At 72.1% G+C, this 57,671-nt stretch carries 40 protein-coding genes (2 of these 40 only partly in view); 27 read left to right on the top strand and 13 right to left on the bottom strand.

Translation table 11 applies throughout. The annotated features are described in order from the left end of the window. From ACSURM_RS37250 to ACSURM_RS37235, 4 genes are all read left to right on the top strand, one after another. On the top strand, positions 1-1,686 hold the 3' portion of the coding sequence (locus ACSURM_RS37250) for an MMPL family transporter (RefSeq protein ID WP_436960594.1). It extends 657 nt beyond the left edge of the window; the window shows 1,686 of its 2,343 coding nt (coding positions 658-2,343); its start codon lies off the left edge, out of view; its stop codon occupies positions 1,684-1,686. Positions 1,687-1,835: 149 nt separating this feature from the next. Next, positions 1,836-8,189, top strand: coding sequence for a beta-ketoacyl synthase N-terminal-like domain-containing protein (locus tag ACSURM_RS37245; protein ID WP_436960592.1), 6,354 nt, complete (start codon positions 1,836-1,838; stop codon positions 8,187-8,189). Further along, positions 8,182-8,457: a hypothetical protein gene (locus ACSURM_RS37240; RefSeq protein WP_436960590.1), complete on the top strand. Its 276-nt coding sequence runs from the start codon at positions 8,182-8,184 to the stop codon at positions 8,455-8,457. Before ACSURM_RS37245 ends, ACSURM_RS37240 begins: the two co-directional genes overlap by 8 nt. Next, positions 8,454-10,088 carry a PfaD family polyunsaturated fatty acid/polyketide biosynthesis protein gene (locus ACSURM_RS37235; RefSeq protein WP_436960588.1) on the top strand — a complete coding sequence of 545 codons (1,635 nt, stop codon included), beginning with the start codon at positions 8,454-8,456 and terminating at the stop codon, positions 10,086-10,088. The genes ACSURM_RS37240 and ACSURM_RS37235 overlap by 4 nt, the downstream gene beginning before the upstream one ends. A 142-nt stretch (positions 10,089-10,230) precedes the next feature. On the opposite strand, the gene ACSURM_RS37230 is transcribed toward ACSURM_RS37235, so the two are convergent. Continuing rightward, positions 10,231-17,751, bottom strand: a complete 7,521-nt coding sequence (locus ACSURM_RS37230; protein ID WP_436960586.1) for a type I polyketide synthase — start codon at positions 17,749-17,751, stop codon at positions 10,231-10,233. Positions 17,752-17,999: 248 nt separating this feature from the next. On the opposite strand from ACSURM_RS37230, the gene ACSURM_RS37225 reads away from it, so the two are divergent. Both ACSURM_RS37225 and ACSURM_RS37220 read left to right on the top strand, forming a co-directional pair. Further along, positions 18,000-18,572: a gamma carbonic anhydrase family protein gene (locus tag ACSURM_RS37225; protein ID WP_436960584.1), complete on the top strand. Its 573-nt coding sequence runs from the start codon at positions 18,000-18,002 to the stop codon at positions 18,570-18,572. Continuing rightward, positions 18,569-20,131 carry an MFS transporter gene (locus ACSURM_RS37220; protein ID WP_436960583.1) on the top strand — a complete coding sequence of 521 codons (1,563 nt, stop codon included), beginning with the start codon at positions 18,569-18,571 and terminating at the stop codon, positions 20,129-20,131. The genes ACSURM_RS37225 and ACSURM_RS37220 overlap by 4 nt, the downstream gene beginning before the upstream one ends. 140 nt (positions 20,132-20,271) lie before the next feature. On the opposite strand, the gene ACSURM_RS37215 is transcribed toward ACSURM_RS37220, so the two are convergent. After that, the gene (locus ACSURM_RS37215; protein ID WP_436960581.1) at positions 20,272-20,478 is read right to left on the bottom strand and encodes a chaplin family protein; all 207 of its coding nucleotides are present in this window, start codon (positions 20,476-20,478) and stop codon (positions 20,272-20,274) included. Positions 20,479-20,869: 391 nt separating this feature from the next. Continuing rightward, positions 20,870-22,162: a hypothetical protein gene (locus tag ACSURM_RS37210; RefSeq protein ID WP_436960579.1), complete on the bottom strand. Its 1,293-nt coding sequence runs from the start codon at positions 22,160-22,162 to the stop codon at positions 20,870-20,872. A 675-nt stretch (positions 22,163-22,837) separates the two neighbouring features. Between ACSURM_RS37210 and ACSURM_RS37205 the strand changes: the two genes are divergently transcribed. Genes ACSURM_RS37205 through ACSURM_RS37195 form a run of 3 tightly spaced genes read left to right on the top strand, consistent with a single transcriptional unit; the run spans position 22,838 to position 27,340 of the window. Further along, the gene (locus ACSURM_RS37205) at positions 22,838-24,121 is read left to right on the top strand and encodes an amidohydrolase family protein (protein ID WP_436960578.1); all 1,284 of its coding nucleotides are present in this window, start codon (positions 22,838-22,840) and stop codon (positions 24,119-24,121) included. A gap of 7 nt (positions 24,122-24,128) precedes the next feature. Further along, a complete protein-coding gene (locus tag ACSURM_RS37200) occupies positions 24,129-25,601 on the top strand; it encodes a glutamate--cysteine ligase (RefSeq protein ID WP_436960576.1) in 1,473 nt (490 codons plus the stop codon). Then, complete coding sequence (locus ACSURM_RS37195; RefSeq protein ID WP_436960574.1) at positions 25,598-27,340, top strand: flavin monoamine oxidase family protein; 1,743 nt, start codon at positions 25,598-25,600, stop codon at positions 27,338-27,340. Before ACSURM_RS37200 ends, ACSURM_RS37195 begins: the two co-directional genes overlap by 4 nt. A 374-nt stretch (positions 27,341-27,714) precedes the next feature. Here the strand turns inward: ACSURM_RS37195 and ACSURM_RS37190 are convergent, their stop codons facing one another. From ACSURM_RS37190 to ACSURM_RS37165, 6 genes are all read right to left on the bottom strand, one after another. Then, on the bottom strand, positions 27,715-28,515 hold the full coding sequence (locus tag ACSURM_RS37190) for a hypothetical protein (RefSeq protein WP_436960572.1): 801 nt from the start codon (positions 28,513-28,515) through the stop codon (positions 27,715-27,717). A 160-nt stretch (positions 28,516-28,675) separates the two neighbouring features. After that, entirely contained in the window at positions 28,676-29,914 is a 1,239-nt protein-coding gene (locus ACSURM_RS37185) for an amidohydrolase family protein (protein WP_436960570.1), read from the bottom strand. A 35-nt stretch (positions 29,915-29,949) separates the two neighbouring features. Next, a complete protein-coding gene (locus tag ACSURM_RS37180) occupies positions 29,950-30,534 on the bottom strand; it encodes a pyruvoyl-dependent arginine decarboxylase (RefSeq protein ID WP_436960568.1) in 585 nt (194 codons plus the stop codon). 34 nt (positions 30,535-30,568) lie between these two features. Further along, on the bottom strand, positions 30,569-31,750 hold the full coding sequence (locus tag ACSURM_RS37175) for a carboxylate-amine ligase (RefSeq protein WP_436960566.1): 1,182 nt from the start codon (positions 31,748-31,750) through the stop codon (positions 30,569-30,571). A gap of 147 nt (positions 31,751-31,897) precedes the next feature. Next, complete coding sequence (locus ACSURM_RS37170; RefSeq protein ID WP_436960564.1) at positions 31,898-32,230, bottom strand: helix-turn-helix domain-containing protein; 333 nt, start codon at positions 32,228-32,230, stop codon at positions 31,898-31,900. Continuing rightward, positions 32,178-32,510: a helix-turn-helix domain-containing protein gene (locus tag ACSURM_RS37165; RefSeq protein WP_436960562.1), complete on the bottom strand. Its 333-nt coding sequence runs from the start codon at positions 32,508-32,510 to the stop codon at positions 32,178-32,180. The genes ACSURM_RS37170 and ACSURM_RS37165 overlap by 53 nt, the downstream gene beginning before the upstream one ends. An 82-nt stretch (positions 32,511-32,592) precedes the next feature. On the opposite strand from ACSURM_RS37165, the gene ACSURM_RS37160 reads away from it, so the two are divergent. The 4 genes from ACSURM_RS37160 to ACSURM_RS37145 are packed head-to-tail and all read left to right on the top strand — an operon-like array spanning position 32,593 to position 35,443. After that, on the top strand, positions 32,593-32,958 hold the full coding sequence (locus ACSURM_RS37160) for an SDR family oxidoreductase (protein WP_436961263.1): 366 nt from the start codon (positions 32,593-32,595) through the stop codon (positions 32,956-32,958). Continuing rightward, the gene (locus ACSURM_RS37155; RefSeq protein WP_436960560.1) at positions 32,894-33,502 is read left to right on the top strand and encodes a nucleotidyltransferase family protein; all 609 of its coding nucleotides are present in this window, start codon (positions 32,894-32,896) and stop codon (positions 33,500-33,502) included. Before ACSURM_RS37160 ends, ACSURM_RS37155 begins: the two co-directional genes overlap by 65 nt. A gap of 31 nt (positions 33,503-33,533) precedes the next feature. Beyond that, positions 33,534-34,808 (top strand): adenosylhomocysteinase, encoded by a 1,275-nt coding sequence (locus ACSURM_RS37150; RefSeq protein ID WP_436960558.1) that lies wholly within the window; start codon positions 33,534-33,536, stop codon positions 34,806-34,808. Then, complete coding sequence (locus ACSURM_RS37145) at positions 34,802-35,443, top strand: cupin domain-containing protein (protein WP_436960556.1); 642 nt, start codon at positions 34,802-34,804, stop codon at positions 35,441-35,443. The genes ACSURM_RS37150 and ACSURM_RS37145 overlap by 7 nt, the downstream gene beginning before the upstream one ends. A gap of 130 nt (positions 35,444-35,573) precedes the next feature. Here the strand turns inward: ACSURM_RS37145 and ACSURM_RS37140 are convergent, their stop codons facing one another. The 4 genes from ACSURM_RS37140 to ACSURM_RS37125 form a co-directional block, all read right to left on the bottom strand. Continuing rightward, entirely contained in the window at positions 35,574-35,897 is a 324-nt protein-coding gene (locus tag ACSURM_RS37140; RefSeq protein WP_436960554.1) for a hypothetical protein, read from the bottom strand. A gap of 73 nt (positions 35,898-35,970) precedes the next feature. Continuing rightward, a complete protein-coding gene (locus ACSURM_RS37135) occupies positions 35,971-36,471 on the bottom strand; it encodes a hypothetical protein (protein ID WP_436960552.1) in 501 nt (166 codons plus the stop codon). A 436-nt stretch (positions 36,472-36,907) separates the two neighbouring features. Continuing rightward, positions 36,908-38,482: a PHA/PHB synthase family protein gene (locus ACSURM_RS37130; protein WP_436960550.1), complete on the bottom strand. Its 1,575-nt coding sequence runs from the start codon at positions 38,480-38,482 to the stop codon at positions 36,908-36,910. After that, positions 38,479-39,303, bottom strand: a complete 825-nt coding sequence (locus ACSURM_RS37125; RefSeq protein WP_436960548.1) for an alpha/beta fold hydrolase — start codon at positions 39,301-39,303, stop codon at positions 38,479-38,481. Before ACSURM_RS37125 ends, ACSURM_RS37130 begins: the two co-directional genes overlap by 4 nt. A 480-nt stretch (positions 39,304-39,783) precedes the next feature. On the opposite strand from ACSURM_RS37125, the gene ACSURM_RS37120 reads away from it, so the two are divergent. The 14 genes from ACSURM_RS37120 to ACSURM_RS37055 form a co-directional block, all read left to right on the top strand. Continuing rightward, positions 39,784-41,487 carry a long-chain-fatty-acid--CoA ligase gene (locus ACSURM_RS37120; RefSeq protein ID WP_436960546.1) on the top strand — a complete coding sequence of 568 codons (1,704 nt, stop codon included), beginning with the start codon at positions 39,784-39,786 and terminating at the stop codon, positions 41,485-41,487. A 101-nt stretch (positions 41,488-41,588) separates the two neighbouring features. Further along, complete coding sequence (locus tag ACSURM_RS37115) at positions 41,589-41,843, top strand: hypothetical protein (RefSeq protein ID WP_436960544.1); 255 nt, start codon at positions 41,589-41,591, stop codon at positions 41,841-41,843. A 149-nt stretch (positions 41,844-41,992) separates the two neighbouring features. Then, positions 41,993-43,177: a YncE family protein gene (locus ACSURM_RS37110; RefSeq protein ID WP_436960542.1), complete on the top strand. Its 1,185-nt coding sequence runs from the start codon at positions 41,993-41,995 to the stop codon at positions 43,175-43,177. A gap of 371 nt (positions 43,178-43,548) precedes the next feature. Continuing rightward, complete coding sequence (locus tag ACSURM_RS37105; protein ID WP_436960540.1) at positions 43,549-43,902, top strand: chorismate mutase; 354 nt, start codon at positions 43,549-43,551, stop codon at positions 43,900-43,902. After that, positions 43,889-45,124 carry a 3-deoxy-7-phosphoheptulonate synthase gene (locus tag ACSURM_RS37100; RefSeq protein ID WP_436960538.1) on the top strand — a complete coding sequence of 412 codons (1,236 nt, stop codon included), beginning with the start codon at positions 43,889-43,891 and terminating at the stop codon, positions 45,122-45,124. Before ACSURM_RS37105 ends, ACSURM_RS37100 begins: the two co-directional genes overlap by 14 nt. A gap of 99 nt (positions 45,125-45,223) precedes the next feature. Next, complete coding sequence (locus ACSURM_RS37095) at positions 45,224-46,414, top strand: histidine decarboxylase (RefSeq protein ID WP_436960537.1); 1,191 nt, start codon at positions 45,224-45,226, stop codon at positions 46,412-46,414. Positions 46,415-46,881: 467 nt separating this feature from the next. Beyond that, on the top strand, positions 46,882-48,372 hold the full coding sequence (locus ACSURM_RS37090; protein ID WP_436960535.1) for a CocE/NonD family hydrolase: 1,491 nt from the start codon (positions 46,882-46,884) through the stop codon (positions 48,370-48,372). Between the two features lie 49 nt (positions 48,373-48,421). Continuing rightward, positions 48,422-48,565, top strand: coding sequence for a hypothetical protein (locus tag ACSURM_RS37085; protein WP_436960533.1), 144 nt, complete (start codon positions 48,422-48,424; stop codon positions 48,563-48,565). 82 nt (positions 48,566-48,647) lie between these two features. Next, positions 48,648-49,316, top strand: coding sequence for a hypothetical protein (locus tag ACSURM_RS37080; protein ID WP_436960531.1), 669 nt, complete (start codon positions 48,648-48,650; stop codon positions 49,314-49,316). A gap of 1 nt (position 49,317) precedes the next feature. Then, a complete protein-coding gene (locus ACSURM_RS37075) occupies positions 49,318-50,727 on the top strand; it encodes a wax ester/triacylglycerol synthase domain-containing protein (RefSeq protein WP_436960529.1) in 1,410 nt (469 codons plus the stop codon). Between the two features lie 104 nt (positions 50,728-50,831). Beyond that, positions 50,832-51,494: a response regulator transcription factor gene (locus tag ACSURM_RS37070; RefSeq protein WP_436960527.1), complete on the top strand. Its 663-nt coding sequence runs from the start codon at positions 50,832-50,834 to the stop codon at positions 51,492-51,494. After that, positions 51,491-53,107: a PfaD family polyunsaturated fatty acid/polyketide biosynthesis protein gene (locus ACSURM_RS37065; protein WP_436960525.1), complete on the top strand. Its 1,617-nt coding sequence runs from the start codon at positions 51,491-51,493 to the stop codon at positions 53,105-53,107. The genes ACSURM_RS37070 and ACSURM_RS37065 overlap by 4 nt, the downstream gene beginning before the upstream one ends. 405 nt (positions 53,108-53,512) lie before the next feature. Further along, a complete protein-coding gene (locus tag ACSURM_RS37060) occupies positions 53,513-56,476 on the top strand; it encodes a type I polyketide synthase (RefSeq protein ID WP_436960523.1) in 2,964 nt (987 codons plus the stop codon). Next, a protein-coding gene (locus ACSURM_RS37055; RefSeq protein WP_436960521.1) for an SDR family NAD(P)-dependent oxidoreductase crosses the window boundary here: on the top strand, positions 56,473-57,671 show its 5' portion. The gene runs 1,936 nt beyond the window's last position; 1,199 of the gene's 3,135 nt are visible here — the first part of the coding sequence; it begins with the start codon at positions 56,473-56,475; the stop codon falls past the right edge of the window. Before ACSURM_RS37060 ends, ACSURM_RS37055 begins: the two co-directional genes overlap by 4 nt.

The raw sequence follows: 57,671 nt of genomic DNA, 5'->3' as shown, positions 1-57,671 counted from the left end.
CTGCTGCCCGTGCTGGTCGGTGCACTGGCGGTGGCCGGGACCTTCGCCGTGCTGCGGTTCGCCATGCTGTTCATGCCGGTGTCGGTGTTCGCGGCCAACGTGACCACGGCGCTCGGCTTCGGACTGGCCGTGGACTACGCGCTGTTCGTGGTCACCCGGTACCGCGAGGAACGCCGGACGTGTGCCGATCCGGCCGAGTGCGTCGTCGTGGCGCTGCGCACTGTGGGGCGTTGCGTGCGCTACTCGGCGGCGACCGTGGCGCTGTGCCTGAGCACGCTGCTGCTGTTCCCCGTCGGGTTCCTGCGTTCGCTCAGCGTGGCCGGGGTGAGTGTGGTGGTGTGTGCCGCGCTGGCCACCGTCCTGGTGCTGCCTGCCTCGCTCGCGTTGTCGGGAGACCGCCTCGTGGCCGGCGACCTGTTCGCCCGGCTGCGGCGCGGGCCGGAGGACGGTGCCCGGATCTGGCCGCGGATCGCCCGGACCGCCACCGCGCGCCCTGTGTCGGCCGTTCTCGGCTCGGTGCTCCTTCTGACGGCCCTGGGGCTGCCGTTCGCGCACGTGCGGTTCGGCGCCACTGATGAGCGGGTACTGCCCGCCGCCGCCGAGTCGCACGCCACTGCCCGGCGTGTCGAGGCGGAGTTCGACATGCCCTGGAACCGCACGATCGCCGTCCTCCTGCCTCGTGTCGACGCGCTGGAGCAGGCGGACCGGCTCGACGCGTACGCGGCTCGGGTGTCCGCGCTCGGCGGTGTGCGAGAAGTGATCACCGGAACAGGCACCTACCGGAGGGGGAGCCAGGTCGAGCAGGCCGGGCCCGACTCGCTGCCGTTCGTGGCCGAGGGAGCCAGCTGGATGGCTGTGCTGCCCGCGCAGGGGCCGGAACATGACCGTGAACTCGTAGAACGACTGCGGGCGCTGCCGACGCCGGACGGCGGGGCGCGCATCACCGGACGGCCCGCCCGTGTCCTCGACACCCAGGATGCCGTGCTCGGCACACTGCCCATCGCGGGCTGCCTGATCGTCGCCGGCGTGCTGTTCCTGCTTTTCCTCTTCACCGGTTCGGTCCTCGTCCCGCTCAAGGCGGTACTGACCGGCGTGGTGAGCCTCGGAGCCTCGTTCGGGGCCATGGTGTTCGTTTTCCAGGACGGTCACCTGCGCGGACTGCTGGGCGACTTCACTGTTACCGGAGAGCTGGAGACGTCGGTTCCGGTGCTCATGTTCGCGGTGGCCTTCGCGCTGTCGGTCGACTACGAACTCTTCCTGGTGTCCCGGATCGAGGAGAGCTACCGGCGGCACGGCGACCATCGCGCCGCCGTGCTCGGCGCGGTCACCTCCACCGGTCGGGTGATCACTGCCGCGGCGGCCGTGGTCGCGGTTGCCCTGGTGCCGCTGGCGGGTTCCGGCATCACCCTGCTCAAGCTCATGGGCTGCGGCTTGGCGTTGGCGGTCCTGATCGACGCGACCGTGGTGCGCGGCGTCCTGGTGCCGGCCCTGATGGTCCTCACCGGAGCGGCCAACTGGTGGGCGCCGCGCGGGCCGACACGCCTGCGACAGCGTCTCGGGCTGGACACCTGGCACCGGGCGGGGGTTCCCGAGGCATCGTTGCCGCCGCAGCCGTCCCCGCGTACGGTCGCGCACGAGCGGGCCGACACCGCCGGGCGGGGGCCTTCCGCTCCGCCGACCAGGTGATCTGCGCCCGCACTCGACCCCGCCGCGCGCTACCCAGGACCGAGATCGTCGTTTAAGGCAGCGTCCCGGCTCGGCGGCCTCGTCTGGCCTTTCCGCCCGGGTCGGCCCCGTCCCCGCACTCGATACCGCGAAGCGAGGTATATCCGGTCATGGCCGACATCGACCGCCGTATGGCGCACGATCCTCTGGCCGTCATCGGCCTGGGCTGCATGTTTCCCGGCTCGGACGACCTGCGCGGCTTCTGGCGCTCGGTGGTGGCCGGCCGGGACTGCATCGGCGAAGTGCCCTCCGCCTGGTGGGACGCGGAGGAGCACTACGACCCGGACGTCTTCGCTCCCGACAAGGTCTACGCTCGACGGGGCGGCTTCCTCGCCCCCCAGCGATTCGATCCCCTCGCCTTCGGGATGCCGCCGCGCAGCGTGGACTCCGTGGGCCTGGTACAACTGCTGGCCCTGCGGGTCGCCCAGGAGGCGCTGCGCGACGCGGCCCATGGACGTGACCGGTGGCACGACCCCGCCCGCACCGGAGTCGTTCTCGGCGTGTGCGGCGTCAACTCCACCATCATCCCGCTAGCCGCCCGGCTCTGGGCCGGCCATGTGCGGGACGTCGCGCTGCGCTGTGGCTTGACCCGCCGTGATATCGACACCCTGACCAGGGCGTTTCTTGAAAGCCTGCCGGAATGGACCGAGGACTCCTTCCCCGGTACGCTCGGAAACATCGTCTCGGGACGCATCGCCAACCGCTTCGACCTGGGTGCGGTCAACCACACCGTGGACGCCGCCTGCGCCAGTTCCCTGGCCGCCGTACGCGCCGCCGCCGACGAACTCCTCTCCCGCCGCGCCGACGTGATGATCACCGGTGGAGCCGACGCCGACAACAGCCTGCTGACCTTCATGTGCTTCAGCAAGACTCCGGCACTGTCCCCGAGCGGCCGGGTGCGCCCGTTCGATTCCGACAGCGACGGCACCCTGCTGGGCGAGGGCCTGGGCATGCTGGTCCTGAAGCGGCTCGCGGACGCGGAGCGCGACGGCGACCGGATCTACGCCGTACTGCGTGGCCTCGGCAGTTCCAGCGACGGACGCGCCAAGAGCATCTACGCGCCGTGCGGCCAGGGCCAGTTGCGAGCTCTCCGGGCCGCCTACGACGACGCGGACTGTCCGCCGCACAGCGTCGGCCTCATCGAGGCCCACGGGACCGGCACTCCCATCGGGGACGGCGTCGAGATCGAGGCGCTCGACACCCTCATGTCCTCCAGCGCCCGGTCCGCCAGCGTCGCGGTCGGCAGCGTCAAGTCCCAGGTGGGTCACACCAAGGCCGCGGCGGGCGCGGCCGGCCTCATCAAGGCGGTGCTCGCGCTGCACCACAAGGTTCTGCCGCCCACCATCGGGGTCACCACTCCCGCCCCCGCCCTGACCCGCGCGGGCACCCCGCTGTACCTCAGCACCCACGCCCGGCCCTGGATCCGCGACCCCGGCCGGCCCGTCCGCCGTGCCGGTGTCTCCGCATTCGGCTTCGGCGGCGTCAACTACCACGCCGTACTGGAGGAGCACCTTCCCCATGGGTCCCCCCGGCCCTCCCGGGCCGCCCACGAGCTGCCGGTTGCCTACCTGTGGCATGCCCCCACCCCGGAACTCCTGCTCGCCAACCTGACGTCCGGCGCCCCGGCGGCCCAGGAGCCCGCACCGGCCGGACACGCCCGCGTCGGCTTCGTCTGCCCCACGGACGACCGCTACAGCGACCTGTTCGACGCGACGGTGCGACAACTGCGCGCCGTTCTCGAGCAGGACGAGTGGGAGCACCCCGAGGGCATCCACTACCGGCGCCGCGCGCTGCCCGGAAACGCGCGCGTGGCTGCCCTGTTCGCCGGGCAGGGCAGCCAGTACGTCGGCATGGGCGCCGCCGCGGCCCTCGCCCTGCCCCCGGTGCGCCGCGCCTTCGACGACGCCAATGCCCTGTGCGCTGACGGCGACACATTGGCGGACGCCGTCTTCCCGCCACCCACCGCCGAACGGGAGCAAGCCGCCGAAAAGCGCCTGCGCCGCCCCGACCACGCGCAACTGGCCGTGGGCGCTCTGTCCCTCGGACAGTGGGACTTCCTGTGTGAGCTGGGCTTCACCCCGCACGCCGTCCTCGGCCACAGCTTCGGCGAGATCACCGCCCTACATGCCGCCGGCGTCCTGGACCGCGCCGGGTTCCTCACCCTCGCCCACGCACGCGGCACCGCCCTGGCCGCGATCACGGACGGGAACACCGACGCCGGTACCATGGCCGCCGTCCACGCCTCCCCGGAGCGCCTACGGGACCTGCTCGACGGCCACCGGGACCTGCGGATCGCCAACGCCAACGCACCCGACGAGCAGGTGGTGGCCGGTCCCACCACCGCCGTCGAGGCGTTCCTGGACTCCTGCCGGACCGCCGGCGTCGGGGCATTGCGCCTCCCTGTGGGCGCCGCCTTCCACACCCCTCTCGTCGCCCACGCCCGGGAACCCTTCGCCGACGCCTGCGCCGCGGTCCCGTTCGCCGCTCCCACCGTGACCGTGTACGCCGGCGCGGACGGGGCACGCTACGGCAAGGACGGCAACGCCGCCCGCACGACCCTGGTGAATCAGCTCACCGCGCCCGTCGACTTCGCCGCCCGCCTGCGCGAACTGCATGACGACGGTGTCACGGTGTTCGTGGAGTTCGGGCCCCGGCGCATCCTCGCCGGACTGGTTCGGCGCACCCTGGCCGGACGGCCCGTGGAAATCGTCTCCTGCGACGCGGCCGACCGCACCGGCGACTCGGCGGCCGCCCTCAAAGCCGCGGCTCTGCACCTGGCCGTGCTCGGTCTGCCCCTGACCGGCATCAACCGTTACGACGCGTCGCCGTCCCCGGACCCCGACGCCGCGTCCACGGTGGCCCGTACCCTGCACGGTCCCAACTTCGCCTTCAACGCCTCCCGGGAGGCCGGCCGCGCGGCCCTGCCTCCCCGTGCAGACGCGGTCCCCGGGCCGGTCGCTCCCTCGGTCCCACTCCCATCGGCACATGCGGCCTCGCCCAGCGAGCCGCCTCGGCCACCGATCACGCCGAGACCCGGCACGCATGCCGCGCTCGCGGAGGCGACGGCCGCGCATCTCGACGCCCATGTGCGCTTTCTGGACGGCCAGTTGCACACCGCACAGGAGCTCACCCGGCTGCTGGACACCGCGGTCCGCGGAGGCGGCGAGGCGGCGCCCCTCATCGAGGCCGTACAGGCGCTTTCCCGGCACGGTATGGCCGTCGGGGAGGCGCACATCCGGGCGGGTGAGGTGGTTACCGCCCTGCTCGATCCGGCCGCCGGTGACACCGTGACCTCTTGTGCCCAGCCTGCCGCACCAGCCACGATCGCGCCGGAGGGTTCCGGGGCCTCTCCCGCCCCCGCCGAACCCACGGCTCCCGCTGCCCCGGCCGCTCCCGTCCCGGCGGGCCGCGAGCCGGCCGATGGCGGCTCCGGCGACCGCTGGGCGGCTGTACGCTCCCTGCGCGACGGCACCGGACCGGTGGCCTCGAGCGCCGTCTGCGGCCCCGCGGATGTGGACGGACTCAGCCCGACCGAGGTCGAGCTGACCTTCCTGGAAATCATCGCCGAACGCACCGGCTACGACGCGCACCAGCTCGAACCGGACCTCTACATCCAGGAGGACCTGGGCATCGACTCCCTCAAGCAGGTCGAGATCGCCTCCGCCATCTGGCAGCGGTACCCCGTCATCAGCCGGGAGCAGTTGTTCGAGTTCAGCTCGGCGCGCACGGTCGGCGAGATGAGCCAGAAGTTCCGGTCGGTCCTGGACGGCAAGGGAGTCAGCGACATCACCTGGGGGATCATGCCGGAAGCCGGCGGGCCGCCCCCGGCCGCGCGCACCTACGTCACCCTGCGCCCTCTGCCCGCGCCCGACACGTGCGACACCCTGTTCCCCGACGCTCCGCGTGCCCTGATCGTCGACGACGGCAGTTCCCTCGCGGCGACGCTCGGCGACGCGCTGCGTGTCCGCGGATGGCAGGTGCACTGCCTCGGCCTGCCCGGCAGCACCTCCCCGGACGGCGGGCACACCCTGGCCGACTGGGGCGAGGCGGCCCTTGCCGCCGGGCTGCGGGCCGTCAGTGACCCGGGCGGCCCGCCGCACCTGGTACTGCAACCTGTCGGCCGGGACGCGGACGCCGCCGCGGACATCCTCGTCGCACGGCTCCAGCACAGCGTCCTGCTCGCCAAGCACGTCTGCCCCGCCCTGAACGAGACCGCCCGCACCGGCAGCCGGGCCGCGTTCGTCACCGTGACCCGGCTCGACGGCGCCCTGGGACACCGCGGCTCGGGCGGAGATACCACCGCCGCCCTCGCCGGTGGCCTGGCCGGGCTGGTCAAGACCGTGGCACTGGAGGCGCCCGCGCTGTTCTGCCGTGCCCTCGATCTCGACCCCGCGCTCACCGACGATGAGGCGGCCGCCGCCTTCCTCGCGGAACTCACCGACACCGCCGCCGACGTACGCGAAACCGGCCACGACCGGTGTGGACGCCGTACCACGACGCTCTGCGCCGAACCGGACGCGAGCATCCTGCCGCATGACCCCGCCACCCCCGACCTGACCGAGGAGGACGTCCTGCTGGTGTCCGGCGGCGCCTCCGGGATCACGGCCTGGTGCGTGCGGGCCCTCGCACGCGCCCACCGCTGCGGCTTCGTCCTCCTGGGCCGCACCGACCCGCCGCCTGCAGGCGATGCGCCCGACGGCACTCCCGGTGACCGGAACCCGCGTACGAAAGAGATCGCGAAACTCCTCAAGGAGCTGCGCGCCGACGGGATCACCGTCGACTACGTCAGCGCGGACCTTCTGGACGCCGATGCCGTCGGCCGGGCCCTGGCCCCGCACCTGCCCCGCATCACCGGACTCGTCCACGCGGCCGGGGTCCTGGGCGACAAACCGCTGCGCGACAAGACCCCGGAAGCCGTGGCCCGCGTCGTAGGCACCAAACTCACCGGCCTGCACCACCTCATGGGCGTGCTCGACCAGACCCGGCTGCGCCATCTGATGGTCTTCTCCTCGATCGCCGGCTATTGGGGCAACGTCCGCCAGTCCGACTACGCACTGGCCAACGAGTCCCTGGTCCGCCACGCCTGCGCCGTCAAGGCCGCCCGGCCCTCCACCCGGGTCACCGCCCTGGTCTGGGGCCCCTGGGAGGGAGGGATGGCCGCCCCCATGACCGACCTGTTCCGCGGCCAAGGCGTTCCCGTCCTCACCCGCGAAGAGGGATGCGGCCACCTGCTCGACCTCACCCGGCAGGCTTCCCACGTGGACGCCGTGGCCGTGATCGGCCCCACCACCGCCCCCGTCCGGCGCACCGACCGCCTGCCCGGCACCGTCCGTGCCACCCGCTCCCTGCGCACCACGCACCACGAACCCGTCCTGCGCGACCACAGCTTCGGCGGCTTCCCACTGCTGCCCCTGACGGCCGCTGTCGGCTGGGGCATGAACGTCCTTGAACGCTCCCTGGGCGGACAGACCCGGGTCCACGCCTGCCACGACTTCCGGGTACGCCGCGGCCTCTACTTCGACGGCAGCCAACCCGACCTGGCAACCGCCGTCGCCGTCCGGAAAAAGGACGGCACCGGCGCCCACCTCACGATCACAGCAACCGACGGCTCGCCGCATCCCTGCTATGAGGCCAATTACGTCTGGGGCCCCGAAATCCCGGCAGCGCCGGCCCGCATCGCCGTGCCCACAGGCCACCTCGACGGCACCATCCACCGCGCCTACGAGGAAGGCTTCTTCTTCCACGGCCCCACCCTCACCGGCCTGCGCGACGTCCTCTCCGACACCCCCGAGCGACTCGTCCTCAGCGCCCGCATGCCCGACCCCCCGCTGTCCGCCGGCGCCTTCGCCACCCCACTGTTCAGCCCCGGGCTGAGCGACCTGCTGCTGCAAGCCGCAGCACTCCTGGTGCGCTCCCACCACGGCCGGGCCTGCCCCCCGATCAGTGTCCGTTCGGTCGAACTGTTCGCCCCGCTGCCCGACAACGCCCCTTTCCTCGTCGTCGCCGAACTGGAGAACACCACCCCCGTGGGCGCCCACTGCACCGTGACCGCGTGCACACCGGACGGCGACATCCTCCAGCGTTGGAGCGGAGTGACCCTGGTCAACCTCGGCCCGGACGAGTTGCTGTCCCGTTTGCGAGGAGCTGCGACAGCATCGGCGCCGGCCGACGGCGGCGCGGTGCCCCGGTTCTCACGCACGCCCTCCATGACCGCCGGGACAAGCCGTGCCCCCGGCCTCCCGGTGTCGGCGAAGCCGCCGACGACCCTGCCCTCTGCGCCACCGCCGCCACCGGCCCGGGCTGCGGGAACAGGTTCTCCGGCTTCCGCGCCGTCCGAGGTCCTGGCCCCGGCGGCAGCGCTCTCGGCCGCCGGCCTGGCCGGGGATCCGGCTTCGGCGCGCTCCGCTCGGACGCACGAGGCCCCCGGCAAACCCCACTCCCCGGAAGGAGCCCGTCGTGTCTGAGCTGGCTTTCGACGGCACGCCGCTGCACACCCTGCTCGCCCAGGATCCCGCCCCGGCGACAGCCGCTTGCCCCCTGCCCGACCCGAGCGGAGCGGCTTGTCACACCGCCGCCGCACAGCCTCCGGCGACGGTGCTGCGCGAGTTCTCCCTCCTGCTGGCCGACCAGGTCCAACGGGCGCACGTTGCCGTGCTGACCGCCCATCACGCCATCGCCCGCCACCAGGTACGCCTGGCGGAGGAATCCGCGGGCACCGGACTCGACCGGTGACCCCGCCACAGAGCCCGGCGGAGGTGCGAGCCGTCCTGGAGGCCCTGCACCGGCCTTGCTACGTCACCGGCCCGTCGCACGACATCCGGCTGACCCACGACCGGCCCACCCCGGCGCGGCCCCTGCTCGCCTATGCCCCGCCACTGCCGGCCGAACGCCTCGGTGCTCCGGCCTTCCGCGCCCACCACGGCGTCTCCGCCGCTTACCTGGCCGGGGCCATGGCCGTCGGCATCGCGTCCATCGACCTCGTCTGCGCCCTGTCCCGTGCCGGCTACCTCGCCTCCTTCGGTGCGGCGGGCCTGGCGTCCGAGCGGCTCGACGGCGCCCTGGCCGAACTGCGGCGGCGCCTCGGTGACGGGCCGTACGCCTGCAACCTCATCCACAGCCCTGCCGCTCCCGAGCTGGAGCGGCACTGTGTCGATCTTTGCCTGCGCCATGGCGTGCGCTGTGTGGAGGCATCCGCCTTCGTACAGCTCACGCCGGATCTCCTGCGCTACCGGCTCAGCGGCCTGCGCCAGGATCCACAAGGGGCGGTGGTCACCGCTCACCGCCTGATCGCCAAGGTGTCCCGTCCGGAGGTCGCCCATCTCTTCCTGCGCCCCGCGCCTGCGGCGATGGTGGCCGAGCTGGTGCGGGCCGGGCGCATCGACGCCGAACAGGCCGCTCTGGCGGACCGGGTGCCGGTCGCCGACGACATCACTGTGGAGGCCGACTCAGGTGGTCATACCGATCGCAGACCGCTGATGGTGATCCTGCCCTTGATCGCGGCGCTGCGGGACGACCTCGCGCTGCCGGGCCGCCCGCCGGTGCGGATCGGGGCCGCCGGCGGCCTCGGCACCCCGGTCGCGATCGCCGCGGCCTTCGCGGCGGGCGCGGACTACGTGGTGACCGGCTCCGTCAACCAGGCATGCGTGGAGGCGGGCACCTCCGCGGAGGTCAAGCTGCTGCTGGCCGAGGCCGGACCCACCGACGTGGCCATGGCCCCGGCCGCGGACCTGTTCGAGCAAGGTGGCACGGTCCAGGTCCTCACCCGGGGCACCCGCTTCGCCCAGCACGCCGGGTACCTCTACCGCCTCTACCGCGACCACCACGGCCTCGACGCGCTGCCCGCCCACGAGTTGCGTCGACTGGAAGCGACCGTTCTGGGCCGACCGCTGGGCAAGGTGTGGGAGGAGACCGCCGCGTATCTGCGCGCCCGGGCCCCTCGGGAACTCAGCCGCGCGGACGGGGACCCGAAACACCGGATGGCGCTGGTGTTCCGCTGGTACCTGGCCACGGCTTCGCGCCGGGCCCTGCGGGGCGAGACGGATCACGCCGCACACTGGCAGATCTGGTGCGGCCCTGCCATGGGAGCCTTCAACGCCTGGACCGCCGGCACACCGCTGAGCCGCCCGGAACACCGACACGCGGCGACGGTCGCCACCAGCTTGCTTCGCGGCGCGGCCTTCCTGACCCGGGTCCACGGCCTGCGCGCCAACGGCGTTACCCTGCCCGCCGAGGCCACCCGCTGCCGCCCCCAACCGGCGCCGACCGCACTCGCCCGGGTGCCGGCACCGGCTGTCCGTACCACCCCGGGATCCTCCTGGAGAGGACCGGACCACGTAGTCCGCGCCCACGGGGATAAAGGATGACGTTTCCAGAACAGCCGGTGTCCTCCAGGCAGTAATACCGTTGTACAAGGTGTGTGATGGCGGGAGGCCCCGGTGGCGCTGTCCGCGCAGGGCCCGAGGGCGAGCCGGAGGCATCCTGCGCGGCACCGGGCTCCCCGGCGTGTCACTGGTCCGGCCTGAGCCGCCGCAGGCAGCGCCGGGCCAGGTCGTCGACCGTGGTGCTGTCGAAGATCTCCACGGCCGACAGGTTGCAGCCCAGCCGCTGGTTGACCATCGCCAGCAGCTCGGTCGCCATGAGCGAGTCCAGTCCCATCTGGTCGAGGCGCCTGTCGCCGGGCACCCGGTCGGCGGTGGTCTGCAGGACCTGGCAGAGGCTGTCGGTGAGGACCTCCGTCACCCGGGCGAGGGCCTCCTCCGGTGACGCGGTGGCCAGTGCCTCCAGCAGCGCGGCACGGCCCGTACCGCCGGAATCCTCTGGCGGCCGTACTCCGTCGAATCGGGCGGCGCCGAGCGTCGCGAAAGCGTGCCGGGTCACGCGCCAGTCGATGCGGGCGACGACCGCGACCTCGTCGCCACGTGCGGCCAGCACCCCCAAGGCGGTCAGCGCGTCACCCGGCGGCACCGGGTCGAGGCCCAACTGCCTCATGAAGTCGCCGATACCTTCTCGGGCGACGTAGCCGACCTCGTCCACGGCCCCCCACGCCACTGCGAGGGCCGGCAGGCCGGCTTGCCGGCGTGAGCGGGCCAGGGCCTCCAGGTAGAGGTTGGCGCCGCTGTAGCCGGCCTGGTGCGCGGTGCCCAGCAGGGAGGCGGCCGACGAGTACAGGACGAAGACATCCAGGTCGCGGCCTCGGGTCAGGCGATCGAGCACGTCCGCGCCGCCGGCTTTGGGCTCCAGGACCTGCCGCAATCGGTCGGTGGTCAGCTCGGCGAGTGGTGCGTCGTCGACGACCATGGCGGCGTGCAGCACCCCCCGCAGCCGGGGTCCCGTCGCGTCCACGGCGTTCAGCACGCTCTTCATGGCAGTGGCGTCGGCCACGTCCGCCGCGTGCACGGCTACCGTCACTCCCCGCTCTCGCAGATACCGCAGGAGCGCCGGGGCTTCCGGCGTGTCGGCGCCGCGCCGCCCGACCAGGGTCAGGTGCCGGGCGCCGCGGTCGGCGAGCCAGCGCGCGGTGGCCGCCCCGAACCCGGTGAGGCCGCCGGTGACGAGGTAGGTGCCGAGCGGGTCCGGTGCGTACGGCTGCGGCACGTCCCGGAGGGCGGGCTCCTCTTCGAGGGAGATCACCACCTTGCCCACGTGGCGCGAGTGCTGCAGTGCCTCGAAGGCGTCGGAGACCCGGTCGGCGGTGTAGACGTAGTGCGGAACGGGGCGGTAGACGCCGTCCGCCACCCGCTCGGCGACCTCGGCGAACCGCGCCGCCAGCAACTGGGGGTCGGTGTGTGCCAGGCCGGCGAGGTCGGCGGCACTGAAGGTGAGATTGTTCAGGAACGGCCGCAGCGGCAGCCCGCTGTCCGCGTACAGGTCGTGCTTGCCGAGTTCCACGAAGCGTCCGCCGGGGCGCAGCACTTCGAGTCCGCGCGCCATCGCCTCGCCGGACAGCGAGTTGAGGACGACGTCCACGCCGTCGCCTCCTGTCATCTCCATGAGGCGCTGGGCGAATCCGGGCGACCGTGAGTCGAGCACGTGCCGCACGCCGAGCAGCCGCAGCAGGTCGCGCTTGGTCGGAGTGCCGGCGGTGGCGACGACGTGGGCGCCGACGTGCTCCGCGTACTGCAGGGCCGCCAGTCCCACGCCTCCCGCGGCGCCGTGCACCAGGACGGTCTCCCCGGAAGTCAGCTGCGCCAGGTGGTGCAGGGCGTGGTGGACGGTGAGGAAGACGGTCGGCAGCGTGGCCGCCGGGCAAAAACCCAGGTGGTCGGGGACGCGGGCGGCGAAAGCGGCCGGGACCGCCACGTGGGAGCGGAACGTCGTGCCGCCGAACGCCATGACCCGGTCTCCGGGGGTGAAGCCGGTGACGCGGGCACCCACGGCGAGGACCGTCCCCGCGCACTCCATGCCCAGGGCGAATTCTCCCCCGCCGGTGTCGTGCTGCCGCTGGTCGAAGGGCATCGCGCCCACTGCCTGGAGCGCGTCCCTGTAGTTGAGGGCGGCGGCCCGCACGGCGATGAGCAGATCGTCCGGTCCGGCTGCCGGTACGGGCGCCGGCGACCAGGCGAGCCGGTAGGAGCGGCCCGGGTCGCGCAGGCGCAGCGCGTAGGAGGACGCGGTGCCGGCCCGCAGGGGCCGGGAGAGGTCCGTCGTCTGCCGGACGCGGGGTACGAATCGGCCTGACCTGGTCAGCAGGATTTCGTCCTCCGGACCGGGGTCGGTCAGCTCGGCGGCCAGCCGTTCGGCGTCACCGACGGGATCGGTGGCGTCGAGGGAAACCCGCCGGACCTTCAGGTCGGGGTAGTCGTTGCCGAGGCTGCGGGCCATCCCCCAGGCATAAGCCGCCATGGGATGGAGCGGGCGTTCGGGTGCGGGCAGGGCCCCGGACGGCGGTGTGACGATCCACAGCCGGACCCCGGCTCCGTCCCCCGCCTCCGTGCGGCGGTGGGCGGCCCGTGCCACGCCGCGCAGGACCGCCGCGTGCTCCAGGGCCCGTTCCGTCTCCAGCCGCCGGGCGCCCGCGGCACCCTCCGTCCCGTCCTCCCCCAGCAGGAACACGACCGTGGCGGGCTCCGGCTGTCCGGCCAGGAGCGTCGTCCAGCGCTCGTCGTCGCCCGTCGGCGGCACGACACACACACGCGGTCCGCCTTCCGGCGCGAGCCGGTGCGCCAAGGCGGACGCCAGCGCGCCGCGGGACGCCTCGGCCACGATGATCCAGCCCGGCTCCGTACCGGCCGGTGCCGGGGCGGGCGGGGGCACCGGGGCCGGGCGAGAGGTCCGCCGGGCCAGCAGAACGGAGAACTCGTCCTCGCGCGGACCGTCCGGCGGGGCCAGCCGGATGACGTCCTGGAAGCCTTCCTCGGCCAGCAGCCGCCGCCAGCCCTCGCCGGTCAGCAACGGCCCGTCCGGGCGCAGCGCCGTGTCCTGCTGATTCCAGAAGCCGGGCAGCAGCCCGAAGACCAGTGCCAGGTCGGCCGTCGTGTGTGCCTCCACGGCCAGCAGCAGGCCGTCGTCGGCCAGCAGCCGGCACACACGGCCGAGCGCGGCGCGGAGGTCGCCCGCGACATGCAGGGCGCTGCTCGCCACCACCAGGTCGTAGGCGGCTTCCGCGAAACCCTGCTCGACCGGGTCGCGGTCGAGGTCGAACGTGTGGTGGCCGACGAAGTCGTAGGCGCCGAAGCGCTTGCGGGCGCGGGGGAAGAAGGCCGACGACACGTCGGTGAACACGTACTGCGTGCGGTCGGGTGGCAGTTCCGGCAGCAGGAAAGCGGTCGTACCGCCGGTTCCGGCACCGACCTCCAGGACGCGCAGCGGCCGGTCGGCCGGCCAGTCGCGCACCAGTGCGCGCACGGCGGCGCGGGCCGCCCGGTTGGGGAACGTCGTCAGCCCCCCGCTCGTGTAGAACTCCTCCAGCAGGTACCGGTTGGCCTCGGACAGCAGCTGTTCGGCCGGGTCACGGTCGCCGCGCAGGAGGGCCGTCAGCCGCTTCCCGCACCGGCCCAGCAGTGCCAGGTCCACGGCGCGTCCGGAGGGCCGGGCGATCGCGGTCCGGAAGCGCTCCTCGGGGCATGCCGTCCCCACCAGACGCCAGGTGCCGTCCGCTCCGTCCGCTCCGTCCGCTCCGTCCGGCACCTGCTCGGCCAGGCCGTGGGCCTGCGCGTTGGACAGCAGTACGCCTAGCAGCTTGGTGTACTGCGCCAGGACTCCCGCGCGGACGAGCTCCGCGACGGTGAAGGGGCGTTCGCCGCCTCCGGTCTCGTGCAGCAGGTCCCGCACGGACCGCGCGGCGAAGTGCGCCGTCAGCTCGCGGATCACCGCGGGGAAACCCGGATCGTCGTCCCGCCGCCATGCGGCCGTGGCGCGCCGCAGCTCGCCCGCGCACCGGCGTGCGATGGTCCCCGGCAACGGGACCGGAGGACCCGCTGAAAGCGTCTGCCCGGCCCGGGGTGCCGCCCGCATCACCGTCGTCATGTACGGCGCGGCCGCAGGTCCGGTCTCGTCGAACCGGCGCATCCGGCATCCCTCCAGGGTGACGCAGACCAGCCCACCGGGAGCCACCACCGTCGCGTCGAACAGCACCTCGTGCCCGGAGACGGAGTGCACCGCCACCAGGACGTGGCCTCCGGAGGGGATGCGGCGCCAGGCGCGGACGCGGTCGAAAGCCACCGGCAGGTACCGGGCGTTGCGGGGCACGTGCTCCTGTACGACGGGGGAGGCCGCCTGCAACGCGCCGTCCAGGAGCGTGGGATGTGCTTCGTAGACGGAGGCGGTGTCGGTCGTGCCCGTGTAGCGCATCAGCACCCGGGTGCCGTCGAAGCGGAGGTCGTCCATCACGCGGAAGGCGGGGCCGTAGCGCAGACCGCTGCGCTCCGCGTCCGCGTACAGTTCCTCGGGCGGCTTGGACCGGGGCAGCTCCCCGGCGATGCCCTCGACGTCGAGCGTGGCCGGCAGTGCCGCGTACAGCCGCCTGACGCGGCCCCGCGCGTGGTGCCGCCAGCTCTCCTCGCGGCCAATGCGGGAGGCGATCCGCAGGGTGCCGTCCTCGCGCGCCAGCGACGTCTGGATCTCCACGTTCTCTTCGGTGGCGTCGAAGGGCAGGACGAGCGCCTGCGGGATACTCAGGTGGGTGATCTCCACCGGACCGTCGTGCACCCGCCGTCCTGCGGCGAGGGCCATCTCGATCAGTCCGGCGGCGGGCATCACGGCGGCGTCACCGACCTTGTGGTCGGCCAGCCAGGGCACCCGGCCCGGTTCGAAGGGGCCGTGCCAGGTGGGATCGGCGACCGCCGCGCGCTCGCCGAGCAGCGGATGGTCGACCGTCCCGTCACCGTAGCCCCGCTGCCACAGCGCGGGGTCACCGTTCCAGTGCCGTTCGCGCTGCCAGGGGTATCCGGGCAGGTCCACCACGCGCCCCGGGCGCGGGAAGAAGACAGTGGGGTCGGCGCACGCGCCCGCGGCCAGCACATGGGAGAGACACGCGCGGACGCCTGCCGGGCCCGGGGCGTCCCGGCGCATCATCGGCACCACGACTGGCCGCTGCTGCCCGTCCCCCGCCGTGCGGCGCAGACAGCCGGCGAGCACCGGGTGCGGGCCGACCTCGACGAAGTACGAGCAGCCCGCCTCCCGCAGCGCGCCGGCCGCGGCGCCGAACAGCACCGGCTGCCGCAGATTGCGCCACCAGTAACCGGCGTCCAGCTCGGTGCCGGTCAGCAGGGTCCCGGTGGTGGCGGAGGCGTATCGCAGAGGGGCCCGGCGGCCTTTCAGCCCGGCGAGGGCGTCGAGCAGTTCTTCCCTCAGCGGGTCCATGGCGCGGCTGTGGAAGGCGTAGCGCAGGCCCAGGTCCTGGAAGAAGACGTCCTCCCGCCTCAGCCTGTCCCCGAGATCGGCCACGGCGGCACGGTCACCGCTGACGGTGACGTCACGCGGGCTGTTCACCCCGGCGATCTCCAGCCGGCCCTCGTACGGCGCGAGCCACTCCTCGACCCGTGCGGCATCCGCTCCGACGGCGGCCATGCCCCAGTCGCCCTCGGTCGACGCCTGGGCCCGCGAGCGTGCCACGACCACCCGGGCGGCCTCGTCCAGGTCCAGGACGCCGGCGGTCCAGGCCGCGGCCATCTCGCCCGCGCTGTGTCCCACCACCCCCGCCGGCCGGACGCCGTGGGAACGCAGCACGGACACCAGCCCCACCTGTACGGCGAAGAGCAGGGGCTGGGCCACGTCGGTGGTGTCCGGACGGCGGTCGCCCGCGTCCGCGGCCAACTCCCGCAGCACCGACCAGCCGAGCAGCGGCCGCAAGGCCTCGTCGGCCTCCGCGACACCCGCGCGGAACGCCGGTTCCTCTGCCAGCAGGTCCCGCCCCATGCCGGCCCACTGCGCGCCGTTCCCAGGGAACGCCAGGGCGACCGTGGCGCCGTCGGCCCCCTCAGCGAAGGCACCGGCCGCGTCCGGGCCGCCTCCGACGAGGTTGTCGAACTCCGCCGCGGCCTCCTGCGGTCCGCCGGCCAGCACGACCGCGCGGTGCTGATACCGTCCGCGCCGCAGGAAGGACGTGGAAGCCAGGTGGTAGTACTCCTCCGGCGGGCACTGCCGCAGGCGCCCGGCCATGCGCCGGGCCGCTTCGGCGACCGCGCCGGGGGTACGGGCGGACACCAGCACCGGCAGCCGCGTGGCGCCGTCCGGGGAGAAGCCAGAGTCCTGCGCCGGCGGGCCGGCGAGGACGACATGGGCGTTGGTCCCGCCGAACCCGAAGGAGTTGATTCCGATCACGGCCCGCCCGCCGGGTCCGCCGGACCGCAGCGGCCCGCTCTCCAGGCCCGGCGCCAGGCGCAGGCCCTCGAAGTCGATGGTCTCGCTGAGCGGGCGGGCGTACGGGCTCGCCGGCACCCGGCGGTGACGCAGCATCAGCAGTGCCTTGCACAGACCGGCCATGCCCGAAGCGGGCTCCAAGTGGCCCAGCAGACCCTTGACCGAGCCGACCGGCAGGGGCGAGTCCGCCGGCCGGCCGCGTCCCAGGGCCCGGCCCACCGCCTGGCACTCCACCGGGTCGCCCACGGGCGTACCGGTACCGTGCATCTCCAGATAGGCCACCTCGTCGGGGGACACCCCCGCGGCCGCGTACACCTCGCGCAGCAGCGCTTCCTGTGCTTCGGCACTGGGCATCGTCAGGCCCGGTGTGTGTCCGTCGTTGTTGACACCGCTGCCCAGGATCACGGCGTACACACGGTCGCCGTCCTCCAGTGCGCGGGTGAGCGGTTTGAGGAGGACGAGTCCGCCACCCTCCGAGCGTACGTACCCGTCGGCGTCGGCGGAGAAGGGCCGGCAGCGGCCGGTGGGAGAGAGCATCGAAGCCTTGGCGAACCCCACGAACCCGGGCGGACCGAGAAGCACGTTCGCTCCACCTGCCAGCGCCGCGCCGCAGCGGCCGTGACGCAATGCCTCACAGGCGTGGTGCACGGCCACCAGCGCCGAGGAGCAGGCGGTGTCCACGGCCAGGCTGGGCCCCCGCAGGTCCAGGACGTACGAGACGCGGTTGGCGGTGTTGGCGGTGGCACCGCCCGTCATGGTGTGGGCGTCGACACTGATCGGGTCGAGCCCTTGCAGGTGGGCGAAACTGTGGTCGGAGACCCCGACGTACACGGCCGTGTCGGAGCCTGCCAGGTGGGCGGCAGGGTGTCCGGCGTCGTCGACGGCCTCCACGGCCATCTCGAGGAACATGCGCTGCAGCGGGTCCAGCCTCGCGGCCTCGCGGGGGGACATGTTGAAGTACTCGGCGTCGAACCCCTGGACATCCGCGAGAAAACCGCCCTTCGCCACATACGTCTTCCCTGGGCGCCGTGGGTCGGGGTCCAGCCATCTGCTCGCGTCGAAGCGGTCGGGTGGCACGGGACCGGTCAGGTCCCTGCCCTCGATGAGAACCGGCCACAGCGCGTCGAGGGTGTCGATGCCTGCGGGCAGCCGGCAGGCCACGCCGACAATGGCGATGGCGTCACCGGAAGGAGTGGACGGGGACGGGTACGGAGAAGTGCGCGGCATGGATCTCCCCTTGGCTGGCTGCTCGGGTGACTACGGCGGGCGGGACCGCGGAGACCTGGCAGGCGACCAGGGACATACCCTCACTATAGGGACGAGCTCATCAACAGGCCAAGGGGAAGACGGGAGTTCGAGCGTTACCTCGGGCGAGTTGGGAGGCGCTTGGTCCCTGGTGGCGGCGGGTAGCCCCCCGGTGGGCGGGACCACGGAAGCGACACATGAGAACCGAGCCGAGTTTTCCTGGGAGCCACATGGAAGAGCGCTCGACCGCACGCAGGGAAGCGCTCGTCCGCGGGCTGAGCGGACGTGCTCCCCGTATCGACTCCACCGCCTTTCTCGCCCCGACTGCCGTTCTGCTGGGGGCCGTTCGCGTGGGTCCCCGGGCGAGTGTCTGGTACAACTCGGTCCTGCGTGCCGACTGGGACAACATCGACATCGGCGAGGAGTCCAACGTTCAGGACGGCGCCGTCCTCCACTCCGACATCGGCTACCCCGTGTGGCTCGGCGCGCGCGTCACCGTCGGCCACAACGCCACCCTGCACGGCTGCCACGTGGACGACGACGTGCTCATCGGCATGGGCGCCGTCGTACTCAACGGCAGCCGCATCGGTTCCGGCTCGATCCTGGCGGCCGGCACCGTCGTCCCGGAAAACCGGCACGTGCCCGCCCGCTCGGTGGTGGCCGGGCCCTCGGCCACGCTGGTACGCACGGCCACGCACGCCGACCTCGACCTCATCGCCGTACACGCCCAGGCGAACCGCAGCCTGACCAGCCTCCACCAGTCCTCCGAGGACCCGGCCTGCCCGGCCGGAGGGCATCCGTGAGGCCCGGCACCGAACCGGCACGGCACCCCCGGCTCGTCCTGACGGTGGTGTGCACCGGCGTGTTCATGGCCATGCTCGACAACCTGGCCGTCACCAACGCGCTGCCCACCATGGGTGCGGAATTGAGCCTTGGCATCAGCGGACTCCAGTGGGCCATGGCCTCCTACACCCTCGTGCTCGCCTCGACCCTGCTGTCCGCGGGCACCGTCGGCGACCTGATGGGGCAGCGGTGGGCCTTCCTCGCCGGACTCGTCGGCTTCATGGCGGGCTCCGCCATCGGCTCCGCGGCCACCACCCTGGCCACGCTGGTGGCCGGACGGGCCCTCCAGGGCCTGGGCGCCGCCGTGCTCCTGCCGGCCGGCGCCGCCCTGCTGCGCCACACCTACCCCGACGCCGCCACGCGGGCCCGCGCCCTGGGTGTGCGCGGCGCGGCCGGCGGGCTCGGCGTGGCACTCGGCCCCGCGGTCGGCGGTCCCCTGACCGAAGTCCTGGGCTGGCGCAGCGTCTTCTGGATCAACCTGCCCGTCGGTGCGGCGGCACTGCTGATCGCCCTGCGAGTACTGCCACACCCGCCCGCCGCACCCGCGCGGTGGGACCCGGCCGGCCAGATCCTGGCCATCACCGGCCTCGGCAGCCTCGTGTACGGTCTGGTCCAGGGGCCCGTCGACGGCTGGGGCGCACCGGCAGTGGTGGCCGCCCTGACGGTGGCGGTCGCGGCGCTGTCCGCTTTCGCGGTGGTGGAGACGCGGGTGTCGCTGCCCCTGCTGAGCCCCGCCCACTTCCGCGCTCCGGCGGCCCGGGCGACCGCGGTGGCCTGCTTCTCCTCCAGCATGGGACTGTTCGGCGCCACCTTCTTCCTGAGCCTCTACCTCCAGGACGTCCTGGGCTGGTCGCCGGCCGGCGCCGGCGCGGTGTTCCTGTCGGCCTCGGCGTTCATCGCGCTGACCGCGCCCTTCGCCGCACGGCTCACCGTCCGCCGTGGCATCCGCGCCCCGCTCGTCCTGGGCCTGGCACTCAACACCGTCGTCCTGTCGGGGCTCAGCTTCTACGGCCGGGACGCCGCCTACGCGAGCTACGCGTGGCTGCTGCCCATCCTGGGCGTCGGTACCGGGCTGCTGTTCGTCCCGACCGTCATCACGCTGATCGAACACGCTCCCGCCGACCGGGCCGGCACGGCCTCGGCGCTCGTCGACACCCTGCGGGAGGTGGGCGGTGTCCTCGGCGTGGCCGCGCTCGGCTCCATCCTCACCGTACGGATGCGCGTCGCCCTCCACGATCGCGCCACGGACGCCGGCCTTCCCCCGGACGCGGCCGGTCACCTGGTGCGGACCGTCGTCAACGACGGCCCGGCCCACGGGTTCGCAGGAAGCTACACCGGTGCGGGCGCCCTGCGGGTGACCTCTTGGGCGGAGGACTCCTTCATCGACGGCCTGCGCCTGGCCCTGCGGTGCGGAGCCGTGGTACTGGCCTGCACACTCGTGGCGGTCCTCGTCCTGCTGAGGCGCGCGCCCGTGCAGCCGGAACGACCACCGGCGTCTTCGGTGACGGGCCGCGGGTGACAGCGTCACGCAGGAGGGGCGGGGCGCATCGTACGGAGGTCGGCGAAGCCGGCGCGACCCGTATGGTGCGGACAGGCGTTCCGCCCCGCGCTGACGCTGCCTCGCCGAATTACTCCTCCTCGCGACCGTCCTCCCCTTCTCTAGAAGTATGGGCCGACCCCGCCGGCGGCACTGCCGACGCCTTGGGCGACACAGGTGATTCCGCTGTTGCCGCACTCGTTGCGCGGCAGGTCCAGCGGCAACCCGATCGCGTTACCCGACAGGGTGCCCGTGCCCGCGACCGTGGCCCCCGATGCCCGGGCGCTGCCGTGGTTGGCACAGCTGTTGCCGAAGGCGGGGTTGCCCACCCGACAATGTTCGCGTGTGCCGGTGCCCCCGACACCGCTACCGCCCCTAGCGCCGTACCCACCAGCACCGCCCGCTTGCGCGCGGACCAGACCTGTGCCGCCATGCCCATGCTCAGCTCCTCACCGTACAGGCCGACACCTCTCAATGGGCCAGTCGGCCGTTCTTACGCTCGTCGCATGCCTAACGACCGACCACCGCCCACAACACGGTCGGTCACCGAGCTTTTTCAAGCCGGCCACCGGTCGGGGGCTGATGGGCCGAAAGCACATCGTGCAAGGCCCCCGGCCGTTGAACGACAGAGCCGGACTGTGTCTGACGACGGCCAAGATGCCTCGGCCGTCCGGGTCCGGTGCGAGGGCCGCCACGAGTACGAGAACCGGGTCAGCGCCCTCACGCCGGCCGAGCTCCGGGACCACCGCCGGCCCGTGCTGGATCGACGGCCGGGTCCGGAGCCAGCAGGAGAGTCTCATAGCGGTGGTGATGGCGGTGGGTGAGGCGGTGGTGCAGAAGGTCGGCTGCCTGCCGCGGACGGCCGGCCTCCACCAGGGCGCGGGCGTAGGTGTCTTGGATGATCTCGCGTTCCACACGGACGCCACCGATCCGCTCGGCCTGTTCGCCCAGCGGAGCGAGCAGGTCCACGGCCTGGCCCGGTCGCCCGGCGGCCATGTGGGCGAGGGCGCGGGCGATGGGAGCAAGCACCTCGCCGTACTCGCCGCGTTCGTCGGCTGCGGCACGGTCGGCAAGGGCGTGCAGTCCCTCGGTGTCGGCGGCCACGGCCAGGGCCAGGGCGAGCTGGAAGGTGTGGAAGACCTCCGCCCATCCGCCGGGTTCGGCCAGCAGCCGGTGGATGTGCTCCAGGTCGCTGGTGCGGGCCGGGGCCTGGCCGGCCAGCAGCAGGCGCCAGTTGGTGGCCGCGCGCATCCCGACGTCACCGCGGTGCAGTTCGGTGTCGGCGCGTCGCCGTGCCGCGTCCAGGTTTCCGCCGGCCAGGTCCTGCAGAGCGGCGTGCCACTGCAGGTGCCGGCGCTGCAGGGCGTGCGGGTCGGCGGACAGCCAGGAGTCGACGAACGCGGTGCAGGCGGGCCCGGTTCCCTGTTCGTGTTCGGCGTGCGCCCGGGCGTGCACGGCCACCCCGGAGCGCGGTTGCAGTGACAGGGCGTGCTGGGCGAGCTGCCAGGCTTCGTCGGTGGCGCCCTGTTCGGCCAGAGCGGCGGCCGCCCAGGATGCCCACGGCCACGACTCCTTGCCCGCCACCCGGTACTGGGACACGGCCAGATGCCGGCCGTGCTCCTGGTAGGCGGGGTCCGCGTACAGGGAGAACGCGGCCAGCAGAGGCCCGGCCAGCACGTCGGCGGGGTACTGGGCCAGGTGCACCACCAGATGGTCGGCCGTGGCCTGATGCTGGTTGTGCGCCGACAGCCACAGCCCATGGATCAGTGACGCCAGATGCCTGTCCGCCGCCCGCCCGGCCGCGGCGTGAGCGGTCTGCAGGTGCGTGCGCACCTCTTGGTGCTCCATGCGCTCCCTGTCCGCGTACGCCCACAACGCCACCGCCAACGGCGACTCCGGTTCCTGCTCCGCCCACTGCCGCAGCCCCGGAAGGGCCCGGCCGCTCATCGCCAGCCACTCCCCCACCGCGCCCTCGCCGGCACCCAACACATCCGCGTCCCGTGCTGCATCCACGTACCCGTCCCTCCATACCCACGCCGCACCCCTCGCACCGTGAACGAGTCTGAAGTCGGCTGAAGGGCCTGCCTAACGAGTGGACACCCGCCGCGGTCACAACTGACGCGCACGCGACGACCGGGCGCGGCACGACCAGCGCACCGCCGCGGCCGAGGGCCGTCCCCCGTCCGGCACGCCTGCGGGGGTGCGCTGCCGACATCGCCACGACGCGGCCGTACGACCCGGGCGGGGTGCGTAAGGCCGAGGGAGCGGGGATGCCGCCTCCGTCTGGGGAGCCGGGGCGCTCGGTCAGCACGGCGGTGTACGCGGGTTTCTTGCCGTAGTCGGCGTGGAAGAGTGGCGGGGTGCCACCGACGCGCCGGGGGTGCTCGTCGGCGATGCCGGTACTACGCAGGGGCCACAGGTGTAGGTGTCGCTCTCTCGGAAACTTGTGTGTCCGCCGCGTCCGGAAGGGGAATTGCCTTCTCTGCAGCGCAGAACAAGCCACCCGTGTCGCGGCCGAAGCTCACCGAAGCGGCGTGAAGACATCGCAGCAACCCCGCTCACACGGCTCCGTCGCCGCACGGAACCGTCGCCACCTCGGTGGTTACCGGACAAACGGCAGTCACCGACGAGTTCTTCCCGTCTCCATTGCCTCCGTTTGCCGCCCCGGTGCCGGGTCACTACATTTCCATGCGCTGGACAGTGACCGCGAGACACCTCTGGGACGGAGTATCCGATGCCCCTGTGGAGGGCTGCGCGGTACTGATCGAAGACGGCCGGATCAAGGCTGTCGGCAAGAAGGCCGACATGCCCTGGGACGCCGACCGGATCGAATTGCCGGAGCACACCCTTTTACCGGGTCTGATCGACTGCCATGTGCATCCCGTCGACACTCCTGACGCGACCGACAGCGATGTGATGGTTCCGCTGGGCGTCCGGCACCTCAACGTGGTCACCGCGCTGCGCACCTTGTTGTCCAAAGGGTTCACCACTGTCCGCACGATGGGCAGCGCGCTGCCGGATCCGCTGGTGACGACCGTGCGGGATTCCGTCGACGCGGGTCTGATCAGCGGGCCGCGCCTGCACATCGCCCCGCACATCATCTCCGCCCGCGGCGCCCACGGGGACGTGAGCGCCTCGCTGGGCAGTCGGCCGGACGTCGAGGTGGGGGTCCTCGCCGACGGTGAACACGAGATCCTGCGCGCGGTACGCAGCGAGGCCCGGCTGGGCGCCGACTGGATCAAGTTCGGCGGCACCGGAGGCTTCTTCTCCCCCTCGGACAGCCCCGGGCAAGTCACCTACACGCGGCGCGAGATGGAGACCCTCGTCGGCGCCGCCACCGATCTCGGCCTGCCGTGCGCGGTGCACGCCTTCGGTGACGAAGGCGTGCTTCGGGCGGTGCGGGCGGGCGTGCGCTCGGTGGAGCACGGCTCCCTGGTCAAGCCCGCGACCCTGGCGTTCATGGAGGAACGCGGGACCTTCCTCGTGCCTACCGCGACAGTGCTCTTCAGGGCCGTGAACGCCGTGGACGACGACGAGTACTGGCGGCAACGGACGCCGCAGGCACGGCAGAAGTTCCGCACCCACCGTGAAGGGTTGCGCGCGGGCGCGCACGCCATCGCGGAGAGCGGTGTGAAGATCGCCTACGGCACGGACGCCGGCGTGCTCCCCCACGAGGACGTCCAGGCCGACTTCGTCACGATGGTCGAGAACGGAGTTCATCCGCTGCGGGCGCTGAGAGCGGCGACGAGCACGGCCGCGGAGCTGCTGCGCGCCGACGACATCGGCCGGATCGCTCCGGGGACGCACGCCGATCTCGTGGCCGTCCGTGGCGTCCCGCTGCGGGACATCACCGCCATGACCCGGGTGGAGCTGGTCGTACGGGGCGGGGTGGTCGTCCGCGACGACACCGGCCGGGGGGCCGGCGCGGCCGCGGCCGGTGACGGCGAGCGCGGCCGGCGGGACACGAGGTAGCGGCGGCATGACGGACGAGCGGGAACACGCGGTCTTCCGGCAGCGCCTGGAACAGTCGCTGGGCGTGCTCCGGGAACTGGTCTCCCGGCCCCCGGAGCACGACGCGGAGATGACCGTCGGCGCGGAGCTGGAGATGTTCCTCATCACGCCGGAAGGCGACCCCGCGCCGGTCAACGACCGGGTGCTCCGCTCCGTCACCGACCCCCGTGTGAGCCTTGAGGTGAACCGCTACAACCTGGAGGTGAACCCGTCCCCGGTCGGCATCCGCGGGCGTCCCTTCAGCGCCCTGCACGCCGCGACGGCGCTACTGCTGCGCCGGGTGCGCACGGCGGGCGCGCCGCACGGGACCCGGCCTCTGCTGATCGGCATGCTCCCGACGCTGCGCCCGGAGCACCTCTCCCTCCCCTTCGTGTCCGACCACCCGAGGTACCGTTCGCTGGAGCAGGCGCTGGCCCGGCGGCGCGGACACCGTTTCTCCTTCCGGATCGAGGGCGGGGAGGGACTCCGGACGTACGGCGACAGCCTGGGTCTGCAGGGCGCCGCCTGTTCCTGGCAGATCCACCTGCGCGTCCCGCCCCGGTCCTACACCCGCTTCTACAACGCCGCCCAGCTCGCCGTGGCGCCCGTACTCGCCGCCTGCGGCAACTCCCCCCTGCCACTGGGCAAGTCGCTGTGGGAGGAGACACGCATCCCCTGGTACGAGCGGGGGTTCGGGGAGCGCGTCGTACCGGGGACCCGGCCGCGCGTCTCCTTCGGCCGGGACTGGTTGCGCGCGGGGGCTCTTGAGCTGTTCACCGACACGGTCCGCGGTCACGAACCGCTGCTGCACACGCTGTCCGACGAGGAGCCGCGCGCCGCGGTGCGCGGTGGCCGTACGCCCCGGCTGGCCGAGCTCCGTACGCAGCAGAGCACGGTGTGGTCGTGGAACCGGCCGGTGTACGACCCCGCCGACGGCGGCCACCTCCGCATCGAGTTCCGCGCCCTGCCCTCCGGGCCGACCCTGACGGACATAGTGGCCAACGCCGCTTTCCTGCTCGGACTGGTCCTGGACGTGGCGTCCGAGGACCTGGAGCCGGCGGCTCACGTGCCCTTCGCCCTGGCCCGGGCGGACTTCTACGCCGCCGCCCGATTCGGCTTGGAAAGCCGGCTGCACTGGCCGTTCGCTCCTTCCGGTCACGCGGTGCCGCACCGGGCCGCCGGCCTCGTCCTGGGCCTGCTGCCGCATGCCGCGCGGGGACTGCGCCGGGCGGGGGTCCATCCGGACGAGGCCGGCCGGTGGCTGGCGGTCGTCGAGGAGCGGGTCCGCACCGGGCGGACCGGGGCCCGCTGGCAGCGCGCCATGCTGGATGCCCAGTCCCCGGCCAGGTGCCGGCAGGCGGCGGCACACGCCCTGGTGCGGCGCTACCAGGCACTGAGTGAACCGGACCTCCCCGTCCATACCTGGCCGGAGGAGGCAGCGGCCCGAGGAGTACCGGGATGAACGCAACCGACCAGTCGCCCCCCAGCGACCTGCAGGCCGACTTCCCCTTCGACTACGCCGCCTACGTGGCCGACGGCCGGCGCGTGGGAAGGCTGCCCGCCGGCACCCCGCCGCCGCCCGTGGCGGTCGTGGGAACGGGCGGTGCCGGCCTGACCGCGGCGTTCGAACTGCTGCGCATCGGCTGCCGTCCCGTCCTCTACGAAGCCGAGAGCGACCCGGACGGACCGGGCGGCCGCCGGCTGGGCGGCCGGATGTACTCGCGCCGCCTGGACCCCGCCGACAGTGCCGTCGTGGAGCTGGGCTGCATGCGCTTCCCGGACTCCGCGCGGCTCCTGCGCCAGTACGCCGACGCCTTCGGTCTGCACTGGAGCCCGTTCCGGGAGAACTACGCCTTCCCCACCACACCGACGACCGTGTGGCACGTCGACGGCCAGCGCCACGACGTGCGCCGCCTCACGGACCTGTACGCGCACCACCCGACCTTCCGGGAGGCGCACGAGGGCTGGTCGCGTGCCCTGGACAGGATCGGTTTCCACGCGCTGAGGCGGGCGCTGGCCGCCCGGGACCGGGCGGGCGCCCGGGAAAGGTGGGCCCACATGGTGCACCGGTTCGCGCACTGGAGCTTCCACCGCTTCCTCGTCGACCCCGGGGGCGCCGGCCTGACGGCGGAACAGGCCGCCGTCCTGGGCACGGCCGGTGTCGGTCCGGTGGCCTGGGACGTCTTCTTCGAGTCCGCGTTCCTGGAGGTGGTACGGCTGCTCACCGCCAGTCACGGCGGCACGATGTACTACATGCGGGAGGGGATCAGCGCACTCGCGGAATCCTTCTGGTCCCACCGCACCACCGACCCGGCCGGCCGTCCGGTCAGTCTGGAGGAGGCCAACGCGGGCGGTGTCCGCCCGGCGGTGACCGCGCTCGAGGTGCCGACCACCGCGGACCGTCCCCTCACGGTGCACAGTGCCGACGGACGCGCCGACCGGTACGCGTCGGTCGTCTTCACCCCGCAACTGCACGTGCTGGAGACGTCCGTCGACGTACGTTCGGCCGGGCCCGGCCGTTCCCCCTTCGGCCCGCGCCTGTGGCGGGCCGTGCGGCGGCTGAGCTACTGGCCCAGCGCCAAGACCGCCCTGGTGCTGCCCTCCCCCTTCTGGGAAGGCAGCAGCATGGACGGCGTCACGATCACCGACCGTCTGCCGCGCGCCAGTTACACACTGGACTACGGCCCGCCGCGGGCTCCCGGCGGCCGTCGTGCCGTGCTCGACCTCAGCTTCTCCTGGGCCGAGGACGCGATGAAGATCGCGGCGTCCTCGCTGGAGCAGCGGGTGGAGATCCTCGTGCGCGAGCTGTGCGACATCCACCCGGACGTGGCGGACCGGCTGCGCCGCTCGGCGCGGGACGCCGCCGCCCTCACCGTGTCCTGGGAGAACGAACCCAACTTCCGGGGGCTGTGCCGTCTCTCCCGCCCGGGTGACCTGCGCTACCAGTGGGACCTGTTCTCACATTTCATGAAGGACTTCGCGGGCGGCCCGGTGGTTCCGGGAGAGCCCCCGCACGGTCTTTTCCTGGCCGGCGACGATGTCTCCTGGTCCCCCGGCTGGCTCGATCACGCGATGACCTCGGGGCTCAATGCCGCCTGGGGAGTCATGCGCCATCTCGGCGGCACCGCGCTGCCGGACAATCCCGGCCCCGGAGATCTGTGGACCGACCCCGATTACCGTCCTGTGCCGTCCGCGGACTAGTGATCCCGAGGATGCGTGGAGACGGCACCGATGTGAGCGGATCCGCTTATCGGCAATGGAATTCTCGTCCCGGTAACTCGCCGTCGTCCGCATGCGGACTGTTGCCCTCCCGACCCCGGCCGGCGGATGTGACAGGACCTTTCCCTTTCATCCCCGGTGAATTGGGCCACGGCAGTGGCGGGAGACGAGGCCGATACAAGGGTCCAACGCGTCCGGTGCCGTCACACCGGGCCCGGCGATGCCGGTACGGCTGTCGCGGCGCGCGCCGCCGTGAAGGGCACTGCCGGTCGCGCACCGGCACGACCACCTCGGCGCGGCCCGCCTCCCCCGTGGGCCGCTCGGAAGTCCTCCCCGTCGAAGGCCGCCGTCCGCGGTCACACGCGTGACCACGGCAGGATGCCGCGGCTGCCCGTGTTCCCCGCCCGGCCGTGGACGTACACACCCGGCGCCGGTTCACGGGCCGGATGGCGTCGGCTGCCGCAGCCGCGAGCCGCCGTTCTCGGGCCCGACCTGCGGGCCAGCCACCGGGTCCACGCCGTCCACCACGACTCCGGCCGCGCTTGCGCGCCCGCCAGCCACCGCGCGGGATCCTCGGGAAGCCGTCCGCCGCGCCCCAGGCGGGTGGCCTTCGGCCGGGGCGGATTGATCACGGCTCCCACGTGGCCGGACGGTACGAGGTGGAAGGATGCCTTGCCGCCGAGCGAGCGGGCTCCGAGGTGGACCGACTCCCAGGGCACGATGTGGTCGCGCGCGCCGGCGACGACGAACGTGTCCACGCGGATGTCCGCCAGGCGCAGTGGCCATCCGCCGAGGGAGACTTCCCCACGGGCGAACAGGTTGTCCCCCATCAGCCGCATGCTCTCCTCGAAGAGCGGCCGGGTCACGGCGATCCCGTCCTCGCTCCACGCCACGATGTCGAACGGCGCAGGGCGGTCTCCCTGGAACCAGCCGCGCGTCAGCGGCTTCCACAGGGTGTCGTTGGCGCGCAGCAGGTCGAAGACAAGACCGATGCGCTGGCCGGAGACGAGGTCCCCACCACCCGTCAGAAACCCGGTGAGCCTCAGTAGTTCCCTGCTGCCCGGTGGCCGGCCGGTTTCCGGGTCCGTGTACTCGAGACCGGCCATGAGCAGGCTCAGCGTCGCGGCCCGCTGCTCCCCTCGCAACTCCTGCCCCACCCCGTCGGGTCATTGGGTCGTCCACTCACGCGGTGCCTGGTCCCACTTTCGAGGCGCGGACATCCTCGGCAGAGTCCCCGTCACCCCACCGGAGCTACTGCGACACCCGGATGCCACTTCCTGGACCGGGAGTCCTGTCTTTGTCGGCAGCACGGCGAATTCAGACCGCTCCGTCCTGGTGGTGGCGTCGTACCTTTCCTTTCTGCATGACGAAGTCGATCCGTCCCATGAGGTCGATGTCGGCGAGCGGATTACCCGGCACGGCCACGAGGTCGGCGTGCGCGCCCGGCCTGATCCGGCCGAGGGCGGGCTGCCGCAGCAGTTCGGCGGCGTGTGAGGTGGCCGCGCGCAGTGCCTGGAGCGGGGTGAAACCGTGCTCCACGAGGGTGGTGAACTCGCGCCAGTTCTCCTCGTACGGGAACATCCCTGCGTCCGATCCGAAGGCGATGCGCGCCCCGCTGTCGGCGACGAGCGGGAAGTGCCGGCGGAGGCGGTCGGCGTGCTCGGCGTAGCTGTCCCGCAGCAGGTCCGAACGGCCCTGCCAGAAGGCGTCGTTGTCGAGGCGGTCCAGGTAGTACCGCTGGGCGTAGTGGGTGGGTACCAGGAAGACGTCCCGCTCGGCGATCGCGGCGAGGGTGTCCGGCCCGGTCAGGCAGGCGTGCTCGATGCTGTGCACGCCCGCGCGGACGGCGCGGCGCACGGCCTCGTCGCCGAAGGCGTGCGCGGCCACCGGGAGGCCGCGGTCGGTCGCCGCCGTGACGATGAGGTCCATCTCGTGCTGGGTGTAGCCGATGTCGGTGACGCAGTCGCTGGGAGAGGAGAAGCCGCCGCCGGCGGCGAACTTGATCCAGTCCGCGCCGGCCCGGGCTTGGGCGCGGACCGTGCGCAGGACCGCGTCCGCGCCGTCCGCGAGGGTGCCGACGATCCGGTGGTAGCGCTCGGCGATCCTGGGTTGCTTGTCCCCGTGACCGCCGTGCGCGCTGATGATGTTGGGGGCGACCAGCATGCGCGGGCCTTGCAGGTGGCCTTCGTCGACGGCGCGCTTGAGGGAGACGTTCAGGGGCTGGTCGGCGCTGCCGAGGTCGCGGATGGTGGTGAACCCGTTCATGAGCAGCGTGGTGAGGACCGGAACGGCGCGGACGGCCTGGTAGGCGATGGCCTCGGTGTCGTGGGAGTCGTCCAGGACGTGGACGTGGCAGTCGATCAGTCCCGGAAGCAAGGTGTGGCCGGGCAGTTCGATCACGGTACCGTCCGGGGTGCGGGGCCGTAGCCGGTGGCCGGTCTCGGCGATGTGGCCGTCGCTGACGCGGACGTCGACGCCTTCGGCCGGCTGCTCGGCGGTGCCGTCCCACAGGCGTTCGGCGCGCAGGACGACATCTGCCGGAGTACGTGCGGGCATGGCAGTCCTCTGTGGTGGCTGGGAGGGGCGGGCATTCAGAAGAGGAAGACAAGCGAGGCGACGATCTTGACGTGGTCGCCGTCGTCCGGGCCCACGGCGTCGACCGCCGCCGCGTGGACCGTGACGGGCGTGTCGGCGATGACGTAACGGCCCCTCCCCGGGCGGTACTCGGCGTCCGCGTCGAAGTCCGCCTCTCCCAGTTCCAGGGCCATCGCGGTCAGCGCCATGCGTACGGCCTTGTCCCGCGCCTGCGCGGCGTCCTTGCCGACGGCGTCCGCCTCGTGCACCTCGGCCACGCAGCCCAGGCCTCCGTCGTCGGGCACCGCCACGCCCACGGCGGTGCCGATCTTCGCCCCGGGCGTGCTGGTCTCGGCCAGTGCCTGGATGGCGAACAGGATCTGTCCGTCCCGCAGCAGCCCGCCGCCCTCCTCCCTGTCGATCAGCGCACAGTGCGGCGGGACTCGGCTGGAGACCAGTACCCGGTTGACCCTGCCGAGTCCGGCGTCCATGTACATCAGGTCGTGGGCCTGGAGTTCGTACCGGTGCCGGCCGACACCGGTGGTGAAATACATCCGGGTCGGGACGAGCGCGGGCCCGGACAGCGAGGTGGGATTGCTCATGGGTTCCTCCTCCTGCGTTGACGGATGACCGGGGTCAGGTGGCCGGGACGGCGAGGTCGTCGACGACCGCTTCGAGACGTCCGGCGTGCCGCTCGGCGATCCGCCGCTGGCGCATCGCGCCGTTGCCCGAACGCCGGACGCGGTCGAACCACTCGCCGACCGGGGCATCGTCGCCGCAACGGCTGAGGTACGGCTCCACCAATGCCCACAGGTCGTCGGTCTGGCGCAGCACGGGAAGCGAAGGGCAGTCCGGGGCCTGCGTGGCGGGGAGCGTGCCGGCCGTGCCATAGCGGGCCGCGCGCCAGCAGGCAGCGCGCAGGACCATGTCGGGCACGTCGGAAGCGGGGGCTCCCTCCCGGACCAGGCTGAGGGCATGGGCGACGAGCGCGCGGACGAGCAGGGCGTAGGCGACGGTGTCGGCGGCCTCGGGGAGGACGTCCGCGATCCGCACCTCGACGGTGGGCACGTGCCGGGAGGGCCGCACGTGCCAGTACAGCATCGCCGGGTCCAGCGCCGCACCGCTGTCGACGACCCGGCCGACCAATGTCTCGTACCGTGCCGCGGAGCCGAGCAGCGGTGGCGGGCCGGCGGCCGGCCAGCGGCTCCACACCATCGAGCGCCAGCTGGCGTACCCGGTGTCGTCGCCGTCGAAGAAGGGGGAGTTCGCCGTGAGCGCCAGCAGGAGCGGCATCCAGCAGCGCAGGTGATCCACCACCCGTACCGCCAGCTCACGGTCGGTCACGCCGACGTGAACGTGGCACGCGTTCACGCACTGGTGGCGCACCAGCGCGCCGAAACGGCTCTCGATCCGGTGGTAGCGTGCCTTGTCGAGGATCGGTGGCGGACCGGGGTCGCCGAGCACCGGACTGCCACTGGCCACCAGCACGCACCCCTGCTCCGCGGCGACCGCGGCGGCGCCGCCACGCAGCCGCGCCACCTCGCGGCGCAGTTCCTCGCCGGTGCGGCACACGGCGCTGATGCTCTCCACCTGTGCCTGTGCCATCTCCGGGGCCACGTGGTCCTCGCCCATCCGGTGCCGGGCCGCGAGCACGACCGCGGACGCCTTGCGGACCGCCGCACGGGTGCGACGGTCGGCCAGGACGAACTCCTCCTCCACCCCGAGCGTGGGAACCGGCGGACCGGTGCCGCCCGGGGCCCGCGCGGGGAAGGTTCGGTCGGCCGTGGCGTAAACCGCGGATTCGTAGGGCTCAGGCACAACCGCCTCCTTCTCGCGCCGACGCGGCTGGTGCGCATCCCGGTGATCGAGAGTGACCAGTACCCACTGCATGCAAATTCAGACAAGATGGGCGAGACACCCAAAATGACCCACCATGCTCCGGCGCACCACGGTGGTACTCCGACATCAGCAGGTACTGTTGACTGAAGGCTTCCGCGACTGTGGCACGAGGCCCTGACAGAGATGGAGCGGGTTTACCTCACCGCCTGACCACGCATGATGCGCGGCCACTCGTGCGCGATCCCAGCCGGCGATCTCCGACTCGTCCCGCTCCACCGCCCGCCGCTCGGGCCGTTGCAGGATCCATCCGAGCCGGCCGGTCAGCAGCCGCCACACCGACGCCGTCGACAACACCACCCCCGTTGCCCGGGTGACGACCGCGCCCATTCGTTCCAGGATCCACAGGTCAGCCTTGAAACCATGAGCCTGGACACCTTGCTCCAACGCGGCCCGGACCATCTCGACCTGGGTCGTCCAGCTTGGGCGGGCGTCCGGTGGCTGCCCGTCTCCGCAGGCCCGAAGCACCGTCTTGCTCCCACACCCGCCGCCAGCGCCGCACACTCTCGGCACATACCCCCACCGCCCTCGCGATCTCCGCATTCGAGACGCCGCCCTCGAACAACTCGACCGCCCGAACACGGCGCGCCTCCGCCAACTGAGGCCGCGACAAAGAGAGGAAGGGAGGAGCCGACAACCGAAGGGGAAGGTTGATAAGCCACCCCGACAGCCTCCCACTCACACGGCCACCACACCCACCGAACTCACGAAAAGATCAGTAGTGGTGCTTCGTTACGTTGCTCCCCGCGAACGGCCACCACCCGATGCGCTGCATCGCCCGCCACATCCCCCTCGGCCGCACCGGCACACCCGACGACGTGGCCGACGCAGCCGTCTTCCCCGCCTCGGACGAGGCGTCGTACATCACCGACGCCTCCCTCGTCGTCGACGGCGGCTGGTCGACGGCCCTGCCCGGCGCCCCCATCCGACGCTCAGGCCGCTTCCGATCGCGGTCAGCCGCGCAGGCGCATACCATCGGGGGATGTAGTGCCTGGCACGGGCAGGGGACTGGTACCGCCTCCGAAATCCGAACACCCGACCTAGCAGCATATTCAGGCAGGGGCCATGGGACGGAGATCCGCACTCCTGGACAGCATGAAGCGAACTGCCAAGGCCTTCAAAAACGATAACGTTCCTTTCGCGTTGGCAGGCAGTCTTGCCGTCTACGCACACGGTGGCTGGTCGCACTCACGGGACGTGGATTTCGTCGTGCCTCAGGATGCCGTGCCGACGGCTGAGGCAGCCTTGCAGCGGGTGGGCTTCACGGTCTACCACCCTCCGGAGGACTGGCTCTTCAAGGCCACCCGCCCCAACGGTTCGCCACGACATACAGTGGACATCCTTTACCGCCCCGCCGGAGTCCCCGTCACTCATGAACTACTGAGACGGGCAGATGTCATCATGGTCGAATCCGTCACCATGCCGGTGCTGTCATCCACCGATCTCCTCGTACTGAAACTCCTGTCTTTGTCGGAACAGCATTGCGACTTCGGGCCGCTGCTCCGAGTTTGCCGGCCCCTTCGCGAGCAAGTTCACTGGCCGACCGTGGTCGAGCACACACAACAGTCACCTTACGCGCGCTCGTTCATACGCCTGCTCGAAGAGTTGCGCGTGTTGGACGGGCAGCGTGCATGGGTGAACTGCGGACAGGATTCCACACTGGTGGTCTGGTGAGCACTGCGGTCCACACGGAGGAAAAGTCGAAATGGGCGCTGCGCCATTCCCTACGGACAGGATAGCGGCAGCACAGGCGAGAATGCCGATGATGTCGCAGGCACGGGAGGAGTGCGCTCGTGAGCGCCTGCTGGATGGCTGGCGGGTGGCAGTGACCATTCATCTCATCGCCACCTCGGTCGGCCTGCCGCTCGCTCTCCGGGATGCCGGCGCGACAGTGACGGCCTGCGCTTCCAGTCCCGCGACCACCGACGACGAGGTCGTCGCGTGGCTGGATCGGCAGCCAGGGATCCGCGCCTTGGGCTCCAGAGGGAGGACGCAGGAGGAAGGTGAACGCGACCGCCTCGAAGCCCTGGACGAGTCTCCGCATCTGATCGTCGACGAAGCGGACATCCTTTTGGGGCTGCTGTACGCGCAGCGGCCGGATGCGATCAAAGGTGTGCGCGGTGCATCAGTACGGACCCTTACCGGTGTGCTGCGGGTGAGCAGCCTGGCCGAGCGCGGCCGACTCCGTTTTCCTGTGATGGCTGTGGACGGCAGCCTGATCAAGCAGATATTCGACAACGACATGGGCACCGGCCAAAGTACCGTCGACGCATTGATGCGAACGGTGAACTTCTCGTTTCCCGGCAGTTGTGTCGTCGTCGCGGGCTTCGGCCCGTGTGGGCGCGGAGTGGCGGCACGCGCTCGCGCGTTGGGATCCGATGTCGTGGTCACCGAGGTCGACCCCTTGCGCGCTTTGCAGGCACACATGTCCGGATACCGAGTCATGCCCATGCGGGAAGCGGCTCCCCAAGGGGACGCTTTCATCACGGCAACCGGAACGGTGAAAGCCATCGGAGAAGAACACTTGAACACGATGCGGGACGGCGTTTTCCTTCTCAATGCCGGGCACAGTGCGCACGAGATCGACATCGAATTCCTGGAGAACACCTCCGTGGCCAGGGGTGAGGTTCTTCCCTACGTCACCGGATACCGCACCACCGAGGGCCGAAATCTTTTCCTTCTGTCTGGTGGTGGACCGGTCAACACAAGCGCGGGAGCCGGACATCCACCCGAGTTGATGGATATCAGCTTCGCCGCCCAGACAGCAGGGATCCTGCATTTGGTGAACAACCTCGACCGTCTGGATTCTGCCGTGCATTATCTACCCGAACAAGCACAGAAGGAACTCGCCCGGAGAAAGCTCGAGTCTTCAAGGGTCAAGATAGACGATCCCACCGACGAACAGTTGCGTTACCCGCGACAGCTCACCCAGGAAACAGACGAAGAGTTCAGTCGGAAAAACGGGCAGGAGTCATGCTGACCGTATTGTCATATCACAGCTGGAAGGAAAATGGCACAGCCGACCAGCGAGCCTACCGGGTCGCGAATGACGCCCAGGCCCTTGCGTGTGCCAACGAGCATTTTGCGGAATTCGGGCAGCCGATCGTGGCAGTGGAGGAACATCGTGCACTGCAACCACGGGTGCGCTTCTTCTACCAGGACCTCGCGGGGGCCTTCACCGAACTGCTGTCACGGCCCGGACTGGCCGAGCGGCTCGACCTCGTACCGCATCCCGAAGGCGGCTGGGCCGAGTCCATCTGGACCTCGTCCGTCGCGGTGAGCCCTGACGGGTACGCGGGTTCCCGCGCCAGCGCAACCGCCCTGCACTACGTTCTCGGACCCACCGACAGGTCCCGCTGGCACCGGATCCGCTCCGACGAGCTGTGGCTGTGGCAATACGGTGGACCATTGCGTTTTTTCACCGCGGAGGACGAAGCGAAACCGAGGTGCACGCGAGAACACCTGCTGGGACCCGACATCGCATCGGGGCACCGCCTTCACATCGTGGTCCCGGGAGGCGTCTGGCAAGCCGCACAGCCCCTGCATCCCGAGGAGACTCTGATCGTCTGTGTCGTCTCCCCGGGGTTCGACCACGCCGACTACCGCATCCTGTGACCGCGGTTCCGCCCTCGTCGCCGTGCCGGGCTTCTCCTGATGGACTGCCGCGTCGGCGCAGCAGCTGTTCCTCGACCGCGAGGAGGCATGATGCTCCGGGCATACTTCGCCCGGAGCATCTGATGCGCTATCAGCTCTCGATGAAACGGTAGGACTTGAAGACGAAGGTGATCGTGCTGCCAGGCGAGACGGGGTTGCCCAGGAGGGCGCAGCTGGTGTCCGTGTAGAGCACGACAGTGGCGTTTGTCTGGTTGCTGGCACTGGTGCCGACTGTGGAGACCAGCTTACAGGTGTTCAGCTCGGGGTCCTGGACTTGCTGGCTGCCGCCCAACAGGTCCGTGTAGTAGAAGGTGCCGTGCGCGTGCCCGGGCGCGGCAAGGGCCTGTCCGGTCATGAAGGCGGTGGCGGCCACAGCCGCCGCGGACGCCACCGCCATACGCCGAAACCGAGTCATGACTTCTCCTCTTTCTCGCGATGTGTTCGCGCCCAGGGCTCGCTCGGAGAACTGGGCACGCGACAGCGATGGGTCAGATGATCTGGAGGTTGACGAGTCCGGAAGAGGTGTCGAGTCCGCCGGGCGTCAGACATTGCAGGGTCTGGGTCGGAGCGGCGGCCAGGACGATCTCGATGATGATCGTTGAGCTGTGGAAGTCACCCGACTTGACCTGTCCGGTGAGAACCAGCACGGAGTCTCCGCCGGGACGCACGCCCGCGAGGGCGGTGTAGTCGAAGGTGGTAGAGCTGGTCTGGTCGTTCTTCCAGTTGATGCGCCCGCTGCCGGCGGAGTTGCCCCCCACACAGGACAGTTGACCGGTGCCCGTGAAGGTGATGGTTCCGTTGGTGTGGTCGAGCGGTTGTCCCACGCACGGTCCGATCGCACCGCTGGCGGACAGGCTCACCTGACGGGGGTTGAGGGTGAGGCCGGGGTTGTAGGAGGTGGTCTCGTAACCGGGGCACTCCAGGAGAGCGGTCGCTCCCTCGGGGGCGGACGGGACGGCTTGGGCCGCGGGCACCAGTAACGCGCTCACCGCTGCCGCGCACGCCGCCAGAATGCCGAGACGTCGTGCGCTTCGCGAACACTTCATGGAACAGCCTTCCTCTCTGCGAGGTCCTGCTGTGCCTGCCAGACTGCCCGCGATCGAGCAGTGCGTATAGACACCGCGTCCGCGCGCGGGACGATTGACGCAAAGGGAAAGTACATGGAGTCCGACAGACATGATTCCACCTGCACGTCGAGACGGTTGTTCGAACGTCCCGCTTCACACGGGAGGACGTCTTCGATCATTGGGCGCGGTCGCCCCGAGCGCCGTTCGTTGACAAAGGTATTTGCCCGGCTATGCGTAATCCTGCTTTCCTGCCTTATGGAGGCGGGAAAGGGACGCGGAAATATCCGTGTGCCCATCCGGGTTCCTCACGGCCACCCACCCCTCCCGGTCTGCGGCCACCGTCTTGAGCCGCGCCCGGTCACGGCAGGATGCCGCGGCTCCCCGATCTCCCCGCCCGGCCGTGGACGTACACACCCGGCGCCGGTTCACGGGCCGGATGGCGTCGGCTGCCGCAGCCGCGAGCCGCCGTTCTCGGCCCCGACCGGCGGGCGAGCCACCGCGTCCAGGCCGTCCACCACGACTCCGGCCGCGCTTGCGCGCCCGCCAGCCACCGCGCGGGATCCTCGGGAAGCCGTCCACCGCGCCCCAGGCGGGTGGCCTTCGGCCGGGGCGGATTGATCACGGCTCCCACATGGCCGGACGGTACGAGGTGGAAGGACGCCTTGCCGCCGAGCGAGCGGGCTCCGAGGTAGACCGACTCCCAGGGCACGATGTGGTCGCGCGCGCTGGCGACGACGAACGTGTCCACGTCGATGTCCGCCAGACGCAGTGCTCTTCCGCCGAGACCAACGCCCTCACGGGCGAAGAGGTTGTCTCCCATCAGCCGCATGCTCTCCTCGAAGAGCGGCCGGGTCACGGCGATCCCGTCCTCGCTCCACGCCACGATGTCGAACGGCGCGGGGCGGTCTCCCTGGAACCAGCCGCGCGTCAGCGGCTTCCACAGGGTGTCGTTGGCGCGCAGCAGGTCGAAGACGAGACTGATGCGCCGCCCGGAGACAAGGTCCCCACCACCCGTCAGGAACCCGGTGAGCCTCAGTAGTTCCCTGCTGCCCGGTGGCCGGCCGGTTTCCGGGTCCGTGTAGTCGAGGCCGGCCATGAGCAGGCTCAGCGTCGCGGCCCGCTGCTCCCCTCCGACGGCGAGCCAGGCCGTCAGAAGGCCGGCGAGCAGTCCGCCGGCGCAGAGGCCGACGACGTGTGTACCGCGGGTCCCGCAGATGTCCTCGATCACGTCCAGGGCTCGTGCGGCGACGTCGGTGAAGTAGTCCTCCAGCCCGTGTGCCGCCTGGTCGGGGCCCGGGTCGCGCAGGCTGACGGCGAACACGGTGAATCCCTGGCGCGTGGCGTGCTCGACGAGGCTGCGGCCGGGTGCCAGGTCGTAGATGTAGTACTTGTTCACCCAGGCGGGCAGAAGCAGCAGGGGCGCCGTGTACACCTGCCGCGTCTGCGGTTCGTACTGAAGGACCTCCATCAGGTCGTTCCGGTGGACGACCCGTCCGGGAGTGGCCGCCAGGTCATGGCCCAGGCGGAACGATCCGGACGGCAGTTTGGCGGGCCGTCCGCCGTTGTGGGCGACGTCGTCGAGGAAGTTCCGGGCGCCGCGGACCAGGCTCGCGCCGTGGCTGGCGACCGCGGCGCGTACGGCGGTGGGGTTGGCCGGGAGGAAGTTGGTCGGCGCCAGGGCGTCGGTCAGGGTGCGGGCGGCGAACTCCAGCTGGCGACGGCGGGGCACGGACAGACCTGGTACGGCCACCGCCTTGCGCACCAGCGCGTCGGAGGCCAGGTATGCCTGCAGGAGCGCGTGGTGGAGGCAGTTGGAGCGCCATGCCTGGTCGGCGAACCGGCCGTCCTCGGGATCGGCCCCGAACGGCCGTGGTGGGGGAGGCCCCGGTGGCGGGGACGCCGGGCCTGGACGGTCGCGGTCCTGTGCCGTCATGCCGGTGACTCGCCGGTGTCCGCGGACGGTTCGGTGCGGGCGGTGCGCTCCGTCCTGGGCCCGTCCTCCGCGAGGAAGGGGGCCACCGCCGCCACCAGGCGGTCGGGGGCCTCTATGGGCAGCAGGTGACCGGTGCACGGGACGAGTGCCAGCCGCCCGTGCCGCAGACGCCTGACCGCACCCCACGCCTGGGAAACCGGGAGCATCACATCGTGCGTGCCCCAGGCCACCAGGACCGGCTGGGTCAGTTGCGGGAGGCTGTCGAGGAGGAGGTTCTCCTGGCCGCGGGCGCTGACGCCCTGCCGCAGCGTCACGACGGCGTGGACCAGCACACCGGTCGAGGAGGCGGCCTGCCGCATCTTGGTGAACCACGGCTTCGGAACACGCCACGGGCGGGGTGAGCCGAACAGTGCCAGCGCCGCGACGAGCGCCTCGGGCCCGACGGGGAGCTTGGCGAGCCGAGGCACGAGGGCCCCCAACGGGGTGGCGCCCAGCACCATGAGAAGCGGATTGATGAGGCGGCCCAGTCCCGCCGCGCTCACGAGCACGAGACGTGTGGTGCGGTCAGGTCTTTGCAGCGCCATGCTGACGGCCACCGCGCCGCCTTCCGAGTGCCCCATGACCGCCGCGCGGGAGATGCCGAGGGCGTCGGCGAAGGCCCACACGAAGTCGGCGACCGCCGCGGGACTGGTACCGGGGATGGGGCCCGAGTCCCCGTACCCGGGAAGGTCCGGGGCCACCACGCGATGACGCGACGCCAGCTCCCGCATGACCGACTTCCAGTCGTCGGAGGTCCCACCGAGTCCGTGCAGAAGCACCACGCACGTCTCGCCTCTTCCTGCCTCGGTATAGGCGACAGGCGTCTCACGTATGTAAACCGTCGTTCTACGGGCGTCCATGCGCGTATTCACCGCGTTCACTCGATCTCCAGAAAGACGGGTCTCGAAACGCACAGAGACACGAGTATTCGATCACGACAGCAGAGCGGCTACAGCCCAAGACCGCAGGGGAGTTCTCCCTGAAGAATAGTGGGTGCGCATTCCGGCGCAAGAGGGCGACATATGGATCACCTCGCAGGCCGGTTCAGGCCCGGTGACCCGATTCTATTCTTGCCATCCTCTCGCGCCTGCCTCTACGGTCGATGCGGTATCGGCATAAGCACGATCCACGCCGGCCGACCGCGAGTGCCACGCTCCCGATGGGCCGTTACATCTCCGGCCGGCCCGTCAAGCCGGGTCAGTCGCATTCGTCCGACCCCACACGACGCCCTCCCGTTTCCAGCAGCGCACACAGGAGGTCCCATGCACAGCACCATGCAGGATGTTCCTCTGAGTATCGCGCGCATCCTCCGGCACAGCGTGAACACCCATGGCGGCACGGCTGTCGGGACCTGGCAGGGGGACCGTTTCGAGTACACCACCTACGCCGCGGTGGGCGCGCGGGCCGCGCGGCTGGGTCACGCGCTGCGCGACAAGCTGGGCATACGCACCGGGAGACGACCGCAGGAGCCGCAGAGCGCCGTCGCGACGCTCATGTGGAACAACAGCCGCCATCTCGAGGTGTTCCTCACGGTCCCGTCGATGGGAGCCGTGCTGCATACCCTCAACGTGCGTATGAGCGCGGAGCAGTTGAGGTACATCATCGACCACGCCGGTGACGAGGTCGTCGTGGTCGACCACAGCCTTGTGGGTCTGCTGGGAACCGTCACCCGTGACGTCTCCCGTTCCCTGCGGCACATCGTGGTCGCCGGGGAAGGCGATCGGAGCCCGCTGTCGGACTTCCGCGGCGAGGTGCACGACTACGAGGAGTTGCTGGCCGGACGGCCCGACGACTACCCCTGGGCCGACGAACTGGACGAACGTACGGCGGCGGTGATGTGTTACACGTCGGGGACCTCGGGCGAGCCGAAAGGCGTCGTCTACAGCCATCGGGCCCTGTACCTCCAGCTGCTGCACCTCATCAGCCCCGACGGCTGGCACATCAGCGCGAGGGACACCGTCCTCCCCGTCGTCCCCATGTTCCACGTCAACGGCTGGAGCCTGCCGCACGCCGCCGCCCACACCGGAGCGGCGCTGCTCCTGCCCGACCGGCACGTCCAGCCTGCCGCCCTGGCACGGATGATCGAGGACGGCCGTCCCTCGTTCGCCGCCGGGGTGCCGGCCGTGTGGACGGCGCTCCTCGAGGAGCTGCGGCAGGAGCGGTACGACATCGCGAGCCTGCGCCGTGTCGCCGCGGGCGGTTCCGCGTGTCCGCCCAAGCTCATGCGGGACTACCAGGAGGGGTACGGCATCGAGCTGGTGCACTCCTGGGGCATGACGGAGACCCTCGGCCTGGCGTCCGCGGCCGTACCGCCCGCCCGCCCGGCAGGCGACGGTGAGTGGCCCTACCGCTTCACCCAGGGCCGGTTCCCGTCCCTGGTGGAGTACCGGTTGACGGGGCCTGACGGCACACGTGTACCGCACGACGGCGAGTCCACCGGCGAACTGGAACTGCGCGGTCCGACGATCACCGGCGCCTACCACGGCGGAGCGGAAGGCGGCCCGGCCCGCCCCGAGGACAGTTTCAGTCCGGACGGCTGGCTGCGCACCGGCGACATCGGCCGCGTCTCTCCCGACGGCTACCTGTCCCTGACCGACCGCGCCAAGGACGTGGTGAAGTCGGGAGGGGAATTCGTCTCCAGCATCCATCTGGAGAACGTGCTGCTGGAGCACCCCGGGGTGTTCGAGGCGGCGGTCATCGCCGTCCCCGATCCCCGTTGGGGCGAGCGCCCGCTGGCCGTGGTGGCCCTCCACGAGGAGGCGGACGTCGAGGTGTCGGAGCTGAGCGCCTTCCTGGCCGACCGCGTCACCCCCGCCTGGCACGTCCCCGAGCAGTGGGCGGTGGTGGGCCGGGTCCCGAAGACGGCGGTGGGCAAGAACGACAAGAAGCTCATGCGCCGCCAGTACGCCGAGGGCGCCCTGACGGTCGTGAGGACCGAGCGCCCGTCCGCTCACCGCGGCGGGTGAACGGTGGCACGCCGACAGCCCGTGGAGGTCACCCATGGGCACGCGAACCGGCCCCCGACGTGCCGGGGACCGGTGAGGACCGTCCCCGGGGAAGGAGCACCGTGGACGCCGACGGCAGGCGAGAGGACCCGCGGGAGACGGGCCCGTGCCAGGAGTCCCGTTCGTGGCAGGCAGCGCTCGGTGCGGAGGTGAGCGCCCTGCGGGAGGAACTGCGCGCCGTGCGCGCGCTGCTGGACCGGGCCCTGGCCGAACGCACCGAGGCCGCCCCTGGGCCGTCCGGCCAGAAGGGCGACGGGCGACGGCTCATGTGCGGGTTCGACCCCTACTGGGCCGCGCCGGGCGAGGATCCCGGGTGACGGCACCGGCCGCAGCGCACCGGACGGACACCGGACGCCTTCGAAGGCGTGCGGCCACCGACATGCCGGAACCGCGCCGCACCGCGGGCCCATGGCGCACCCGGCGCGGTGACCGGACAGCTTGACCCTTCTTCGCGGGAGACACACTCATGGCACCGTCACGGAACACACGCAGCGCCCCCGGGACACTGCGCCGGGTTCTGTTCGTCGGCAACAACTGGGACGGCACGGTCGATGTGCTCGAACCCGTCGGTGATCTACGTCCCATCGGCCGGGTCAATGTCGTCCCCGACCTTCGCGCACGGCTCCGGGAGATCTACCGCAACCCCGTCAGGCTGGCTTTCTTCCTACGCGTCCGGCAGGTCATCGGCGAGGGGCACGACCAGCTCGTCGACGACGTCTACTCCACCCCCGACGGCTCCGCCATCGTCGTCTCCCGGCCGAGCCTCGCGGACGTGGTGTGCGTCTCCCTGACCACCGGCGAACTGCGCTGGCGCTTCCCGGTGGCGGGCTTCCGAGCCGACCACATGGCCCTCTCCCCCGACGGCACGACCGTCACCGTGTCGGCGTTCACGGCCCGCACCGTGCACGTCCTGGACATCGAGACCGGCGCGGAGAAAGGGTCGTTCCGCACCGGGGACATGCCGCACGAGACGGTGTTCACCGACGGCGGGCGCCGCCTGTGGAACATGTCCGTCGGCTTCGTCTGGACCGACTTCGACGCCCGGTGGCAGGACTTCACCAAGGGCGACCGGCACATCACCATCGCCGACGCCCGTACCCACGAGGTCCTGCGCACCATCAGCATGCGGTCCCGCCTCGACGCCTTCGGCCTACCCGATCTCTCCCACTCCGTGCGCCCCTCCGTCTTCTCCCCGGACGAGACCCGCCTGTACTTCCAGGTCTCCTTCTTCAACGGCTTCATCGAGTACGACGTGGCGAAGGACGAGATCACCCGTGTCGCCACGTTGCCCGCCCACCCGGCCACCCCGCCGGACAGGACCGCCTGGGTCAACGACTCCCGGCACCACGGGATCTCGATGAACGCCGACGGCTCCAAGGTGTGCGTGGCCGGCGTGATGGACAACTACGCCACGGTCGTCGACCTCGCCACCTTCCGGCACGGTCCGCTGGTCCCGGCGGCCCGGCCGTACTGGGCCGCGACGACCGCGGACGGGTCGGCCGCCGTGGTGTCGGAGAGCGCGGCCGGCAGGGTGACGGCCATCGACTTCGCCACCGGCCGCAAGACCGCCTCGGTGGAGGTCGGACGGCACCCCCAGCGCATCCGCCTCGGTCACACCCGGGCCGACTGGACGCCGCCCGCGGGCGGTTGACGGCTCCCGTACGGTCCCGACCGCCACGACGGCACGCCGCCGTCCGCTTCCGGTGGAGGCGAGAACCTCCGCTCCGTGAGCGGACGGCCGTCGCCGTTCGGGACAGCGTCACGGCCATGGACCGCCACCTTTTCGGTGTCCCCCCGCTCCCGCGTTCCCGGGCATTGCCGGCCGGCGGCGGTGGGCGGCGCAGGGGAGGGCGCGGCGGAGCGCCGGTGGTACGGGCGCCGGTTCCTTCGCGTCAAAGCGCCCCCTCTGTGGGTGAGGGGTCCGGGAAGACGGACAACACAGTAAGCGTTGCGGCCGCGCACTCGGCCGGTGCGACACCGGGGCAGAGGCGAGCGGCCACTGATCCAGGAAGGTTCCAAGTGATGTCCCCCCAACGGCCGGACACGCACATACACGAACAGAAAGGTGACGCATCGATTTCCTTCCTACGGTCACGCATCGACGAGCTCGACGCCCGGATCATCGGCCTGCTCCAGCACCGGGCGCGGCTGGCCGCCCAGGTCCAGCGGGAACGTATCCACCGGGGCGGCACCCGGATCGCCGCCGGCCGGGAGGCCGAGGTGCGTCGCCGCTTCTCCGCGGGGCTCGGTCCCACGGGTGACGCGGTCGCCGACGCCGTTCTGCTGCTGTGCCGCGGAGCGGCCGACGGCGACGCTTCCCGCCGGCCGTCGGACGACGTGGCCGACAGGGGTGGTGAACGCCGTGCGGACCTGTGACCCGGACCGCCGCGAGGCGCGGTTCACACGGCCCCTGCCGGAAGGGGAGACCGAACGCTGGCTGCGTCTGCCCGCCCTTCAGCAGCCCCGGTGGGAGAACCCGGAACGGGCCGGGGAATGCCGGCGGCTGCTCACCGGTCTCCGCGGCCTGGTCACCGGGAGCGAGGTACGGCGGCTCCGCGATGTCCTGGCGAGGTGCGCGCTCGGCGACCTGCACGTCGTACAGGTGGGTGACTGCGCCGAGGACCCGGACGCGTCGGATCCGCACGCGGTACGGCGTACGGTGGGGCTGATCGACGCGCTGGCGGGCGTATGGCAGATGAGCACGGGCACCCCCGCGGTGCGCGTGGGACGGATGGCGGGGCAGTACGCCAAACCCCGTTCCCGGCCGGTGGAGAAGGTGGGCGGACGCACCCTGCCGGTCTACCGGGGGCACATGGTCAACCGGCCGGGCCCGCGCGAGGCCGACCGCCGTCACCTGCCCGATCACATGCTGCACTGCTACGACGCCGCCGCCCGGATCGTCGATGAGCTCGCGCGGCTGGGCGATCGGGCGCAGCCGGCGGTGTGGACCAGCCACGAAGCACTCGTCCTGGACTACGAGCTGTCATTGATCCGCTGCGACGCGGCCGGGCGGCGACTGTTGACCTCCACCCACTGGCCGTGGATCGGCGAACGCACCCGCGACCCCGCCCACGCGCACGTCCGGCTCCTGGCTTCCGTCGTCAACCCGGTCGCCTGCAAGGTGGGGCCCACCGCCACGCCCGAGGAGGTGCTCGAACTGTGCGCCGCCCTCGACCCCGCCCGGCGACCGGGCCGGCTGACCCTGATCTCCCGGATGGGGGCCGAAGCCGTGGACGAGCGACTGCCCCCGCTGGTGGAAGCGGTCCGGGCCGCCGGGCACCCGGTGATCTGGCTGTGTGATCCCATGCACGCCAACACCCGCCGGATCCACGGGATCAAGACCCGGCACCTGCGGGAGATCACCACCGAGCTGCGGCGCTTCCACCACTGCGTCAGCGCCGCCGGCGGCGTTCCGGGCGGTGTGCATCTGGAGACCACCGCGGCGGATGTCGCCGAGTGCACCGACGGCGACACCGATCCCGTCTGCCACCCCGGCGGCTACCAGAGCCTGTGCGACCCGCGGCTCAACCCGCGACAGGCCCTGGCCGTGCTCACCGCGGTGCGGGACACCATTCCCGGCCCCGCTCCGGAGCGCTGAACGCCTACCCGCCGTGGGCCGCCGTCCCCTCCCCGCGGGGACGGCGGCCCACGTGCACCGGAACGGCCACGAACGACAGCAGCCTGAAAGGCCTCCCACATGAGCATCCCCCTGTACGAGGAACTGGCCATCGGAAAGGCGCCGCGTACTCCCGGCGAACTGGCGGCGGACACGGCCGTGCTGGGTGACCTCGCCGCCACCATGCGCCAGGCCCGCGACCACATGGTCGGGTTTCCCGTCAACCTGGACTTCGACTACCGGCACCTGGTGGAGTACCTGGCGGTGCACGGCAACAACGCGGGCAGCCCGTGCGGCAGCAGCCAGTACCACCTGCACACCAAGCCCTTCGAGCGGGCCGTCATCGACTTCTTCGCCGAACTCGCCGGAGCCCCCAGCGGTACCGCCTTCGGTTACGTGACCAACGGCGGAACCGAGAGTAATCTGTTCGGCACCTATCTCGGCCGCGAACGGTACCCCGACGCCGTCCTCTACGCCTCCGCCGAAGCCCACTACTCCATACCGAAGATCGCGCGCCTGCTGCGCATGGACCACCAGCCCGTCGCCACCGACACCGACGGTGCCATGGAGCTGGGGGCCTTCGCGGCCGCGTGCCGCACCCACGCCCCGCGGGCGGCCGTCGTCGTGGCCACCGTCGGCACGACCGGGAAAGGGGCCGTCGACGATCTCCCGGGCCTGCGGCACGTCCTGGACACGGCCGGCGTCGAACGTGTCCATCTGCATGTGGACGCGGCCTTCGGCGGACTGCTCGCGGCCCTGGCCCCCCGGCCCCGGCCGTGGGGGTTCGACGCCGGCGCCGACAGCATCGCCGTCAGCGGACACAAGATGATCGGAGCACCGATCCCCTGCGGCATCGTCCTCGCCCGTCCCGACCACGTGGAGGGCATCCGCGCGGACGACGCGGCCGTCGGCGCGGACGACGACACCATCAGCGGCTCCCGGGACGCGCTCTCCCCCCTCTTCCTCTGGTACGAACTGCGCCGCCTGGGACGGGACGGCCTCGCCCGACGCGTCCAGCACTGCCTGCGCACCGCCGAGTACGCCGCCACACGGCTGCGCGCCCTAGGGCGGAACCCCGTCCGTGCGCCGCACAGCAACACCGTGCTCTTCGACGCCCCCGACCAGGCCGTGTGCGACCGCTGGAACCTCCTCCACGAGGACGGACGGGCCCACCTGATCGCCATGCCACACGTCACACGCGAGGACATCGACCGGCTCTGCGCCGACCTTCGCCGGCCCGGCCCCGTACCGGCGGCCCGGACAGGCCGGTGATGAGCCGGACGGCAACTTCCCGGTTGGCCGGTCCGCAGCGCCGGAAGGCGGCCGACGACAAGTAGTCCCGCGGCGCCCCGGCCGAATACGTTCCCGCGGCGAGGCGCGTGCCGAAAGGTTCATGCCGCCGAACAGAGCACGGCCGTCACGCCACACACTCAGGTGGCCTGACGGCCGTTGCCCATTGACTCGCGGACGCACGCGTCCCCCCGCCCCGCCCCGCCGCGTCCGTCGGACCCCCGCCCCGAAATCGATGGAATAAACATTGCCGATTCGTACCCGGAAGAAGGTACTCATTGCGGGCTCCTATTCGTCGGCTCTACCTTCGGTTGAGTCGGCAGCGAGATAGACGCCGACCACTGAATCCATCGATCGGGAAAGATATGAAGGCACAGCGCCAACCCTTATCCGATGCCATTCCGCGTCAATCCGCGCGGGGTGTCCTTTCCAGCGGTGACCGGCACTGCGTGACGTGTCCGGACGGGACCCGGCTGGACGTGACCGTCTACGGCGGGAGCCGGGCGGTCACGGCGCCGCCCGGCTCCCGCCCAGTGGTGGTCCTGCCGACGAGCTGGGCGGCGAGCCCGGCCAGTTTCACCCTGATGCTGGGCAGGCTCGCCGCATCCGGCTACCTGACGGTCGGCTACACCCCGCGCGGCTTCAACGGTTCCGGCGGGCGGGTCGGCACGGCATCGGAACGGGACGTCTCCGACTTCCGGACCGTGCTGGACTGGATCGAGAACACGATCCCGGCCGCCGACGGGAAACGGATCGCGGCCATGGGAGTGTCCTACGGAGCCGCCATCAGCCTGCTGGCCACCGCGGCGGACGACCGTATCTCCACCGTCGTCGCCTTCGACGGCTGGGCCGACCTGTACCAGGCCCTGGCGGCGGGCGACACCCCTCGGCTGGCCTCGGCGGCCCTGCTCAGCCTGGGCCTGCTGCGGGGGCGCCCGAGCCAGTCCCTGCTCCTCGCCATAGGCCGCTTCTTCACCGGGCTCCAGCGCGGTGAGCTGAAGCGCTGGGCGGCCGCGCGGTCGGTGTCCGCGCACGTGGAGCGGCTCAACGCCAGGCAGGTCTCGGTTCTGTTGGCGGCCAGTTGGAACGACGTCGTGCTCCGCCCCGAGCAGTGCGCCGACCTCCACGCCGCGCTGACCTGCCGTTCGGTGCTTCTGCTGCACCCCGGGGGCCACCCGTTGCTGCCGGTCGCACAGCTGGCGGAGAAGACGGGCCGCCAGTTGTGGGACTACGCCGAACGCTGGCTCGACCGGGAACTGCGTGAGGTCCCGACCGGAGTCCACGACGACGGTGCCGTGGTCGTACTGGACGGTGACGCTCCCGGCGGCCGGCGAAGCACCGCCGAGCACACCGCCACCCTCGGCCTCGGCGCGCCCGGGCTGCTCGGCCCCGGTCCGCTGGCCGGCCGCGGCGGCGCCTGGACGAGCGGTCTGCTCGGCGCCATACCGTCCGGGGCGACCGACCGGATGCCCCTGATGCCCCCGCCGTTCCGTGGCGACCGGTTCAACGCCTTGTTCCCGGCAGTCTGGTTCCCGCTGGTCCCCGCCCTCGCCGCCGGCCGCTGGCTGAGCGATCCGCTCCCGTCGGACGGCCGCATCCGCGGCTGCCCCACGGTGCGGCTGGCGGTCGCCTGCCCGGCGCCCGAGGTGACGCTGACGGCCCATCTGTACGAGGTCGGTCCCACCGGGTTCGGGCGGCTCGTCAGCCAGGGGGCCACGACGACCGCCACGGGCGGACGCTGCCCCGTGCCCGTCCACATCCGGCTGCGCACGACGGTGCGTGACGTCCCCGCGGGACGCCGCATCGGACTGATCGTCGGCACCAGCGATCCCACCTGCCTGATCCGTACCCGCCCCCTGAGCAGGGTGACGCTGCACTCACCGCCCGCGGAGCCGGCTCGGCTGACGCTTCCGTTGAGCGAGGCGCTGGGCGACCGCTGACCACCTCCGGCCGAAGGCGCCCTCCATGTTCTTTCGCGGAAGAGGCCCCATGTTCTGGCTTCTTTTCACCATCACCCTTTATCTCATCCTGGTGTCTCCTTTGGAGTTCGCCTCCTTCGTACGCGACACCAATGCCACCGTGCTCCGGTTTCTCCGGTCCTTCGCGGCCTTCTTCCAGGAGCTGCATACGTGAATTGAGGCATGGCCCCCGTTCCGTGTGACCGCCCCGGAAGGAACGCACCGCCCGTCCACTCCCGCTCGAAGGGATATCCGCCATGAGTGTCCGGCAGATGCTCACCACCCTCGTCGCCGCCTTCGCCGGCCTGCTCGCCGCGTGGAGCTACCGGCCCCAGCAGCCCTCACAGACGACCTCGCCCGCGCCGAACCCGTTGTCCGTGACGGTGGAGGCCCCCGGCGTCCGGGCTTCGACGCGGGCAAGTCCCGGCGTACCGGCGCACAGCCCGTCCGGAACCGGTCCCGCGGCCGTCCCGGAGCCCGCGTCCTCCGCCCCGGCGGCCCGGGCCTCCCGTGAACCGCGGAGTGCCGGTCCCACGCCCGGCATCGCCGCTTCCCCGGCACCGACGGGTTCTTCGACGGCCCGGCCCGACGCCTGCGTGAGCAGGGCCGGCGCGGCATCCGCCCCCGCCCGTCCCGCACCGGACCACGAACCCACCGGCGGCATTCCGGACCACACACCCACCGCCCACATCCCGGAGCACGAACCCCCCACCCGCGTTCCGGACCGGACACCCACCGCCGGAGAGACATCGCCGCGGCCGGTGAGCGGCGACCCGTCGCCCGCCTGCCCGGCTGCCGGAACCACACCGGCGACCGGCCACACCTCCCCCGACGGGAAGCCGGTCTGGCCGCTGCCGCCACAGACCCCGGTGACCGTGCTGCCCCTGTGGGAGGCCATGCGCACCGACTCCGGACGGAAGGGCTGACATGTCTTCGCAACACGCCTCCCGGGCACGCGCGCTGACCACCTCCGAGGCGGTGCTCTGGCGGACCGAGAGTCCCGGACTGCGCCTGCCCATCCTGGTGATGGTCTCGCTGGACGCGACACCCGACCGGGACCGGCTGTGCCAGGCCCTCGAACACGCTGCCCGGACCCATCCGGAGCTGCGCAGCCACCTGGCCGAAGGGCCGCTGGCAGTGGGCCGGCCACGCTGGACACCGGTGCCCGACCTCGACGTACGCCGCCACTTGCGCGTGATCCGGCACCCCAAGCCGGACGACGTGGACCAAGTGCTCGACCTGACACGCTCGCTGGCGGAGACTCCCTTCGATCCGGCGCGACCGCTGTGGGAATGCCTGCTCCTGCAGGGGCCCGGCGCGGGCGGCTCCGTGCTGGTCTTCAGGGTGCACCACGCGCTGGCCGACGGCCGGCTGATCGTGCGCATGCTGGACACGCTGTGCGCGGACGACGACGGGGCCGATGCCGAACAGCCGCGCCTGCGGGTCGTTCCGCCTCCCTGCGACACCGGGCAACGGCTGCTCGGATCAGTCCCGCTCCTTCCCATGTTCGCGGGTGCCGTCCTCGACGGTGCCCGGCGGGCGGCCTGCGCGACGGCGCGACGCCTTCTCGACCCGCTCGCACCACTGCCCGGCGCCCTCCGGGCCGTCCCCGCGGCCGTCCGCTCCGGCGCCGCCGCGCTCATGCTCCCGGCGCCCCACTCCCCGGCGCTCAAGGGCAGGTCGACCCAGCGCGAGCTGCGGATCGTCGACCTGCCGAGGACGTCACTGCGCGAGGCCGGGCGACTGGTCGGAGGCAGCACCCAGGACGCGTTCCTCACCGGTGTCCTGGGCGGACTGCACCACTACCACCAGGCGGTGGGGACCACGTGGCCGAGCGTCCCCATGGCGGTGGCCGCGGCTCTCCCCGACGGCTCGGGACACCGGAACGGGGGCAACCGGTTCACCGGCGTCCGGCTCGCGGGACCGGCTGGGGAACCCGACCCTCTGCGCCGCCTGCGCGCCGTTCATCACGCCGTGCGCGCCGCCCGTTCGGGCCCCCTGATCGACCCGGACCGGCTGGGCCCGTTCTCCGTCCTCCTGGCGGCGGCGCCCGGCCCCGCGGTACGGGTTCTCGCCCGGCAGCTCACCGCGAGCGACGTGCACTGCACCTACGTACCCGGGCCGGGGGACCGAGTGCGGCTGGCCGGCGTCGCAGTGACCGCCATCCGCCCCTTCGCTCCCGCTGTGAACTGCGGCTTTTCCGTCGCCATGTGTTCGTATGACAAGACGTGCGCCATCGGTGTGAACATCGACACCGAGGCCGTACAACACCCTGATCTGTTGCACAGTGCTCTTGTGACGGGCCTCCGGGAGATGACAGGTCTCGTGGACGACTGACCCCGCACGACACCTGTGCCCCAGGTCTGCACCGAGCTTTCACCCTCCGCTCGTCGACCGGATACCACCCGTCGACGGCTCCGACGAGGAAGATGTGACTGGCCTTGGCCCACAGCCACGATCTCCGCTGCCACAAGCCGGCCCCCGCCGAACGGGCCGACGCCGCGAACCGTTCCGTGCAGGACGACTGCCGGCTGATGCTGGCAACGGCCCTGGAACTCATGGAGTCCATCGCCCGCGCACACGCCCGGGCCATGAACCTGATCCAACACGCCGCCAGGCTCCAGCGCGACGATGAGCGTGCGGCGGAACGCGCGGTCCGGCCGCCGCAGTCCTGCCAACCGCCTACCGCCCAGCCCGTGCCCGACGGCGCGGACGCCCACACCGGCGGTACGGGCGCCGACGGGGTCCGCGGACTCACCCCGCAGGAACGGCGTGTCCTCACGCTGATGAGCCGCGGACTGTCCAACCGGGTCATCGCCCGGCAACTGGGACTGTCCGAGCAGACCATCAAGAACTATCTGTCCACCGCTTTCCGCAAACTGGGCGTGACCAGCCGCACCGAGGCGGCTTTCTATGTCCTCCAGGCCGAAGCGGCGCCACCGGACCCGGACGCCCCGGCCCACGGCGCACCCGCCCGCCGGGTTCCGGAGCCCCGGCCCGGCGGCCGGGCGGACACGGTACCCCCGGCTTCCCCCCACCCGGTCGCTCCCGCCCCCACCGGCCGCTCGGTGCGTGTGGAGCACGACACACAGGAGCGACGATGACATCACTGCGCACCGCGCCGCCCGACGCGCTGACCAGCCCCGGGCCGCCACAACCGGACTTCACCCCTTGCGGAGCCCTCCTCGCGGCACACGCGCCGGGATCACCGGTCCACGTGGTGCACCGGTACGAGGACGGGGTGCGCGGGGTGCTGCCGGCACCGGACGGCCACGCCACGCCGCCCGCGGGGGCCGACTGGCGGGTGGTCGGGACCTTGCCGCCCCTGGCCCCCGAGTGGCTGGGCGACGCCGCCTTTCTCGCCGCCCACCGGGTGCGCCTGCCCTATGTGGTGGGAGAGATGGCCAACGGCATCGCCACCGGTGACATGGTCGCCGCCGCCGCCCGTGCCGGCATGCTCGGTGTGTTCGGCGCCGCCGGGCTGGCGCCGGCGAGGATCGAGAAGGAGATCCTCAGGCTGCGACGGGAACTGGGTGACGGGCCCGGCTGGGCGGTGAACCTCATCCACTCACCGGCCGAGCGCGGCATGGAGGACACCGTCGCCGACCTGCTGCTGGCCCACCGCGTCCCGACGGTGTCCGTGTCGGCGTTCATGGAACTGACCCCGGCGGTGGCCCGGCTCGCGCTCACCGGCGTCCGCGAACTGCCCGACGGATCCGTGCGGCGGCCGGTACGGATCATCGCCAAGGTCTCCCGGCCCGAGACCGCCCGGGCCTTCATGTCACCGGCTCCGCCGGACCTGGTGCGCGCCCTCCTCGAGGCGGGCCGGCTGAGCGCCGACGAGGCGCGGACGGCCGCCCGGGTGCCGATCGCCGAGGACATCACGGCCGAGGCCGACAGCGGGGGACACACGGACAACCGTCCGCTCTGCGCCCTGCTGCCCCGTCTGTTCGCCCTGCGTGACGAACTCGCCGGCCGGGGTCTGCCCGCGGCGCGGATCGGTGCGGCCGGCGGGCTGGGCACGCCGCACGCGGTGGCCGCCGCGTTCGCAGCGGGAGCGGCGTACGTGGTCACCGGGTCCGTGAACCAGACGGCCGTGGAGGCGGGGGTGAGCGAGGAGGCCCGCGCGCTGCTCGCCGGCGCCGATCTCACCGACACGGTGATGGCACCCGCGGCGGACATGTTCGAACTGGGGGTGAAGGTGCAAGTCCTTTCCAGGGGCACGATGTTCGCCCGTCGGGCGCACCTGCTGTACGAGCTGTACCAGAGCTACGGCAGCCTGGACGACCTGCCGGCACCCGCCCGCGCCCGGCTGGAGCGCGACGTGCTGCGCGCCACGGTGGAGCAGGTGTGGCGGGAGACGGAACACTTCTGGCGGGAACGCGACCCCCGGGAACTCGACCGGGCCGCCGCCGACCCCCGCCACCGGATGGCGCTGCTGTTCCGCTGGTACCTGGGACAGTCGAGCCGCTGGGCCATCGCCGGCGACCGCGACCGCCGGCTCGACTTCCAGCTGTGGTGCGGCCCCGCCATCGGAGCGTTCAACCACTGGGTCGCCGGCAGCTGCCTGGCCGCCCCCGAGGCCCGCACGGTGGCCGCGATCGGCCGGAACCTGCTGGAGGGTGCCACGGTCGTCACCCGGGCACAGCAACTGCGCGCCGCCGGTGTGCCCGTACCACCCGAGGCGTTCGCCTTCACCCCCCGCCCCCTGGCCTGATCCCCCGGCCCCGGGCCCGCTCGTCCGGGCGGCCGCACCGGGTGCTCGCACCCCTCGGCAGGCCCCTGGGCCGGCGCGGTGCGCTACGCCCCGCCCGGCCTCGGCCCCCGGTCGCCGCGCACCGGACGATCCGGTCGCCGCCCGGCCACCGGGGCCGCCGTGACCTCCCCCGGTGTCCGCGCCCGGACGGATCGCGGACACGCCCCCCGGGAAGCGCCACTTCCACCGGGCACCGCCGGGCGCACCGGCGGCCCTCGCAGCACGCGCCCCGCCCAGGCGTCCCGTCGCGGACCCGCTCCCGCGCACCCCGCGGGCGACCGGGCACCACGCACCGCGCGCCACCCCGGCGGACCGCCCTGCCGCGCACGCCCGCACAGCCCACCGATCGTCTTCAAGGAGACAGCCATGCCCCTTCCCTCCCCTGCCCGTCCCGATCCCGGGCCGCCGACACCCCTGGACGTCGCGGTCGTCGGCATCGGCGCGCTGCTTCCCGGCTCGCACACCGTGGACGAGTTCTGGCGGAACGTGCTCAGCGGCCGCGACCTCATGCGCGACGTACCGCCGACCCACTGGCTGATCGACGACTACTACGACCCCGACCCCAGCACCCCCGATCACACCTACGCCCGGCGGGGCGCCTTCCTGGACCCGGTCGACTTCGACCCGCTCGCCTACGGCATCCCTCCGAACACGCTGTCCGCGACCGACACCACCCAGTTGCTCTCCCTGGTCGCCGCCGAGCAGGCACTGCTCGACGCCACCGGCGGCGACCTGGCCCGCATGAACCGCGAGAGGACCGGCGTCATCATCGGCACCTCCGCACTGGAGCTGCTGTTCGAGATGGCCTGCCGGCTCCAGCGGCCGATGTGGCTCAAGGCCCTGCGCGAGGGCGGGATCGACCAGGCGCGGGCGGAGGAGCTGTGCGAACGGATCGCCGCACAGTACGTCCCCTGGCAGGAGGCCACGTTCCCGGGACTGCTGAGCAACGTGGTGGCCGGGCGCATCGCCAACCGGTTCGACCTCAACGGCCCCAACTGCACCGTGGACGCCGCCTGTGCCGGTTCCCTGGCCGCGCTGTCGATGGCCGTGTCGGAGCTCCAGCTCGGCCGCTGCGACACCGTGCTGACCGGCGGCGCCGACACGTTCAACGGCATTCCGATGTACATGTGCTTCAGCAAGACCCCGGCGCTCTCCCCGTCCGGGGACTGCCGGCCCTTCTCCGACAGCGCCGACGGGACCATGCTCGGCGAGGGCATCGTCATGTTCGCGCTGCGCCGCCTCGCCGACGCCGAGCGCGACGGCAATCCCGTGTACGCCGTCCTCAAAGGTCTGGGTTCCTCCTCCGACGGCGGCGGGGGCGCCATCTACGCACCCGTCGCCGGCGGACAGGAGCTCGCGCTCCGCCGTGCCTACCAGCAGGCCGGGTACGGGCCGTCCACCGTCGAACTCGTCGAGGGCCACGGCACCGGGACCAAGGCCGGGGACACCGCCGAGACGACCGCCCTGCACAACGTCTTCGACGCCGACCGCCACGCCCGGCACGACGGGCACGACGACGGCGGTCCGTGGTGCGCGATCGGCTCGGTCAAGTCACAGATCGGGCACACCAAATCGACGGCCGGTGCGGCCGGACTGCTGAAGGCCGTCCTCGCCCTCCACCACCGCGTGCTGCCGCCGACCATCAAGGTCTCCCGTCCCCTCTCCACCCTGTCGGCTTCCGGCAGCCCGCTGTACGTCAACACCCAGCCGCGCCCCTGGGTGCGCGCCGAGGGGCACCCCAGGCGGGCGTCCGTCTCCAGCTTCGGCTTCGGGGGCAGCAACTTCCACCTCACGGCCGAGGAGTACCGGCCGGCGCCGGGCCGCGCCCGTCCCCGCCGCGTCCGTGACGCCGAACGCGAACTCGTCCTGCTCGCCGCCGGGACACCGGACGAGCTGGCCACCGCCGCCCTGCGGCTCGCCGAGTCGCGGCAGGCGCCGGCCGACCTCGCGCGGCACACCCAGCGGAACTTCGACGCCAGCCTGCCCTACCGCCTGGCGGTGCTGGCGGGCACCCCGCTCCAGGCGGCCGAGCGACTGCGCCAGGCCGCGGCGCGCGTCACCGCCGAGCCACAGCGCACCGTGGCCCTCCCCGGGATGATCCGCTACAGCGGCCCCGAGCCGGTCCGGGGACGGCTCGCCTTCGTCTTCTCCGGACAGGGCAGCCAGTACGTGGGCATGGGGGCCGGGCTCGCCCGGCGCCATCCGCCCGCGCTCGACGTCTGGGACCGGGCCGCCGGCTGGGGGGCGGAACTCGGGCTGGCCGTGCACCGGCTGGTCTTCCCGCCGCCGGCCTTCGACGAGGCCGGCCGAAAGCGGCGGGCGGCCTCCCTCGCGGCGACGGAGATCGCCCAGCCGGCACTCGCCGTACAGAGCCTCGCCCAGCTGGCGGCACTGGACCGGGTGGGGGTGGTCGCCGACTGCACCGCGGGGCACAGCTTCGGCGAACTGGTCGCCCTGCACGCCGCGGGCGCGTACGACGCCCGTTCGCTCTTCAGGCTGGCGGCCCGGCGCGGGGAGCTCATGGCCAAGGCGGCGGCCGGGGACCCGGGCGGGATGCTGGCCGTGACCTGCCCCGAGGACCGGATCGCCGGCATCATCGCCACCACCCCGCCGGACGGTCTGTGGCTCGCCGCGCACAACGCGCCCGACCAGGTGGTGCTCGCGGGCGGCACGGAGGCGCTGCGGCGCGCCGAACTCGAGTGTGCCGCCCGGGGCATGGCCGCCACGCGCCTACGGACGTCCGCGGCCTTCCACACCCCGGCCGTGGCCGCCGCCGCCGAGCCCTTCGACGCCTTCCTCGACCTGATCGACGTACGGCCCCCGGGGCGTGATGTGTGGTCCAACGTCACGGCCGGCCGTTACCCCCGGGATCCCGCGGCGGTCCGCGAGCTGCTCGGCGCCCAGATGTGCTCACCCGTGCGGTTCGCCGCGCAGGTCGAGGCCATGTACGCCGACGGGGTGCGCGTCTTCGTCGAGCTGGGTGCCGGCAACGCGCTGAGCGGCCTGGTCTCGCGGGTGCTCGGCGACCGGCCCCATCTGCCGGTGTGCGTCGACCGCCGGGGCACCGACGCCTTCACCGGCCTGTACGACGCGCTCGCGGCGCTGGCCGTGCACAGCGCCCGTCCCATCGACTTCGCGGCGTTGTGGAGCGACCACGCACCCGCCGTCCGCGACGAACGGAGGAAACCGAGGATGCGCCTGCCCATCGGGGGCAACAACGTCGGCCGCAGCTATCCCCCGCCGCCGCCACGGGAACCGGCCCCGCGCGCCGACGCCCTGCCGGCGGCTTCCGCCGCAAGCACCAGCCACCAGGAAGGAAACCGCTCATGACACTCCATCCGCCGGTGACCGGCACACCCGGACAACCCGACGCGGACCTGCCCGCGAACAACGTGCCGGCACCGGACCCGGCCATCGGCCCCAAAACGGCGGAGGAGGCACGGCGACTGCTGGAGCGCACCGAGCAGCAGATCACCGACCTGCACGCCGAGCACCAGCAGGTCATGGCCCAGATCCACCGCACCTACCTCGAAGCGGCCCAGGGACTGCTCAGCGAGCTGTCCCGCTTCATCACCCACACCCTCGCCGCGCCGCCCCACCAGGCTCCGCCCGCCGCGCACGGCCGGGAGCCGCTCGAGTACGACGCGCCGCGCGCCGTTCGCCCGGACCAGCCGTCGGCGCACCGGTCACCGGACCCGGCCGGCGCTCCGTCGCCGGCGGCGGATCACCCGGTGACCCGCGCGACGGCACCCGACGGCGAGCCGGTCGCGGTGCCCTTCCCCGAAGCCCCGGGTGCCACGGCGTCACCCGCTGCCGAGGCGGCCGGGCCGGCGGACGGCGGCACGCCGTCCACCGAGCGGCTCTCCCGCATCCTGCGGGGCGTCGTCGCCGACCTGACCGGTTACCCGGACGACATCCTCACCGACGACATGGCGCTGGAGACCGACCTCGGCATCGACTCCATCAAACGCGTGCAGATCCTGGCCGCCCTGCGCCAGGAGGTACCCGAGCTCGCGCAGGTGGAAGTCTCCGACATGGCCGCGCTGCGCACCATGGGGGACATCCTGGAGCGGCTGGCCCAGGCACACGGCGAGATCGGGCGGGAGATCTCCTTACAGGACCAGGCCGGCGGGCCCGCCCCTCCCCGGCTGACCCGCCTGGTCCCCGGCCTCCGGCGACAGCGCCCGCCCGGACTGGCACTGCCCGGGCTCGACGCCGGTGTCCTGATCACCGACGACGGGCGGGGCATCGCCCGAGCCCTCGCGGCGGAACTCACCGCCCACGGCGTAGCGGCCCGGGTCGTTCCAGGCCCGCCGACCGGTGGGCCGGACACCGCCGACGCGGGATGCGTGGTGCTCCTGGACGCGCTGCGCGCGCCCGCCACCCCCGCGGACGCCTCGGCCGCTCTCCATCGCGATCTGCTGGGCTCGCTGCGCGCGTTGGCGCCCGCGCCGGCCGCCCGGCCGACCGGCCGTGAAGTGAGCGTCGTGCTCGTGCAGGACGGCGGCGGCGACTTCGGGCTGAG

The organism is Streptomyces sp. SudanB182_2057, from assembly GCF_964272715.1.
GTDB lineage: Bacteria > Actinomycetota > Actinomycetes > Streptomycetales > Streptomycetaceae > Streptomyces > Streptomyces rubradiris.
This window is presented reverse-complemented; position numbering and strand designations above follow the sequence as displayed.

What these genes read in the sequence shown, in the direction of transcription:
- ACSURM_RS37245 (WP_436960592.1), top strand. Translation starts at nt 1,836, where the DNA reads ATGGCCGACATCGACCGCCGTATGGCGCACGATCCTCTGGCCGTCATC.
- ACSURM_RS37230 (WP_436960586.1), bottom strand. Translation starts at nt 17,751, where the DNA reads ATGCCGCGCACTTCTCCGTACCCGTCCCCGTCCACTCCTTCCGGTGAC.
- ACSURM_RS37225 (WP_436960584.1), top strand. Translation starts at nt 18,000, where the DNA reads ATGGAAGAGCGCTCGACCGCACGCAGGGAAGCGCTCGTCCGCGGGCTG.
- ACSURM_RS37205 (WP_436960578.1), top strand. Translation starts at nt 22,838, where the DNA reads ATGCGCTGGACAGTGACCGCGAGACACCTCTGGGACGGAGTATCCGAT.
- ACSURM_RS37200 (WP_436960576.1), top strand. Translation starts at nt 24,129, where the DNA reads ATGACGGACGAGCGGGAACACGCGGTCTTCCGGCAGCGCCTGGAACAG.
- ACSURM_RS37195 (WP_436960574.1), top strand. Translation starts at nt 25,598, where the DNA reads ATGAACGCAACCGACCAGTCGCCCCCCAGCGACCTGCAGGCCGACTTC.
- ACSURM_RS37185 (WP_436960570.1), bottom strand. Translation starts at nt 29,914, where the DNA reads ATGCCCGCACGTACTCCGGCAGATGTCGTCCTGCGCGCCGAACGCCTG.
- ACSURM_RS37180 (WP_436960568.1), bottom strand. Translation starts at nt 30,534, where the DNA reads ATGAGCAATCCCACCTCGCTGTCCGGGCCCGCGCTCGTCCCGACCCGG.
- ACSURM_RS37170 (WP_436960564.1), bottom strand. Translation starts at nt 32,230, where the DNA reads ATGGTCCGGGCCGCGTTGGAGCAAGGTGTCCAGGCTCATGGTTTCAAG.
- ACSURM_RS37160 (WP_436961263.1), top strand. Translation starts at nt 32,593, where the DNA reads ATGCGCTGCATCGCCCGCCACATCCCCCTCGGCCGCACCGGCACACCC.
- ACSURM_RS37155 (WP_436960560.1), top strand. Translation starts at nt 32,894, where the DNA reads ATGGGACGGAGATCCGCACTCCTGGACAGCATGAAGCGAACTGCCAAG.
- ACSURM_RS37150 (WP_436960558.1), top strand. Translation starts at nt 33,534, where the DNA reads ATGGGCGCTGCGCCATTCCCTACGGACAGGATAGCGGCAGCACAGGCG.
- ACSURM_RS37145 (WP_436960556.1), top strand. Translation starts at nt 34,802, where the DNA reads ATGCTGACCGTATTGTCATATCACAGCTGGAAGGAAAATGGCACAGCC.
- ACSURM_RS37140 (WP_436960554.1), bottom strand. Translation starts at nt 35,897, where the DNA reads ATGACTCGGTTTCGGCGTATGGCGGTGGCGTCCGCGGCGGCTGTGGCC.
- ACSURM_RS37130 (WP_436960550.1), bottom strand. Translation starts at nt 38,482, where the DNA reads ATGACGGCACAGGACCGCGACCGTCCAGGCCCGGCGTCCCCGCCACCG.
- ACSURM_RS37120 (WP_436960546.1), top strand. Translation starts at nt 39,784, where the DNA reads ATGCACAGCACCATGCAGGATGTTCCTCTGAGTATCGCGCGCATCCTC.
- ACSURM_RS37110 (WP_436960542.1), top strand. Translation starts at nt 41,993, where the DNA reads ATGGCACCGTCACGGAACACACGCAGCGCCCCCGGGACACTGCGCCGG.
- ACSURM_RS37105 (WP_436960540.1), top strand. Translation starts at nt 43,549, where the DNA reads ATGTCCCCCCAACGGCCGGACACGCACATACACGAACAGAAAGGTGAC.
- ACSURM_RS37095 (WP_436960537.1), top strand. Translation starts at nt 45,224, where the DNA reads ATGAGCATCCCCCTGTACGAGGAACTGGCCATCGGAAAGGCGCCGCGT.
- ACSURM_RS37085 (WP_436960533.1), top strand. Translation starts at nt 48,422, where the DNA reads ATGTTCTGGCTTCTTTTCACCATCACCCTTTATCTCATCCTGGTGTCT.
- ACSURM_RS37080 (WP_436960531.1), top strand. Translation starts at nt 48,648, where the DNA reads ATGAGTGTCCGGCAGATGCTCACCACCCTCGTCGCCGCCTTCGCCGGC.
- ACSURM_RS37075 (WP_436960529.1), top strand. Translation starts at nt 49,318, where the DNA reads ATGTCTTCGCAACACGCCTCCCGGGCACGCGCGCTGACCACCTCCGAG.
- ACSURM_RS37065 (WP_436960525.1), top strand. Translation starts at nt 51,491, where the DNA reads ATGACATCACTGCGCACCGCGCCGCCCGACGCGCTGACCAGCCCCGGG.
- ACSURM_RS37060 (WP_436960523.1), top strand. Translation starts at nt 53,513, where the DNA reads ATGCCCCTTCCCTCCCCTGCCCGTCCCGATCCCGGGCCGCCGACACCC.